Genomic DNA, 57,671 nt, shown 5'->3' on the forward strand with positions numbered 1-57,671 from the left:
CTGACCAAAACTTGTTTAATCCTTCTCTTCTTGGCCTCCATCCTGCTCATGTGCACGGGTACATGGGTAGTTGATTTGGTTATCATCTACCCTTCTCCTTTGCTCCAAGGAGACACGCGCTACTTGACCCTGCTGATTTTCGGTTATCTTTTGGGCTTTTTGGCGCTGATTTTCCTCTTCCATCTCTACCAATTGGTGGCGCGCATCGGGAAAAATCAAGTATTCGTCGCAGAAAATGTCCGCAGTTTACAAGTCTTGGGCTGGGAAATGGCGCTTGCTACCCTGATTTCATTCGGTCTGGGGGTCACTTGCTACGTGCCCATGCTCTTAATTACAGTTGCTGGTCTCGCCTTGACCTTGGTCATGCGCGTTGTTCGCAATGCCTTTGGTAAAGCCGTCGAACTGCAAGATGAAGTTGACTATACGATTTAAGGAGGGCTTATGATACAAATCAATTTAGATATTATTATGGCTCAAAAGCGGATTAGCGCCGGTCGTCTGGCAGAATTGATTGAGCTGACGCCTGCCAACCTGTCGATTTTGAAAAATAACAAGGCCAAGGCCATCCGTTTTTCGACCTTAAATGCCCTCTGCCGTGAATTGGGCTGCCAACCGGGGGATATTTTAGAATATGTCCCCGATGAGGAGGATGAACATGAAGGTTAAAAGCATTTCTGACCAGACCATTTCCCCAATCAATCCCGCTCTTTCCCCGACAAAGAACCGGATTGCCCAGCTGACTCCGGCTGAAAGACAGGTCTTTAACACTGGACGCTGGCTCAGCTACCTACTGGCCTATCTCTATATCTATATTTTCTTCGATTACCAGCCTCGACTTCTCCTTCTCTTTAGCTTGGGAATGATAGCGCTGGTGGAGCTCGGACAATTTTTATCCACGGAAAAAAGATTAAACAAGCCTAACTTAGAAAGTATCATCTTTGCCAGCTCCTGCCTGCTGCAAGCCTTAGCCCTATCGATTTGGGACTTTCGCGAATCGATTGAGATGTTACAACTGCTAGCTCTCCACACCAGTTTCGTCTGTTATGTTCTCGCACGAAATGGTTGGCTGGCACAAGGACGAATTGGTGTTCTCTTCTGGTATGATGTGCTACAAGGTTTTATCCTCTTGCCCTTCAAACACTTCTTACTTCGCCTGCATTTTGCGACTTTTAAAGAAGATAAACCAGAACAGACCGGACAATCACTTGCCCGCTTCCGCTTTATCCTTCTCTTAACTGTCAGCTCCATTCTCACCTTTTTCCTTGTTTACTTTGTTTGGCAGCAGCTGTCGCAGGTATCACAAACCTTCTCTCTAGCAACTGGCGACCTCGGGAAATGGATTGACAATTTCATTCAAGGTTTGCTTTCTGGCTGGGATTTCAATCTCCTTTTCGGACGCTTTATCTTCTCTCTACCTGTCGGTGCTTGGTTATTCGGCTTGGTAGCTGGCAGCTTGCTCTATTATCCGAAAAAATCACTGACCTATTCGCAATTTCAGGACCAACTGAAACCGCTACGTATCTTTCCTACCCTGTCTGTCTATCTCCTACTGGGCAGTTTATTGACCATCTACCTGCTCTTTTTCGTCACCAGTTTGACCGAAATTGGGGATTTGCTGGCACTCAATGGCATTTCTCCTCAGACTGCCTCGACAGTTGCTGTTACAGGTTTTTGGCAATTGGTCCGGGTCTGCTTGGTCAACTTTGCAGTCTTAGCAGGGGCCTATATCTTTGCGGACAAACCACTCTGGGAGCGAAAAAGCACCCGCTTGCTCCTGACCTTGGTCTTTATCAGCGCCAGTCTCTTTGCCCTATTAGCCGCTTGGAAATTGTTTGGCATCTATATCTACCTCTACGGACCAACACCCCTGCGACTCCTATCAGGTTGGTTCATTACCGTTCTGATTGTTTGGTGCGCTTTGGCTCTCATCCGTTTCCACAAACCTATCCAAGCCATCCGCTACGCCATCTTCTATGCCCTCATCAGTTTTACCCTCTTGACCTATCTCCATCCCATTATTTTGGGATAAAGAAAAATCTGCCAGTGAGCAGATTTTTTTCATTTACTTCAAAGTAGGCATAGAAGCCACAGAGTTTACAGCTCCACTCCGAATCCTTCCAAACTGGTCAACTCCTCCACTGTCAACCTTCTGTAATCTCCCAGAGCCAATTGCGAATCCAAGCGCAAGGGTCCCATGGACAAGCGTTGTAAATCCGTAACCGTCTTACCACGCGCCTGCACCATACGTTTGACCTGGTGAAATTTGCCCTCTCGAATCGTGATGCGGACGGTAGATTGATTTTTTTCCTCATCTAGGGCAAGAATCTCCAGCTTGGCTGGTTGACAGGCAAAATCTTTCAGCTCAATCCCATTTTCAAAAGCAAGCCTATCTGCCTCATCCATGATTCCGTCAATCTGAGCTTGATAGATCTTATCCACGTGTTTCTTGGGCGACAGCATGACATGAGCCAAAGGACCATTATTGGTCAAGAGCAGGAGTCCGTGGGTGTCAATGTCTAGTCGCCCAACTGGAAAAACTTCCTTGTGACGATCCGTGTCATCCAGCAAATCCAAAACCGTCCGATGCCTGTCGTCCTCTGTCGCCGAAATGACGCCCTTGGGCTTGTTGAGTAGATAGTAGACATATTTTTCATGCGTCAATCCTTGACCTGCAACTGCTATCTGGTCAGCCTGCTCATCGATCTGAGCCTTGGGCGACGTCTCCACTTGTCCGTTGACCGTGACTTGCTTGCTTTTCAAGATTTTTTTGACCTCGGTCCGACTGCCGACACCGCAGTCCACCAAAAATTTATCTAATCGCATGACATTTCCTATTTCTATTTACGAATTTGTTTATAAATCAAGCCTGCACTTATCCAAGCACAGCCGATGGCGTAAATACCAAAGGCACCTGTTGGGGTTGGGTTGAGTTTTTCCAGATAAGTCGGCAAGATAGCAGATGTCGCACCGCCGATATTGCAGCCCATAAGGACGATTGTCATGACCGCATTGAGCAAGGCCTTGGGTGCACGGTCTGTTACCTGACTAAAGACAATGGTTAGAATGATGCTGTAGAAAAATCCTGACACCATACCACCAAGTCCCAGCACCCAGAGATTATCCGCAAAGGCAATGCCGACAACCGCGAGTCCAAAGACCACGTAGGAAACAGCTAAAAGCCAACCCTTCAAACGACCAACCAAGCTACTAAAGACCGTCCCTGCCACAATCCCCATGACCTGCATAAGACTGAGAATCAGACTGGCTTGCTGAGCAGTACCGATGCCCTTGGCTAAAACAATCTGAGGAATACGAATGGTCAGAAAGGTATTGACATTGATAACAAAGAAGGCTAAGAATGCCAGATAAATTCCCATCATCCACATGGTCTTGTCCAGTTTGACCTTGGGCGCGTTCTCCTCAACCTTTACCTCCATGCGAGCCAGCAATTCCTCCTTGGGAACAAAGAGGAGGAAGAGAGCCAATATAACCAAGGCAAAAAGGTAGACCAAGAAAGCAGGTTGCCAACCAAACTGGGTCAACCAACCGACAAGGAGGGTCAGCCCTGCGCTTCCCAAAACCTCTGCTGAACCACGCAAGCCCATCATTTTGACCCGTTCCTGACCGGTGAAAAAATTACCGATGATATTAATCGCACGCGCATTGATCAAGCCAATCCCCAAACCAAGCAAGATGCGAGCCAGCAAAATCAGAGGATAGGCAGTTAGAAACACCGGTAAAGCACCTCCAATTGCCATTAACAAGAGCCCTGCAATGATAATGTTGCGTTCCGATAAGAAACGGACAACCAAGCCATTCATCAAGAGGGCTACCATAATAGCAAATGACGTCACCGTAATTAAGTTTTCTACCTGACCAGCCGTTATTCCTTCCTGAGCAAAATGCTCAATCATCTGTGGAATAGCTGGCGAGACAGCAAATGTCGAAACCAGCATGGTGGACAGGGCCAGCAAACTGGCTTTTTCTAAAATTCTTTTCATTTTTCTCCCTTTCAACGTTCGTCTTTTACTAGTATAGCAAATTCGAGACAGAATAGATAGGTGACTGAGACTTTTATTCTCCTAGATTTCATGCTATACTTAATTTATCGATATCCAAAGGAGAGAATCATGTCTGTTATTGAACGATTGACAAAAGCTGCCCATTTGATTGACATGGATGACATCATCCGTGAAGGGCACCCAACCCTACGCCAGGTCGCTGAAGAAGTTGCATTTCCTCTATCTGATCAGGAAATTATTTTAGGCGAAAAAATGTTGCAATTTCTCAAACATTCGCAGGATCCAGTCATGGCGGAGAAAATGAAACTCCGTGGCGGAGTTGGTCTAGCAGCGCCTCAGATTGATGTTTCCAAACGCATCATTGCTGTCTTGGTCCCAAACCCAGAAGACGAAGAAGGCAATCCACCTGCCCAAGCCTACTCTCTACAAGAGGTCATGTACAACCCTAAAATCGTGGCTCATTCTGTCCAAGAAGCCGCCCTTGAAGGAGGAGAAGGTTGCCTATCTGTTGACCGCGAAGTCCAAGGCTACGTAGTCCGCCACGCGCGCGTGACTGTTGATTACATGGACAAAAACGGAGAAAAGCACCGCATCAAGCTCAAGGGCTATAATGCCATTGTGGTCCAACACGAAATCGACCACCTCAACGGTGTCATGTTCTACGACCGCATCGACCCAGAACACCCACTGGCTGTTAAAGAAGGCATGTTGGTAATTGAATAAACATAAGAAACTGACTGAAAAATTTTCAGCCAGTTTTTTCTTTTTTTATGAAAATAGCAGAGCTAACTGCCTAAAGATTTCCTGCCCATCCAAAATCAGGTCTTGAAAGAGGAGATAGTCCAGCAGAGCCAGCAAACCAGTTAGTAGGATGAAGACAACCAAGCGGTTTGAAAACCGAACTTGCAAAAGATGATTGAGACTGACTAGAACAATTTCCAATACTAGCAAGCCAAGCACCATCCATAAGAGATAAGGAGCATTGGGCAGGAACCAAGCCCAGAGTTCTTGTCCCCTCAGGAGTTCAAGAAAAATACCCCTCTCCGAATGTGAAAGCAAGATAAGGCCATCTTCCAGATAACCGATTCCTCCGACCAGACTATTGACTAGGAAAAGGCTAACGAGAAAGAACACTGTGAATCCTAGTGCCTGCCCCAGTCCCAGCAACCACTTGGTGAATAGAACCTGACGCAAATCCACAGGCTGGGTCTGATAAAGACGCCAGTTTTTTCCAGCAACTTCCACCGCCTTGCCCCGACTGCCAATCCAAACCGCCAGCAATAGCAGCACCAAATAAGCCGGACCATCAAAAAAAGAGCGCAGGCTGCCGATACCTGACAGATCTCTGGAGCGGTCCCAAGAGGGATCATCTACTGGAACCAAGGCATCATTGGTATCAAAACGATTTTCCAAGCTGGGCAAAATGACATCCTTGCCCCGCTTAGTTGCTGGCACCCCAGCCTCCATCAGCTGCTTCCAGTAATACTGACTGACCTGATTGCGGGTCTGGTAACGGCGAAGATTATCTACCGTCTGGGTGGCCCCAATATCACCATTGGCAAATGCCTTCTCCTCCCTAGCCCATAGATAGACCTGCTCTGTCTCCAGCATAGCAAGGTGACTGGCTGGCAAAGCATTAGGATTGTCCTGATAAACCTGCCACTGCTTGACATATAGGTCTTTATAGACACGATATTCTTGCAAGAGACCAAGCCTCAGCTCCAACTCCTCCTGATAGCTCACGTCCTCTTTGACCAACTGCCTCAGACGGTTGATTTCCGACTGCAAAACCTCCACATATGCCCCATTCTGCTCATAGGACTGGGCAACCAACTCCATCGAAACCCTCTCCTCCTGGGCAACCTCTTGCTTTTGTATGCCTGTTACTAGGGAAAATAGCAGAGCTAGGAACAAGTTTACTAAGACGAGCCCTTTCCAAGAATTGAGCCGGCTAAGGATGAGAACATCAAAAGACCAAGCCTTGTCTAAAGGACCTGTGTCTAACTCCTTCTGATGACCAACTAGCAAGACCAGCCTTTTCTTTTCTGTCAGTAGATAATAAGCAAAGAAAAGCCCAATGGTCAGCAGGAGGAAAACATCCACCGCTACAAAGACCTGTGAAAATGCAGCTGTGTCTAAAAAACTCGGAAAAGCTAGCAAGGGAAATACTTGACCTGACCAACCGGCTACTGCACCCGCCTGATAGGAAAGCCCCAGAGCCAATAGTAACCCCGTCACTACAAAAATCAGCCGACTGGCTAACAAGTGGTCCAAAAATCCAAAAAGTAGGCGAACAGCTAGAAGCAAGACCAGCCAAAAACCAAGCAAGATAGGCCCGTAAAGCCAAGAGCCTATCAACTGACTCTGACCCAACATCTCAAGAGGAGCTTGAAAACTAGATACAGACAACTGACCAGTCAGCCCATCATAGACCAGGATAAAGAGCAAGCCCAGCCCAACTGCAAAGAGTAGCGATAGCATGGAGGCAGCCAAACGCCTCATCCCCTGCAAACTCAGACTATCCCATTGCCGCAATTGCCAAACTTGATGCGCAAGTGTCTTTTCTGACAGTTGATTGGCAAGTAGAAAACCAAGCACCAAAAATACAGGAAGAAAACCAAACAAACTTTCTAAGTAGGCTTGAACAATACGCCCTGTTGACCAAGCCTTGTTTTCAGGACCATCAGGCAATTGGTAAGCAAGCAACCAGTCATTCCATCTGGCTAAACGCGCGACTTCCGTTTGTGTCAAGGAATTCCGAGTTTGAAAAAGCTGTCGATTGCGACTGATAAAATAGTCCAAATCCTGATACATGAGTTTGCGGTAGTTGGGGATAGCTTCAAACTTCCCCTCATCTAAGGCCTGACCGACACTTTCTATATCGGATTTCAAGCCCACCATCCGCTGTGCTTCTTCTGACCCCTCCTCAATTTTTAGCTCTACCAAGACACTGGCCAATTCACTCAATTCTTTTTTATAGGTTTCCACATAGGTCGCTTGGTGGACTTGGCGCTGAGAAATAGGAAGGTAAGCCAGACCTAGAAAACCCAGCAAGAGCAGGCAGTAAAGAGGCGACCAGAGGATTTTCTTGATTTCAAAGTTCAGCCTCATGTTCCCTCACCACCTTCCTCCACGTAGAGATCACGATAGAGGGATTCCATATAGTCGCTGGCTTTTGTAAGACCCGCCACCTGCTGGATTGGAATACGATCCAAACAGTCTAGCAAATCTCGCTCAGGCAAGAAGATTTCCACCAGGCCCTGCTCTGCCTTTTTCCACAAGAGTTGAGGATAAGCCCGTAAAAATTCCTGAACCTGCTTGGAGTTTTCCACAGCAAGATGGTAATCATAATCAGCCGTTAACTCCACTTCTGTGGCAATCAACTTGCTGTCCTTGAGGAAATAAACCTGATCAGTCAGCTTCTCAATCTCCGACAAGTGGTGGGAAGAAAGCAAAATGGCAACCCCTTCTGCTTGTAGGTTTAGAAGAAACTCCCGCTGTTGGATGATATTGGTCGGATCCAAGCCGATATGTGGTTCATCCAGCAACAAGAGCTTGGGCTTGGGAAGGACAGCCATGGCAAAGAGCAACTTCTGCTTCATACCCATGGAATAGCCAGCCAACCGCTTTTTGACATAGTAGCCCATCCCCAATTCTTCCACTAATGCATCCACTTCCTTTTTCCCCAGCTTGTGGGTGGCAGCCACATAGGTCAGATGGTCATAACCCGTCAACTGTGGATAAAGGGCTTGGGCATCCAACATGACAGACATATCTTGAAAAATCGCTCGGTCACTATTAGGACGACCATTGATGGTTACCGACCCACGGTCAGCGGTTTCTGTATTGCTGATGATATTCAGGAGGGTGGATTTCCCCACACCATTGGGACCGACTAGGGCAACCAAGTCCCCCGCTTGCAGCTCAAAGGACACATAGGACAAGACCTGGTGGGCACCATAGCGTTTACAGATATCACGAACTTTTAACATAGAAACTCCTTTCTTAGGGAAATGGCAGAGCGGTACAGCAGACTTTCATCAGCTTAGTTAGCTCGGCTACTTCTTGACAGCCTTATACAGCAAATATAGCCCAACAAGAAAGCTCAGACTAGCTGCAGGTTTTAAAAATAGCACATGAATAAATGAATGTAGCCAGAACCAAATCTCTCTATCTACAATCTGAATCGAGTCCATATGAAATAATAGGACACTAGACGAAAGAACAATAACACCACTTAAAAATAAGGTATTTTTATCCAGCTGTTTCATCAGATTTCTCTTTTTATCAGCCTATTTTCTATATACAAAACATAATATTTCCACATTATTATGATATACTATTTTTACAAATATAATTTATTTTGTTACATATTTTCACAGTTTTTTGAAAGGAGTGGGTTATGCGGTGGGATTACGGAAGTGTGTATAAGAGCATTCGGAAAAGTAAACGTTTGAGTCAGGAGCAGATTTGTGGGGATTATCTCAATCGAACGACCTTGTCACGTTTCGAGAAAAATCAAACCATTCCTAGCTACGAGCTCATGCGGTTCTTGCTCAAGCAAGTTGATATGACCTTCGAGGAGTTTGAATACCTCTGTAACTACTACCAGCCTAGCCAACGCCAACAACTGCTCTATGATATAGATAATCTCAGAAATCCAACCACTAAGACCATGGAGGATTTAATAAACCGTTGCCAGGACCACTTGAACAAAGAACCAGATGATGGTCCTATCCGTCGAAAATGCCAACTTTTAGAAACTGTAGTAGCCATTCGAAAAAGCACTTCTTTCAATCAGCTTTCCGAAGAAGCTGAAACCCTTTCTAAGCTCCTCTGGTCAGAATTGGAACGATATGACAACTGGTACCATAACGATATTATCTTGGTCGGCACTCTTCTGTCTAAGATTTCTTCACCTGATAGCCTTGAAGAAACTGCCAATCTTCTTCTTAAACGATTGGAAAAATACAAGGATTACAAGAAAATTCAACCCACTATACTGTCACATTATCGATCACTTTCTTATTTTTTCTTGGAACAAAGACAGTACAGCAAGTCTACTTTTTTTGCCACCAAACTCATGGACCTAGCCAAGCAAGAAAAACGCTATGACCAACTAGCCCGTGCCTATGTCTATCTAGGTATAGCCCAAAACAAGCAGGGATTGATGGAAAAAGGGTTACAAATCTTGGAACTGACGGACGAGCAAACTCTACTCGACAACCTCAAAAATCTTATCAAACAACACCAAACTGACTGAATCTACGGTCAGTTTTATATATGAGTACAGAAAAACGACCATTTCGGATCGTTCTACTTCATATTTCAGCTATTAATAAATGTCTCTACGATGACCAAATTCAAGTGCTAGAATAACCATCCTATCATCTTGAATATCACAAATCAGCCGATAGTCTCCAATACGATAACGCCACTCATTGGCATGATCTCCTGTTAATCCCTTGCCATGCAACCTCGGATTAACTGTACCATCTAAGTATTTATCAACCCATGCAAAGAGCAACCTTTGGATTGGCTGATCCAATTTTCTGATTTGTTTCTGTGCCTTCTTGGAATACTCTACTTGAAACATATTACAGACCAAGTTCCTTCTTGAAATCAGCATGACTGATGGTTTCAGGATCATTCTGGTACTCCTCGTAGGCTTGACGGTAAATATTCAAATCATACTCATCCTCAATATCACGCTCAAGCGCCTTCTTAAATAAACTTGAAAGACTTTGACCAGTCAATTGAGCATAGCTCTTGAAAAATACTTCTTCCTCTTTGTTTAATCGGATAGTTACTGTACTCATCATCTTACCTCACATCTATGTGTTACATTGTAACACATTTTACAGAAATTGTAAAGCAATACTAGATAGACTAGAGCAAAAAACGACCCTTTCGGATCGTTCCTATTTATAGTTTATAGTCTTCAGTTTGCTTTTAGTACTCGCTCCAACTATCTGGGAGATAGTTGGAGGTTGGAGATAAAGCGAACAAAGTTCGTATCAACAGCTGCAGGTTGCTTATACAGTCTAATGACTGTATAAAGTTGGAAATAAGGAAACGGAGTTTCCTCGTTCGTCGACGTAATAAAAGATAAACTAAATGACGATATCTTAGTAATATTCCCCTTGTCTATAATCCCAAGAGTTGAAATGGTCAGACAAGTGCATCATGATTTTATCGATGTCCAGACCCTTACGGATGACAACTGGGCATGGGCTGATAGAACGGCTGTCTGCACCTTGTTCTGGAATGAGTTTACCATCTTTGTCTACCATAGACACCATAACCCCTTGTTCATAGCGGGTTTCAACGGTCTTGTCTGGCTGGATAGATGCCACATAGTCATCCGCCTCGATAATCAAGTCTACTTTAGACGCGATACGCTCACCGATACCTTCTACCTTACCACGATTTCCCTTACCTGACGGGTTAGCAGATGAAGCGTAGACCATACGGCCTTCTTTTTCCCACATTTCCTTGGCAATCTGCTCGCCAGCCACACCAAACTTGATGACAAAGCATGAAGTCCCACGAACGTCGGTCATCAACTCTTCACGACCATCGCCATAAGCCTGCAACTTAGCGTAAGCCTCTGGTTTCCACGGCAGGATACAACCCAACAAAATGTCCTCATCCCAATGTTTTTGGTAGAAGGCATCAATCTCAGGAGTCAACTGAGCCAACTCACGAAGCTCCTCCATGCTACCACAAAGGACAACGCCAGGCTTATTACGCTTGCGCCCTTTAGCGTCAAACTTCCGTTCCAAACCAGCCTTGTCGGCAGTCATGATAATATAACCAACCTTAGTCGGGCAGACAATCACGCCTCCCTCACCCTTAATAATGTCAAAACCTTCTTGTGAAAGTGCGCCATCCCAGTGAATTTGTTTCGTCATAATAGTTTCCTCTTTTCTTTTGTTCCATAGCAGAGCGATCTGCTAGTTTTCTAGTATTTCGTAGGAGTCTTTCAGTTTGCTTTTAGTACTCGCTCCAACTATCTGGGAGATAGTTGGAGGTTGGAGATAAAGCGAACAAAGTTCGCATCAACAGTTGCAGACAGCTTCAACAGTCAGAGTAGTGACTGTTAAAGTTTAGAAATCATACTTACGATAGTAAGTAACGCTTGTAAATTACGGCAAAGCGAGTTCAAATAATGATGAAATTATTTGAAGTTGGAAATAGGGAAACGGAGTTTCCTCGTTCGTCGCAGTAATAAAAGATAAAATGAAAGACTCTATTCTTGCCAATAACTTGGCCGATTCCTCTCATACTCCTCAATCAACTCCTGATACTGAAGGGTAATTCCAATATCATCTAGACCGTTGAGTAATTTATGTTTCCAATCTGCATCGATCTCAAAATCAAATTCTCCGACTGGAGAGAGGATTTTTTGCTGGTAGAGATCGACAGTCACCTCATCAGTCGATGCCAGCGCAGCCAATTTCTCCCGAACCTCCCAGGGCTGAACGATTGGCAAGATGCCATTGTTGAGATCATTGTTATAATGAATATCCCCGAAGGAGCCTGCAATGATAACCTTGAAACCATAGTCAGCCAGAGCCCAAGCGGCATGTTCTCTAGACGAACCTGCCCCAAAGTTATCCCCTGTAATCAAGATCGTTGCCTGACGATATGGTGCAGTATTGAAGATAAAATCCGGGTCCTCAGTGTACTTGTTATCCAGATAACGCCACTCATACATGAGGTACTTGCCAAAACCCTTCTTGTCAATCAGTTTAAGAAACTGCTTGGGCAAAATCTGATCGGTATCAATGTTGTCATTCATGAGCGGAACGGTCGTCCCAGAGTAGATTGTAAACTTTTCCATCAGACCACCTCCAATTCACGAACATCTACAAAGCGTCCTGCAATAGCTGCCGCTGCTGCCATGGCTGGACTACAAAGATGGGTTCGCGATCCAACACCCTGTCGATCCTCAAAGTTTCGGTTACTAGTCGATGCGCAGTGGACACCTGTCGGCACCTTGTCTGGGTTCATCCCCAGACACATGGAGCAACCAGGATCCCGCCATTCAAAGCCAGCTTCCAAGAAAATCTTGTCTAAGCCTAGTGCTTCTGCAGCTGACTTAACCGGCCTCGAACCAGGAACCACAATTGCAGTCACATGATTTGCCACACGTTTGCCTTCAACAATCTTTGCGGCCACCTGCAAGTCAGAAAGACGGGCATTGGTACAGGACCCCAGGAAAACATAGCCAATTTCAATATCCTTTGGACTTTGTCCAGGCTGTAAGTTCATGTACTTATACGCTCGTTCATCATTCATATCGCGAACTTCAGGAAAGGTCTCATCAAAGGATACCCCCATGGAAGGGTTGGTTCCCCATGTTACCATCGGTGCTAGATTCGAAACATCCATTTCGATAACCTTGTCATAAACTGCATCCGGGTCGGATACCAATGTCTTCCAATCAGCCACCGCTGCCTCAAAGTCTTTGGGGCGTTTTTCCTTGTCCGCTAGATAATCAAAAGTGGTTTGATCAGGGTTCATAATCCCCATCTTGGATCCGAACTCGATGGACATGTTACAAATCGTCATCCGTTCTTCCATGGTCAGAGCATCAATAGCCTCACCCACATACTCGACTATATAACCAACCCCTAGTGCCACACCATACTTAGCAATCAATGCTAAGACATAATCCTTGGAGTATATCCCCTTTTTCGGCTTACCAGTAAACCGTACTAAGAGCTTTTTGGGTTTGACTTGCCACAGGGTTTGAGTTGCAAAGACATGCTCTACTTCTGTTGTCCCAATCCCAAAGGCAATGGCGCCGAAAGCCCCGTGGGTTGCCGTATGGCTATCTCCACAGACGATGAGTTTCCCTGGCTGAGTCAAGCCAGTCTCTGGCCCCACCATATGGACAATGCCTTGATTGGCAGACCCATGTGGCGCATGTGGAATACCGAATTCCACCACATTGCGAGCTAAGGCATCCATCTGAGCCTTGGAAATGACATCACGAATATCATAGATATTAACCGTTGGAACATTGTGGTCAAATGTACCAAAGGTCAACTCTGGCCGACGGACCTGACGTCCAGCCTCTCGCAAACCATCAAAAGCCTGGGGACTGGTCACCTCATGGATATAGTGTTGGTCCACATAAAGGAGCTGGGGCTGACCTTCCTGCCCTGTAATCACATGGCGGTCCCAGAGCTTATCAAAAATAGATTTACCACTCATATCTACCCACCTCCAATCTGGGCAATAATGGCCTCCGTCATTTCTTTGGTAGAGGCAGTGCCACCTAGATCTTTAGTGAAGATACCCTGTGCAAAGACCGCTTCAACGGCTTGGCGAATGGTTTGACCAGCTTGAGCCAAATCAAAACTTTCTTCTAGCATCATGGCGACAGATAGAATCATACTGACAGGATTGGCAATGCCCTGGCCAGCAATATCTGGTGCCGAACCATGGATAGGTTCATAAAGACTAGGACCTGCCACCGCATGACTGGCTGACGGCAAGACGCCCAAGGTTCCTGTCAAAACACTCGCCTCATCTGACAAAATATCGCCGAAGAGATTTTCCGTTACCAGAACATCAAAGCGACTAGGATTGGTAATCAAGAGCATGGCTGCGCTGTCGACCAACTGGTGTTCCAAGACCACATCTGGATAGTCCTTAGCCACCTCATCCGCTACCTTACGCCATAATTTTGACGTCGCCAGTACATTTTGTTTATCAATGCTGGTGACTTTTTTTCGTCTTTTTTGGGCTAGGTCAAAGGCAGAGCGGACAACTCGTTCGATTTCCTCAACTTGATAGGTATTGCTATCGCTGGCTTGGTCAGTTCCAAGGATATGCTCTCCAAAATAAATCCCGCCTGTCAACTCCCGTACCATGACCAAATCTACACCGTCCAAGCGTTCCGCTTTCAGTGGAGAATGGTTTTTGAGACTGTCAAAAATCTTAACAGGACGGATATTGGCAAAGAGCTGCAATTCCTTGCGGAGCTGGAGCAGGCCTTGCTCTGGACGAACCGCTGCACCGTCATACTGGGGGGCTCCAATGGCCGCTAGTAAAATCGCATCGGCCGTCCGACAGGCTGCCAAGGTTTGGTCTGGCAAGGGATGACCGGCCTGGTCAATGGCCGCTCCACCAAAGGCATGCTCCTCAACCAAATAGTCAAAGCCGACCTTCTTGGCAACTGTCGCTAAGACCTCTAGACCTGCACCCATGATTTCTGGTCCAATACCATCACCAGACAAGGCTACAATTTTTTTCGTCATACTTCCTCCTAGATGTGTGGTAAGTCTTTCTCTGATAGTTTCCTATCTATCTGTCCGCTATTTTCTTTCTGTACCATGACATTGGCATGAATATAGGCAATGGCCGAAGCCTTCAGTACGTCAAAGTCAATACCAGAGGCATTGAAGATAGTTTCCGTTGCCTTGTTTTCTACAGCAACCAGTACACGAGCTTGGGCATCGATACCGTCAGTAATAGCGTCGATATGATACCGTTCCAAGCTGATTTCCTGCTGGAAGAATTGGTCAATGGCATTAAAGACAGCCTCAACCGAGCCCTTGCCTGACTCTGCAACAACCACTTCTTCCTCATCTTGATTGATGAAAATGACCTGAGCCTGAATACTTCCGTCAGACTGACTATCCAAACGCAAATCTTTAAATTGGAAGCCATCACGATTGCTGATTTCTGTCCCAGCTACCAAGGCACGAATATCTGCATCCGTGATTTTTTCCTTCTTGTCTGCCAGGTTTTTGAAACGAGCAAACAAGCTAGTAACGTCTCCTTCTTCAAAATACAAGTCTAATTCCTTCAGTTTTTCCACAAAGGCATGGCGTCCAGATAGTTTACCCAGTGGCAGAGAATTTTTCTTGACCCCTACCAACTCAGGTGTAATGATTTCATAGGTCAATGGATTTTTCAAGACACCATCTTGGTGGATACCTGACTCGTGTGAGAAGGCATTGCCACCGACCACTGCCTTATTGCGTGGAATGGCAATTCCAGAAAAGCGAGAGACCAATTCCGAAGTATTAAGGGTTTCCTTGAGGACAATGGGACTGGTTACGCCATAAAAATCTTTCCGAATTTCAAGGGCTACAGCCACCTCTTCCAGTGCCGCATTTCCAGCCCGCTCCCCAATACCATTGATAGTACCCTCGACACGACCAGCTCCATTTTTAATAGCTGAAAGGGTGTTGGCAACAGCCATACCTAGGTCATTATGGCAATGGGGACTGAAAATAATCTCACGGTCCGATTTGACATTAGTTGTCAGATAACGGAAAATTTCACCGTAGTGTTGTGGAGTGGTAAAACCAACTGTGTCTGGAATATTGATGTAAGTCGCACCCGCATCTACCGCTGTTTGCACCACTTGAAGCAAGTAATCCAACTCCGTCCGCGTCGCATCTTCTGGCGAGAACTCGACTACCTCAAAACGCTCACGGGCATAGCTGACATGTTCAGTGATTTGCACCAAAATTTCTTCTTTGGTCTTTTGCAGTTTAAATTCACGATGGATGGGACTGGTAGCAATAAAAACATGGATCTGCGGATACTTGGCATCTTTCAGAGCCTCATAACAAGCATCAATGTCTGATTTGACTGACCGAGCCAATCCTGTCACAGCCGTCTTGGTCATCGCCGCCGCAATCTGACGGACCGCTTCAAAAGAATCAGGACTGGCCGCTGGGAAACCCGCTTCGATAGCAGAAATCCCCCATTTTTCCAACTGCTTGGCAATGGTCACTTTTTCCTTGATAGAAAAATTCACACCCGGCGTCTGTTCACCATCCCGTAAAGTCGTATCTAAAAATTCAATCACACGCATAAGAATACCTTTCTAAATAACCCTAACCTTACTATTAGGTTCTTTTTCTTAGTTTTGTAAGTAAACCAAGTAAAAAAGAAAACACCTCGAGGACTCCTACCCGCGAGATGTTGTCAACAGCGCCCGCTTGGTAAGCCAAACAGGACTAATGCATTCTTTCAGCACTAGCCCGACCGTCGCAACAACAAAGCAAAGAATTTTGTAGTGACAGGTTTCATTTGACTTTTCCTCTCTGTATTTTACTTGTTGTCTATGATAACGCACTTTTTTTCACTTGTCAACAGAAAAATGGAAATTTTCTGAAAAATCCGAACAATGCGTCAATTTGCACAAATTCAGGCAATGAAAACCGTGCTCCAATTGAAGCACGGTTCAGGTGTTTAGTTCCGTCTAGAACTAGAAAAAATTGCCACCAATAAAACGGCTCCTAAAACAGATGGTACAACTGCCATTTCGCCGAATTGTGGACCCCAATCACCAAAGAGCAACTGTCCAATCCATGAACCTGAAAGACCAAGGATAATATTTCCCAGACAGCCACGACGGTCATCTGATGAGGTCAAAGCCCCAGCAATTAAGCCAATAATAGCACCTGCGATAATACTTGATAACATTCTGTATTCCTCCTTATTTACAAAATGGGAGTGGGAAAGAACTCGACTAGGTCAAAAAGAGTTCGTCTTCCCACCCCCGCACAGTTGATTAGGTCAGATTTGGAGTGCAAAACACGAACAAATCTGCCAATCAACCACTGCGCTGAGATGTTGATACGAACTCTGAGAAGTGATCCTGGGCTTTTTGCCCAGTTTCATTCAAATATCATTAGATAGCCCACTCGCCGTCACGGAAGATTGGTACACGGGTTCCATCTTCACGGATACCGTCAATGTTCATCTTGTTGGAACCAATCATGAAGTCCACATGGACATCTGAACGGTTGAGACCAGCTTCTTTCAGCTCTTCTTGGCTCATTTCTGTACCACCTTCGATAGAGAAGGCATAGGCTTGACCAATCGCCAAGTGGTTTGAGGCATTTTCATCAAAGAGAGTGTTGAAGAAAGTCACACCTGATTGAGAGATTGGGCTCTTGTCTGGCACAAGGGCAACTTCACCGAGACCGCGTGCACCGGCATTGTCAAAGACCAATTTCTTCATGACTTCATCGCCTTTTTCAGCCGTTACATCCACGATTTCACCATCTTTGAAGGTTACTTTGATGCCTTCGATGATGTTACCGTTGTAGCTGAGTGGTTTTGTAGAAGTTACATAGCCGTCTGCCACACGGTAGTCAGGTGCTGTGAAGACCTCTTCTGTTGGCATGTTGGCAATAAAGTGCTCACCTTGGGCATTGATCGATCCAGCTGCTTCCCACAAGTGATTTTTCGGCATACCGAGTACCAGGTCAGTTCCTGGTGCTGTATAGTGTAATTTGACAAACTGCTCGTCGTTAAGAACCTTAGCCTTAGCCACCAAGCGTGCCTCGTGCTCTTCCCAAGCTTTGATTGGATCTTCTTCGTAGATACGGCAGGTCTTAAAGATTTGGTCCCAAAGGAGGTCCACTGCCTCCTCGTCAGAGGCTGCATTTGGGAAGACTTTTTTAGCCCATTCCAAACCAGAGGCTGCACCAAGTGTCCAGCTGATTTTGTTGGCTTGCGTTGCTTGACGCATTGGGTTCAAGGCCTGGCTAAGAGCACGGGCGTTGCGAGACAATTTCTCTGGATCCACACCGTCGTAAGCACCTGGATCATCTGACAAGACCACCAAACGGCTTGCCTTGCGCTCCAAGAGGTAGTTCATTTCTGTAATGCGTTGTGGGTGAACCTGTTCCAAGAGTTCTACATCGACATTAACCAAACGCTCACGCGCAATCACATCGTCCAACCAGTTGACCAAGACTTCAGCCGCACCGTGCGCATAAGCCTCTTTAACAATTAAACGAGCCAATTCAGCCTGTTCCACACCGATTGTCAATTGCACCGTGTGACCTGGCTGCACATTGATACCAGTTGAAACCAAGAGTTTCGCATATTTAGCGAGATTTTCTTTAAAATTTGGTAGTACCATTTTATTCTCCTTTGAAATGTAATACTAGATTATTGTACCATATTTTCTCATTTTTCTGACAAAAAAAACAAAGCCCTCCAATCCAAAGATTAGAGGGACTTGGCAACAAATAAATTTGGGAGGCGATAATCAGGAATACACTATCTTAGCCATTCCGTAGGTAGCTCAAACAGTCTGGGGGACTGTTTGAGGAGTAAACCCAGAAACAAGAAAGTTTACTACCGTCCGACATCATCTCAGGAAAGTCTGAAAAGAGATTTTGTCTACAAACTCTTTTCATTTTCTTCCTGACTATTTTTAAAACAAATCATCAAAGAGGCTGAGTTGGTTATCCTCTGGCATTTTACCGAGGATACCCATCTCGTCCATTTTTTCAACCAGCGTTGTGGACAAGCCACCCCGTTTGCGGAGCTCTGTTTTGGAAAGGAATTCCCCTTCTTCACGGGCTGCAACCAATTGCTTGGCTACGTTTTCACCCAGACCGTCCATGGCTACAAAAGGCGGTATCAAGGTATCCTCTTCAATCAAAAACTCGGTCGCATGGGACTTGTAGAGGTCCAGCTTGCCAAACTTGAAGCCACGCTCCAGCATTTCATTGACCAATTCTAGGGTAGTATAGAGATCTTGCTCGACGTTGGAGGCCTCGTTATTCTTCTTCTTGAGGGTGATTTCTTCCATCTTGGCCTTGACCCGGTCCAAACCACCTGACATCGTCGCCAAATCAAAGGCCTTGGCACGGATAGAGAAATAGGCCGTGTAGTAATAAAGCGGATGATGAACCTTGAAGTAGGCTACCCGCAGGGCCATCATAACGTAGGCCGCCGCATGGGCTTTGGGGAACATGTACTTGATTTTTCCACAGGATTCGATGTACCAGTCCGGCACCTTATTGTCCTTCATGGCTTGGATGTAGCCGTTGCGCTCTTCCTCGGAAATTTTCAGCCAGAGGCCCTTCCGCACCCGCTCCATGATGTTAAAGGCCATTTTCGGTGGCAAACCAGCATGCATGAGATAGACCATAATGTCATCCCGACAGCCGATGACGGTGGATAGGTCGGCAATTCCCGCCTTGATCAAATCCTGGGCATTGCCCAACCATACGTCCGTACCGTGAGATAGTCCAGACAGCTGGAGTAATTCAGAGAAGGTGGTCGGCTTGGTTTCCTCCACCATGCCTCGAACGAAGTTGGTCCCAAACTCGGGAATCCCCAACATACCGGTCGGTGTGCCAATCTGCTCTGGGGTAACTCCCAGAATTTCCGTGCCAGAAAAGAGGGCCATGACACCTGGGTCATCCGCCGGAATAGTCTGTGGATCGATGCCAGACAAGTCCTGCAATTTACGAACCATGGTCGGGTCATCGTGCCCTAGGACATCGAGCTTGAGAACGTTCTCGTCAATATCGTGGAAGTTGAAGTGAGTAGTCTGCCAGTTGGCGGTCACATCATCGGCCGGGTACTGAACAGGCGTAAAGTCATAGACATCCATGTAATCAGGGAACACGATAATCCCCCCTGGATGCTGGCCTGTCGTCCGTTTGACACCAGCCACTCCTGCCGCTAAGCGCTCCACCTCTACATCACGGTAGAATTTACCATAATCCCGCTCATAGCCACGGACAAAACCGTAGGCTGTCTTGGCCGCAACCGTACCTACCGTTCCTGCCCGAAAGGCATTTTCCGCGCCGAAAATATCTCGCACATCCAAGTGGGCAGAGGGCTGGTCATCACCAGAGAAGTTCAAGTCAATATCGGGTACCTTGTCCCCATCAAAACCAAGGAAGGTCTCGAAGGGAATATCCTGTCCGTCCTTGTTGTACTTGTTGCCACACTGGGGACAAGGCTTATCCGGCATATCGAAGCCCGAACCATAGGAACCGTCTGTGATAAATTCACTATGCTGGCAGTTGGGGCAGACATAGTGAGGAGGCATAGGGTTTACTTCCGTAATCCCAATCATGGTAGCAACGAAACTGGAGCCGACAGACCCCCGTGAACCAACCAGATAGCCTCGTTCATTTGACCGTTGCACCAACATCTGCGATGCCAGGTAAATCACGGCGAAGCCATTACCCAGAATGGACGTCAACTCCTTCTCAATCCGCAGATCGATAATATCTGGCAGAGGATTGCCATAAATCTCGAAAGCCTTCTGGTAGGTCAACTCCGCCACTGTCTCTTCTGCCTTTTCAATATAGGGCGTGTAGAGGTCAGTCTTGACCACTTCCACATCCTCGAAACGGTCCAGCATGGCATTTGGATTAGTGATGACAATCTCACGCGCCTGCGCCTCGCCTAGGAAGGCAAATTCATCCAGCATTTCACTGGTAGTACGGAAATGCGCCTTGGGCAGGGGAGCAGGCTGGGCAGTCTCACCATTGCCGATAGTCCAGTTAATCGGCGAACTTTGGCCCAAGGCCCGCACAATAATTTCACGATAAATTTCTTCCTCGGGGTCAATATAGTGGACATTACCCGTCGCAAGAACAGGCAGATTAGCCCTGCGACCGACCTCAATCAACTGCTTGATGGTCTCCTCAATCTCGCCCATGTTCTTGAATTGCTCCTTGGCAATCATGGGCGCGTAGAGAGCTGGAGGCATGACCTCGATAAAGTCATAGTAGGTAGCCTTCTTAACCGCATCGTCAATGCCCTTGGACAAGAGTTCGTCGAAGATTTCACCCTCTTGGCAGGCCGTTCCCAAAATCAAGCCTTCTCGATGAGCATCCAGCACCGTCCGCGGAATCCGAGGAACACCCTCAAAATACTGGGTATTGGACAGGGAAACCAGCTTGAAGATATTTTTCAGCCCGACCTGATTGATCACATAGACCGTCGCATGCTTGACGCGGGCTTTTTTGTAGGAATCCTCAGCAATCAGGTCACGATTGAGCTGATTGAGATTGGTAATAGCGTGCTTTTCGAGTGCATCTTTCAAGAAAATAAAGAGTAGACGACCAGTCGCCTCGGCATCGTAGTTGGCCATGTGGTGGTGCTCCAAGGCAACCCCAAACCGCTTGGTCAGCGGCCCCAAACCGTGCCGTTTGAAATCTGGATAGAGATTGCGGGCAAATTCCAGCGTATCAATGACCGGCTGCGTAATGGTCGGCAGACCCGCCCGTTCATAGTTGACATCCATAAAGCCGACGTCAAAGCTGGCATTGTGGGCAACCAGAACGCTGTCCTGACAGAATTCCTGAAACTCCCGCAGGACCTGCTCCAAGGGCTTGGACCCCTGCACATGCTGGTCCGTAATTCCCGTCAACTCGGTCGTGAACTGGCTGAGTGGGTGCCCCGGATCAATAAATTCATCAAATTCTGCAATGATATTGCCCTTGTACATCTTAGATGCCGCAATCTGAATCAGAGCATTGTTGACCGCAGAAAGTCCGGTCGTCTCCACGTCAAAGACTACATAAGTCGCATCTAACAAAACCAAATCCGTCTCATTGTAGACAATAGGCACCGAGTCCTCAACGATATTGGCCTCCATCCCGAAAATCGGCTTGATACCCGCTTTTCTGGCAGCGTGGTAACCATGAGGGAAGGACTGGACATTGCCGTGGTCGGTAATAGCAACCGCCTTGTGCCCCCAGGCTGCAGCCCGTGCCACCAAGTCCTCAACGGCAGGAAGGGCATCCATGGTTGACATGTTGGTATGGGCATGAAATTCGACCCGTTTCTCACCTTCTGGCATCAGGTCCTTGCGGATTTCCTTCTTGACTTCTTGGATTTCCTGGACATTCATGGTCAGATCACGGGTGAAATTGTTGGTCTCCACATTTCCCCGCACCCGGAGCCATTGCCCCTTCTTTATCATGCTAAATTTCTGGGCCTCTTCCTCATTTTTAGCCCATTTTTGCAGGGTAAACGAAGAGGTATAGTCGGTCATCTTGAAGTTGATAATGACCCGTCCCGTCTTGGTTGTCTTGTGCTCCGCTTCAAAGACTAGCCCCTCAAAGACCACGCGGTTTTCCTCACTGTCAACCTCAATCATAGGCGTAATCTCCGCCTTATCGATGGCTACCTTGGCAGGCCGGTTGGTCTTCTTATATTCTGGGACAAATGGCTGAGCTGCCTCTGGTGGTGGCGCCATCTGTGCTAGTTGTTCCAGAGCAGCCAGATTTTCCTCATTGGCCTGCTGGTAAATTTGCTCATTCTGATTCTGGAAGTCCGCAGCCTGTTGCTCGGTCATGGTTTGACAAACTTCGATGTCCACCTTGAGATTTGCAAAGCCAAAACGGGCGTATTGCTCGACTAGATTTGGCAGATGATTCTTGCGAAAATGAACCGTGTCAATGGTTTCAGGTCCCTTGATCCAGAGAACACCATCCCGATAGACGACTTCCAGCGGCTGAAAGAGGGCCTTGAAACCAGCACTCTGGCAGAGCTCCTCCGTAAAGGCCTCCGGATAGTAGGCCACCAGCAAGTCACCGTCGTAGGCTTCCAAATCCGTCACAATGGCAAAACGGACCCTATTGCCCATCTTTTCAAACTCAGTAGCTAGCCTTGCCTTGAAAAGCTGATAATCCAGAAGGGGCAAGGGAGCAGGTAAGCGGAAGGTAAATTCCCAGAGCTTGCTGACCTTGTGAAGGACAACCTTCTCAATCTTTCCAGATGAAAAAGCCTCTGATTGCCGAGCATCAAGAGGCATATTGATCTGTTGGAGCAAGAGTTGAAATTTATCTGACATGTTGATTTCCTTTGAATGTTGTTAGGAGTATTTTACCACAATCCAGCCCAATTTTCGAGGGGAAGACTATGGCAAGTCCTGACCACATTCACCTTTCTACCAGGCAGCCGCATCCGTATCCGCTAGCAGATAATCCAGCCACTTACGGTCTTTCAAGCGACAGAGGGTCACCGAAATCCCAGCCATGTCTAAGCTGGTCATCAATCTTCCCTGCTTGATAAAAGGAAGCTGCAGGCCCTGCAAATCTAGAAATTGGCAGATAGCATTCGTGAAGATTCCCAATTCCAACTCTGAAACGGTACCCAAATTGTTGACCAAAAGGATATAATCTTCACCCTCTCGCCAGTGGAATTTTATCTTTAATTTGTTGACGATTTCATTGGCCAACTGCTCAGCCGATTCAAAAGTGACCGTCCGGTAACCTTCCTCCCCGTGAATCCCCATGCCATAGGAAATCTTGCCCTTTTCCAGCTGAAAGAGGGGTTGGTCATGCCCAGGAAAATGAGCAGACCTGGTCGCAAAGCCAATGGTAGCAATCTCCGTCGCCAATTCTAGGCCAAGGGCCTCCAGTTCAGCCAAACTGGCCCCAGCCTGAGCCGCAGCACCTAAGATTTTATGCAAGAAAATAGTGCCAGCCAGCCCCCGATGCCGCATCTGAAATTGCTTTTTGGGCTCGACAGAAATATCATCGTGGGAAACAATATAGCGGACATCGATTCCTTCCTGACGCGCCTGTTTAATGGCCTGGCCGAAGTCTGCTAAATCAGCCTCGAAATTCTTGACAATGACAAAGACACCCTGCCCTCTATTGATATGGCGGATAGCTCTTAAAATCTGCTCTGGAGTCGGCGGAATAAAGATTTTCCCATAGACAGCGGCAGTCAGCATACCCTGGCCGACAAAACCAATATGGGCCGGTTCATGCCCGGAACCACCACCCGACAAAATCGGCACCCGGTCCTCGGCCTGATGTTTATCCACAATAATGGGATAATTCTCCAGTTGCTCCAAATGAGGATGAGCCAGCAAGAGCCCATCTATATAGGATTGTAGCAAATCTTCCTCCTGATAAAATAGTGGCAATTGACTCATTGTCCTCTCCCTCCTTCAAGTGATTGCAACAAGACGGAAACTAGGTTCCGATAGGAAGTATGTAGCTGGCGATGGGGGTCAACCACCCCCGCCTCAATAAAGCCCACCAAACCCTTAGTATGGTAGTCTAATAGGAAGAGCCTTAACGCCCCTACTACCTCTACCTCTTGCTTAACAGACCACTCATCTATAATTTTTTCCAGCAAAAGCCTAACATAGTCAGATAAATAGCTCCTGAAGTCATTCTGCTCATTGACTGAAAAAATCCGTGCATAAAAAGACTGGTTGCTGTCGAAATAGTAAAGTAACTCATCCAACAACTTCCATCCACTAATATAATTCAAATTATCCGTAATCTGCTCTTCCAGCTCCGTCTTAAAAATCCAATCTAAGAGCTCATACTTGTCTAGGAAATGATTGTAGAAGGTCTGGCGACGGATAGCAGCCTCCTGCATAACCTCTACCACAGACACCTTCTCAAATCCCTTTTCAATCAACTGCTTTTTAAATGCCTTTGCGATGCGCTTTTTGGTCAGCAATGAAGTGCCCATGCTGCCTCCCTTCTGGTCTCTCCTATCTTATTATACATTATCAGATACACTTATGTAAAAAAAGGGACAAAATTGACCAATTGTCCCTTTAATTTGTCTACACAATACAATATAATAATCTTAGTATTATATCACGGAGGTTTTCTCATGAAAAAAATTATCAATCAACCTGAAAATGTTGTTGACGAAATGCTCAATGGCCTGGTCTTTATGCACAATGACCTGGTAGAACGTCTAGAGGGCTTTGAAGTCATAGTCCGCAAGGCAGAAAAGACTGGCAAGGTCGGTATCATCTCTGGAGGAGGCTCTGGCCACGAACCATCTCATGCAGGCTTTGTCGGTAAAGGTATGCTGTCTGCTGCTGTCTGTGGCGCAGTATTTACCTCCCCAACACCGGACCAAATCCTAGAGGCAATCAAGGCAGCTGATGAAGGTGCCGGGGTCTTCATGGTCATCAAGAACTACTCTGGTGACATCATGAACTTTGAAATGGCCCAAGAATTGGCAGAAATGGAAGGCATCGAGGTTGCAAGTGTAGTTGTCGACGATGATATTGCCGTGGAAAATAGCCTCTATACCCAAGGTCGACGCGGGGTTGCTGGAACCATCCTAGTTCATAAAATTCTCGGACATGCTGCTGAACAAGGCCAGTCTCTCACTGCCATCAAAGAGTTGGCCGACAAATTAGTTCCACAGATTAAGACAATTGGTCTGGCCCTATCTGGTGCAACCGTTCCTGAAGTAGGAAAACCTGGCTTCGTTTTAGAAGAAGATGAGTTTGAATATGGGGTCGGCATCCACGGCGAACCTGGCTATAAGAAGGAAAAATTGCAACCGTCCGCAACATTGGCAGCCGAATTGGTTGAAAAATTAGCTCAAGGCTTTGAGCTCAAAGAAGGCGAACATTACGGTCTTCTCATCAATGGTCTAGGCGCAACCCCACTCATGGAGCAGTATGTCTTTGCCAACGACGTAGCTAAACTATTGCTGGAAAAAGGCATTGAGGTAGACTACAAGAAAATCGGCGATTACATGACATCAATTGATATGGCTGGCCTATCATTGACCCTTATAAAATTAGAAGAACCAAGCTGGCTAGAGGCTCTAAACGCCCCTGTACAAGTAGCCGGCTGGTAGGAGAAAAACTATGGATGTAAGAACAGCATTGGCTTGGATGACACGATTCAACGAAAAAATTCAAGCAAACAAGGATTACCTAAGCGAGCTGGACACCCCTATTGGTGATGGTGACCATGGAGGCAATATGGCCCGTGGGATGGCTGCTGTTATGACTGAACTGGATGGCAAGGAATTTGCCAGTGCGGACCAGATTTTCAAAATTGTAGCCATGCAACTGCTCAGTAAGGTAGGTGGTGCCTCTGGTCCCCTCTACGGTTCGGCCTTTATGGGTTTGTCCAAGGCTAGCCAAGCTGGTGCTGAACTGGCTTCTATGTTACAAGAAGGCCTGGATATGATTCAAAAACGCGGCAAGGCGGATCTGGGCGAAAAAACCATGGTCGACGTCTGGACCCCTGTCATCTCTGCCATTAGGGAAGACAAACTCACTCCTAATCTGATTCAGGAAATTGTCCAAGCTACTGCTGATACACTTGCGACTAAGGGACGTGCTTCCTATGTTGGCGAACGTTCTGTCGGCCACATCGATCCTGGTTCTTACTCATCTGGCCTACTCTTTGAATCCCTCCTGGAGGTGACAGGTTCATGACAAAAACTGGCATCTTACTAGTCTCCCATTCCAAAAATCTTGCCCAGGGGATTATCGATTTAGTCTCGGAAGTAACTCAGGACGTTTCTTTGACCTACTGCGGTGGCTTGGAGGATGGTTCAATCGGCACTAGCTTTGAGACCGTCCAGGAAAAGTTAGAAGAAAATGATGCAGACACCATCTTAGCCTTTTTCGACCTAGGAAGCGCTCGGATGAATATCGAAATGGTTGCTGATTTTTCAGAAAAAGAAGTCCTGATTCAGACTGTTCCCGTCGTTGAAGGCTGCTATACAGCTGCCGCTCTCCTACAGGCAGGAGCCGATTTAGAAACCATTCTGCACCAATTACAGGAGCTTGAAATCAAAAAATAGATTCATTATTAAAAGAGCCTGGGCAAGACATCCATGATGGCTTCGCCCTCACCCACAGAATAATGAAAACGAACATAAAGCCCTCACTAGGTGTATAATCTTAGTGAGGGCTTTGTGGTTGACGACTTAATGATTCTAATAATCGAGGGCAAAACTGATCCACTCTACTGACGAGCACCCCAAAATATGCGATAGGCATGAGTATAAAAATACGACTAAAAATCAGTAGATAAGCTCTCTAATTTTTAGAAGGAGGGAATTGTCATGGATGTTCTCTATCAATCTTGTGCAGGTATTGATATCCATCAAGCCAATATCGTTGTCTGTATCCTACACGGACCACTCACCTCAACTCGTCCAAAGCGTGAGATGGCTACGTTTGATACAACGACTAAAGGCCTACGTGCTTGCCACGATTTTCTCAGTCAATTTCATGTGGAAGCTGTTGGTATGGAAAGTACAGGTGTTTATTGGCGACCTGTCTGGCATGCTCTATGTGATGACTTCAAGTTGATACTCGCTCAACCAGCCCACATGAAGGCTATTCCAGGTCAGAAAACCGACAAGAAGGATGCTCACTGGATTGCCAAATTAACACGAATTGGTCTGCTTCCTCGGAGTTTCGTTCCCGATGAAACCATTCAAGAATTGAGGGAGTTGACCAGACAACGAAAACATTATGTTGAAAGTCGCAATCGAGAAACAAACCGTATCCATAAAATTCTTCAATCAGGTGGTATCAAGCTAACAACCTATATCGAAGATATAATGGGACTATCTGGTCGCAATCTCCTTCAGCTACTGGTTGATGGGACGCCTATCACACCTCGCATTGTCCATCAATCAGTTTACACCAGCTTGAAGAAGAAAGTACCGCAGCTTATGGAAGCCTTGGATGGCTATTTTTCTGACCATCACCGCTTTATGTTAAAGCAGTCATTGGAGATTTATGATTTTTATCAGAAGCAGATTGGGTTGTTGGAAGAGCGAATGAATGTCTATCTATCACAATATGAAAACCATGTAGAAATATTGGATTCCATCCCAGGCATTGAGGTCATTACAGCATCCGTTATTATTTCTGAGGTTGGTGTTGACATGAGTCAGTTTCCTACTGCTGGACATTTAGCTTCTTGGGCTGGACTTTGTCCAGGTAATAATGAGAGTGCTGGTAAAAAACGAAGTACCAAGATTCGACACGGAAATTCTTATTTGAAGAAATGTTTATGCCAAGCCGCTTTCGCCGCTAGGAACCAAAAAGGTAGTACTCTAGCTGAACGATTTTATCAGATTCAAAGTCGGCGTGGTTCACAAAAAGCAACAATTGCCCTTGCACATCAATTATTAAAAATAGCTTATATCCTCTTACAAGAGCAGATAACGTATCCTGAATTTTTAGCACAGAAAAAGACTACTAGGGACGAGCTAGTAGCCTAACATAAAAAAATTTCACTTTGATTATATCATAGGGAAGGAGTTTTTGCATTCTTTTGAGTTTTCGTATAAAAGCCTAGGCTCGCTTTCTTTAGTTTGTGTCAACATCTCAGCGCAGGGGTTGATTGGCTTTCACAATTTGGGGAACTGTGAAAGGTGGGAAATTGGGATTGTGAAACAATCCTCAGCACTTCGTGTTTTACGCTCCGAACCAGACCTTTACGTATGATGCGAACTGAGTTCGCTCAATTTCCGACCTTCAACTGTCTCCCAAACAGTTGAAGCTGTGCGGGGAAAACGAACTCTCTTTTCATCTATCGAGTTCTTTCTCGCTCCCGAACTAAAAATCACATAATAAAATAGTTAGAGGCTGGACTTTATGCCCAACCTCTCCTTTATTTGTTACTTATTCAAAATTTTCAAAGTTTCCAAGAGCTGGTCGACATGGACTTCGACAGTGTCGCCAGTGCCCTTGATTTTGACTTCGACCACGCCGTCGGCAGCTTTCTTACCGACCGTCACACGGATTGGCAAGCCAATCAAGTCACTATCAGAGAATTTAACGCCGACACGCTCGTTACGGTCATCTGTCAAGACTTCATAACCAGCAGCTACCAAGCTTGTTTCGATTGACTGGGTCAAGGCCATCGCTTCTTCATCTTTGACATTGACTGGAATCAAATGTACATCAAACGGTGCCAATTCTTTAGGGAAGTTGATGCCCCAAGCGTAACGGTATTCACCTTTTGGCGTCTTATTGACAAAGAGGCGAGCGTGTTGCTCCAGAACTGCTGACAAGAGACGGCTAACACCAATCCCGTAGCAACCCATGATAATCGGCATGGCACGACCATTTTCATCCAAAATCGTCGCATTCATGCTGTCTGAGTAGCGCGTACCCAGCTTGAAGATGTGACCAATCTCGATACCGCGGGCAAAGTTGAGCACACCGTGTCCGTCTGGAGAAGGCTCGCCTTCCTTGACTTCGCGAATATCCACATACTCAGTCACTTGGAAATCACGCCCTGCATTGGCACCTGTGTAGTGGAAACCATCTTCGTTGGCACCAACAACAGCATTTTTCAAATCTTGCACCTTGCGGTCTGCAATAATCTTGATGTTTTCTGGCAAGCCGACTGGTCCAAGGGAACCGAATCCAGCACCGAAGACTTTTTCTGCATCAGCTGGGCTTGCTACATCAAAGAAATCTGCTGCCAAGTGGTTTTTCAACTTGACATCGTTAACTTGATCATTGCCAACAAGGAGGGCAACAACTGGCTCTCCGTCAGCCATAAAGAGCATGGTTTTAATGGTCTGCTCTTCCGCAACATTCAAGAAAGATGCCACCTCATCGATGGTTTTAGCATCAGGTGTAGCAACTTTAACCAAGTCCTCTTCGACGACAACTGCTGTACTTGGTTTGTACTCGCTGGTTGCCATTTCTAGGTTGGCAGCGTAGCCAGACGCGCTAGAGTAGGCAATGGTATCTTCACCAGAAACATTCCAAGCCAAAAGTTCCGCCTTGATGGCTGCCAATACGTCCTCTGGAATTTCGTCAAAAGAAGCTACCGACTTGTCCAAGACAACCCAGCGGTCAAGGTCGGTACGGTCTGGTGTAATGGCCATAAATTCTTGACTGTCCTTACCACCCATGGCACCACCATCACCGATGATAGCCTTGAATTCCAGACCAGCACGAGTAAAAATCGCCTCGTAGGCACGCTTGTAATCGTCGTAGGTTTCATCCAAACTCTCGTAGCTAGCGTGGAAACTGTAGCCATCCTTCATGATGAATTCGCGACCGCGCAAGAGACCGTTACGTGGACGTTTTTCGTCGCGGTATTTAGGCTGGATTTGGTAGATATTGAGTGGCAATTGCTTATAGGATTGCACCGCATCACGCGCCAATAATGTCACTGTTTCTTCATGGGTTGGACCCAAGATAAAGTCGGAACCCTCGCGGTTTTTGAGCTTGTAGAGGTCGTCACCGTAGGTATCGTAACGACCAGACTCGCGCCAAATGTCGGCTGACAAGAGGGCTGGTGCCAAAAATTCAATAGCATCAATCTTATCAAATTCCTCCCGCATGATATTTTTGGCTTTTTCAATCACACGGTTGGCCAACGGCAAATAGCTGTAAATCCCAGCGGAAATCTGACGCACATAACCAGCACGCACCATAAGCGCATGACTGATGACCTGCGCATCAGAAGGCATCTCCCGAAGAGTCGGGATAATCATTTTAGATTGTTTCATGTTGATGATACAGAGAGCGACCAAAAAGCGACCGAATTTTAGGAAACGACCTGAAATCCTGATTTCAGAAGTCGTTTATCTAAATTCCGAGCTTTTCGCTCGAGTTTAAATCTAAAAACTCTCTGTTCCTTTCTTTTTCTTAGTTTTCAGAACTTCCTGCGTTTAGCACGCATTCAGTTCCTTGCAAATTTTATTTTAGAAAAATACCCGCATAATGTCATTCCAGGTCACGACCAGCATGAGGACGACCATGATTGCAACGCCTGCCAGCGTGATGTAGGATTCCGTTTCTGGCTTGAGCGGTTTGCGACGAATTCCTTCCAGGATATTCATAACAATTTTACCACCATCAAGGGCCGGAATCGGAATGAGATTGAAAATTCCTACGTTTATCGACAACGTAGCCATCAGTCCAATAATGGACATCCAACCATCTTGAGCCGCTTGATTGCTGACAGAGTAGATAGCCACAGGACCACCTAGTTGCTTGACATCAAAGCTGGCAATCAGATTTTTCAAGGCTGTGACAATCATGAGAGCTGTCACTCCGGCCTGCTGGACACCACCAATAATCTTGTCCAAGACACCCGTCTTCAAAATAGGGGAAACACCTAGTCTGTAGGTGCCATCTTCCTGCTTGGCAGTCACAGACACATTCTTCTCAGTCCCGTCCTGCTCCACAAGCAAGTCAAACTTAGGAGCACTGCTAGCATCCTGCACTGCCTGCCCAATCACCTTAGAAATATCGGCGTAAGAATCTGTTGCCTGACCATTGACCGAGAGAATCTTATCTCCAGTCTCTAATCCAGCAGCTGCAAGGGCACTACCCTCTACAACCGTCACCTGATTGCTAGACGTATCGGCCACACCGCCCTGCATGAACATAAGCAGGGTGAAGGCCAAAACACCGAGGATAAAGTTGTTCATGGGACCCGCAAAGTTAGTCATGAGCCGACCCCAGATCGTCGCATTTTGATACTGGACATCCAGCGGTGCAATGCGGACTTCCGTCCCATCTTCCTCGACAATGGTCGCGTCGTGGTCCACCTTATAGGTCTTGGTCTCATCCAGGACCAGACCAGTGATTTCCAGCCTATCTTCAAAGTCAAAGCCGGTCACATTCATGGGCAGACTGTTGACATCAAAGCCCTTACCCGATAGGTTGATTCGAGTCACAATGCCGTCTGAATTGAGGGTCAAACTGGCCGGTGTCCCGGTCTTAATCTCCGTCTTGTCCTCGCCCCAGCCAGCCATACGAACATAGCCGCCAAGCGGAAGAATACGAATCGTATAGGCCGTCCCGTCCTTGCCCGTATGAGCGAAAATTTTCGGACCCATACCAATGGCAAATTCCCGAACTAGGATGCCTGCTTTTTTGGCGAAATAGAAGTGACCAAATTCATGGATAACCACAATCACGCCAAATATAAAAATAAATGCTAAAATTCCCTTCATGGAACCTCCTTAAAATAAGCCGAAGAAGTGCATGATTGGAAAGACAAAAATGACACTGTCAAAACGATCCAAGATACCGCCATGCCCTGGAATCAGATTACCAGAATCCTTGACACCAAAACGGCGCTTGATAGCACTCTCAACCAGATCTCCAAACTGGGCCACGACAGAAAATACAGCCGCCAAGACCAGCATCAAGGGAATTGAATAGACGTCACGAATTTCCTTGGAGAAGATGAGATAGATGGCTGCCACTACAACTGCCGAAGCAATCCCACCGAGAAAACCTTCAATGGATTTATTAGGTGATACCAGAGGAGCCAGCTTGCGCTTGCCAAACTGACGACCAAGCATATAGGCACCAATATCCGTCGCCCAGACAAGCAGCAGGGCAAAGAATAGCTTGTTGAGACTATCCATACGCGCCAGGGCCAGATTGTGGAAACCAACCCCGATATAAAAACTGCTGGCAATAGGATAGACCACTTCTGAGTAAGTATAGGTGCCTGTATGGAAAACGATCGAACCCATCAGAATAAAGACAATGACCGTAAAGGCCACATAGTTCCCATCCGTCGGCAAAAATGGCAGATAGTTCTCAAGCGGAAGGGTCAAGACAAAACTTCCCAGCATGGCCAGGATACCCTCAATGGAATTAGGCGCCAGCTTGTACATCCGCATCAATTCCGCAGTAGCCAGCATGGCCAAGAGCCCCAGCACCAACTGGAAGGTCACCCCACCAATATATATAACAGGGATAAAGAGGGCCAGTGCAACGACCGCCGATATCACCCGTGTTCTTAGTTCCTTTGTCATCATTTCTCCTTACACACCACCAAATCTTCTATGGCGACGATTGTATTCTTTTATGGCTAATAGCAGAGCTTCTCCATCAAAGTCCGGCCAGGCCACGTCAGTGAAGTAGAGCTCACTGTAGGCTATCTGCCAGGGCAAAAAATTACTGAGACGGAGTTCACCACTGGTCCGAATGACCAAATCAGGGTCTCGCAGGGAAACCGGCAAACTACCTGTATACAGATAATCAGCAATCAGCTTGTCATCAATATCCCCTGGATTGAACTTAGCATCCAAAATATCCTGCGAAATCGCCTTAATCGCACGAGACAGCTCATCACGACCGCCATAATTCAAGGCAAAATTGAGGATGAGACCGGTATTTCTCCTGGTCTTTTCTTCTGCCATCCGCAGTGCCTTCAAGGTCGCCTCTGGCAGGCGAGAATGGTCACCAATCATCTGGATTTTCACATTGTTGGCATGAAGCTCCGGCACGTATTTATCGTAAAATTCAACCGGCAAATTCATGATAAATTTGACTTCCTTCTCAGGACGGGACCAATTTTCCGTTGAGAAGGCATAGACTGTCAGGACCTTGACCCCTAGTTTAGACGCTGTTTTTGTTACCTTTTGCAGGGCATCCATACCGGCCTTATGACCCATAATCCGAGGCTGCATCCGTTTTTTGGCCCAGCGCCCATTCCCATCCATAATGATGGCAATATGTTTGGGCACCTCCACAGGCGTCTCAAACTTCTCTTTTTTCTTAAAATTCCACTTAAACATGACTTTTCCTCAAGCTATAATCAGTCTATTATACCACAGTCTCTAGTTTTTAAGCAAAAAGCACATCATGAGGATAAGATAAAAACCAAGGATTCCCCTGGTTTTTCGTCTTTATTCCTCAATAACTGATTCTTGAACTGGCTCAACCGTTTCTAGAGCTGGTTCTTCTGCTACTACTGTTGTCGTGGTAGCCGGCGTCACACGATTGCGAATGGCTCCGCGTTCAAAAGTCAAATAGACACCGTCCACATCCAGAACGACCTTCTTGTCGTCGATTTCATCAACGATACCAAACAAGCCACCGATGGTCACGATTTCGTCACCTTTTTTGATTTGACTAAGGGCGTCTTGACGCTGTTTCTGTTGCTTACGCTGTGAATAAAACATGAAACCAACCATAGCCACCATGATTAGGGGTAAAAATAAACCTTCCATTTGTAAACCTCTTTATTTTATAGAATCTAGTAAAATCTATTATAGCAGAATATCAAAAAAGAACAAGTTCAGATAGAACTTGCCCTTCAATCTTTAATTTGAATATAGATCCAACACGGTTTCGGCAATCCAAAAAAGAGCTAGACCTGAACAGAGCAGCAATACCACTCCTACTATTATCAAGAAGGTTCTCCACCCTTTTGACAGTGGAGCAGAAATTCCATAACCGAGGCTAAAGCCAAATATAGGAAAAACCAAGGGTCCAATAAAGGGAAATAGGAGCAGACTTAGTAAGGAGCCTATCAAATAGTAACGATGCTGCTGTTTATCCTCCATACGTGGCAAACTCCAAGCAACCACGAAAACCAGGTAGCCCACCAATATGCTGAATAAGAACAGGACTCCAGTAACACCCAATATGAGGAACATACTATTTTTCTCCTCCTAACTCTACTGATTTCCCGCTCAATATCCTATTTAGAACTCCAGACACTTTCAAGGATGTTGGTTTGTTCGCGACCTGGTCCTACCGAGAACGTCGAGATACGGACACCGACCAATTCGCTGATACGGCGAACATAGTTGCGGGCCGCCTCTGGCAACTCATCCAAGCTACGCACGCCTGTAATATCTTCAGACCATCCTGGCATTTCTTCGTAGATTGGTTTGCAACGTTTGAGTTGCTCAAGGCTAGCTGGATAGTGGTCAATACGCTCACCATCCAAGTCGTAAGCCACACAGATTTTCACTGTTTCAAGGCCTGATAGAACATCAATAGAATTGAGTGACAAGTTTGTAATACCTGATACACGACGGCTATGGCGCATGACAACAGAGTCAAACCAGCCTACACGACGCGGACGGCCAGTTGTTGTCCCGTATTCTTTACCGATTTCACGGATACGGTCACCCGTTGCATCAAAGAGTTCTGTCGGGAATGGTCCATCACCAACACGGCTGGTATAGGCCTTACATACACCGACAACCTTATCAATCTTACTTGGACCGACGCCACTACCGATCGTCACACCACCGGCAACAGGGTTTGAAGAGGTAACGAATGGATAAGTACCTTGGTCAATATCCAACATAACCCCTTGCGCACCTTCAAACAAGACGCGTTTGCCTTGATCCAAAGCATCGTTGAGGATGACAGACGTATCGGTCACATATTGCTTGATTTCTTGACCGTAGGCGTAGTATTCTTCAAAAATCTCGTCAAATTCGATTGGCGTTGATTCATACATTTTCTCGAAAAGACGATTTTTCTCAACCAAGTTGGTACGGAGACGTTCTGCAAAAATATCCTTGTCCAGGAGGTCGGCGATACGGATACCCACACGCGCAGCCTTGTCCATGTAAGCAGGACCAATACCCTTGTTGGTTGTCCCGATTTTATTATCCCCCTTGGCTTCTTCCTGCAATTGGTCCAATTTGATATGGTATGGCAAAATGACATGAGCGCGGTCTGAAATGCGCAGATTGTCTGTCGTCACACCTGAATCATGGAGATAGTTGATTTCCTTAACCAAGGATTTTGGATTGACCACGACACCGTTACCGATGACAGAGATTTTTTCTGGAAAGAAAATTCCTGACGGGATCAGGTGCAATTTGTACTTGGTGCCGTCGATGACGATGGTGTGACCGGCATTGTCACCACCTTGATAACGTGCGATGACTTCCGCATTGGCAGAGAGAAAATCCGTGATTTTGCCTTTTCCTTCATCGCCCCACTGGGTTCCAACAACAACTACTGATGTCATAATTTAAGATACCTAGAACACCACAAATCGACTAGAAAGTCTGCCTTTAAACCTTTGACAGCTCCAACTTTTCCTTGGTGTCCAATTCCTTTCAAACACTTCTGGCAGGAATTTCACCTGCAAGTTTCGTTTACAATCTATTCTATCAAAAAACGAACGTTTCATCAAGAAATAGCCCGTATTTCAAAAATTACGAACTTTTATTTTTTGACTGTTTCTAAAATAAGCAAAATACGATTGTTGGTGCTGTTTTTACAAAAATATTATGTCCTTTGATGGAAAATTCCGAAGTCTGAACCTTGCCTTTGGTCGGTTTCTCTGGATTTTCAAGCCAAAACGTAGCGAAAATTTGTATTTCTTCAACAAACTAGATAAAATTGGAATAAGAAAATGACAGGAATAGACACTATGCTGAAACACTTGCCCTCTACCGCACCCATCCTCCAAGCCACCTTTGGAATTGAACGAGAATCCTTACGCATCAACTCCGACAACCGTGTGGCTCAAACGCCCCACCCTGAGAGCTTGGGCTCGCGCAGCTTTCATCCCTATATCCAAACGGACTACAGCGAGCCACAGTTGGAGCTGATTACACCAGTGGCTCATTCGACCAAGGAGGCCCGCCGTTTCCTTGGAGCTATTACCGATGTGGCGGTACGGTCCATGAACAAAAGCGAATATCTTTGGCCCCTGTCCATGCCGCCTGTTATCTCAGAAGATGAGATTCAGATTGCCCAGCTGGAGAGCAACTACGAATACCAGTACCGTGTCGGCTTGGCGGAACGCTATGGTAAGTTGCTCCAGTCCATGTCAGGCATCCACTACAACTTCGAGCTAGGCAAGGATCTGACCCAGCAACTCTTTGAAGCTAGTGGCTATCAGGACCTGCTGGCCTTCAAGAATGCCCTCTATCTCAAACTGGCTCAGAATTTCCTACGCTACCGTTGGCTCTTGACCTACCTCTACGGAGCTAGCAGTCTAGCTGAAAAGGGATTTTTGACAGATAAGATTGGCTGCGTGCGGTCCATTCGCAATTCCAACTACGGCTATGTCAATGCACCCGATGTCCGCATCTCCTTCTCTTCGCTAGAGCAATACGTGACCGACATCGAACAAGCTGTGGCTAGCGGTCAACTGTCCGCTGAAAAGGAATTTTACTCCGCTGTCCGCCTCCGTGGTGCTAAGACCAGTCGGGACTTTTTGACCAAGGGTATCACCTATCTGGAGTTCCGCAACTTCGACCTCAACCCCTTCGAGCCACTGGCTATTAGCCAAGAAACGCTGGACACCACCCACCTCTTTGCCTTGGCACTGCTCTGGCTTGATGATATGGAGCAGGTCGACGAAGAGCTGGCTCAAGCGGCAGACCTCAACAACCGCATCGCCCTCAGCCACCCCCACACTCCCCTACCAGCAGAGGCAGACGCCAGCCCTATCCTGACCGCCATGACAGCGATTGTCGCCCACTTTGGACTGGACGACTACTACAGCCAGCTCATCGCTCAAGTGAAGGCTGCCCTTCAAGACCCACGTTTGACCCTCTCTGGAAAAATAGCAGAGCAGGTTGAAGATGGATCTTTGGAAAGATTTGGCCAGCAGCAAGGCCGTGCCTTCCATGACTATGCTTGGACAGCCCCTTACGCCCTTAAAGGTTATGAAAATATGGAGCTCTCCACCCAGATGATTCTCTTTGACGCCATTCAGCTGGGCTTGAATGTGGAGATTTTAGACGAGGAAGACCAGTTTCTCAAACTCTGGCATGGTGACCATGTCGAGTACATCAAAAATGGCAATATGACCTCCAAGGACAACTACGTCATTCCTCTCGCCATGGCCAACAAGGTCGTAACCAAAAAGATTTTGGACCAGGCTGGTTTTCCAGTACCTGCGGGAGCGGAATTTGCTAACAAGAAAGATGCCCTGCGGTATTACGGACAGGTAGACAGCTCTGCTATTGTTGTCAAACCAAAATCCACTAACTTCGGCCTTGGCATCTCTATCTTCCAAGAGCCAGCCAGTCTTGCAGACTATGAAAAAGCCCTGGATATCGCCTTTTCGGAAGACAGCCATGTGCTCGTGGAGGAATTCGTGGCAGGGACCGAGTACCGCTTCTTCGTCCTAGACGGCAAATGCGAGGCTGTCCTGCTCCGCGTCGCAGCCAATGTCGTGGGGGACGGACAGTCAACAATCCGTGAATTAGTGGAGCAAAAAAACCAAGATCCCCTACGGGGCCGTGACCATCGTTCACCGCTTGAAATCATCAATCTAGGCAATATCGAACTGCTCATGTTGGAGCAACAGGGCTATACACCTGATACTGTCTTGCCTGAGGGCGTTCAAGCCTTTCTACGTGGCAATTCCAATATCTCCACCGGTGGTGACTCTATTGATATGACCGACCAGATGGACGAAACTTACAAACAACTGGCTGCAGATATGGCCACCGCTATGGGGGCCTGGGCCTGCGGTGTGGACTTGATTATCCCCGACCGCACCAAGCCAGCCAACAAGGAAGAACCAAACTGCACCTGTATCGAGCTTAACTTTAACCCTGCCATGTACCTGCATACCTATACCTACGCAGGACCAGGACAGAGTATTACGCCGAAGATCTTGCGGAAGTTGTTTCCTGAACTATAAACTGGCTAGTCATAGTCAGTTTTTTCTTTAGGCCTCTCCCTTTCCCCATTTTCCCCACTTGTGCTATAATAATCCTTATGGATAAAATTATTAAGACACTATCAAAGAGCGGGCATTTCCGTGCCTATGTATTGGACAGTACTGAAACAGTTCGGACCGCTCAGGAAAAACATGGCACTTGGCCATCCTCAACAGTTGCACTTGGAAGAACCTTAATTGCAAGCCAAATATTAGCTGCTAATGAAAAGGGAGACACAAAAATCACCTTGAAAATTTTGGCAAACGGATCATCTAAGGCCATCATCGCCGTTGCCAATACCAAAGGTCAGGTCAAGGGCTACATCCAAAACCCGAATCTCGACTATAAGCGTGGCTCAACTGGAGAAGTTATTGTTGGACCACTTGTAGGAACAGGCCAATTCCTAGTTATCACAGACTACGGAACAGGTCGCCCTTACAACTCCATGACCCCCTTGATCTCTGGTGAAATCGGTGAAGACTTTGCCTACTTCCTGACGGATAGCCAGCAAACACCGTCTGCAGTGGGACTCAATGTCCTCCTGAATGAAGATGAAACTGTCAAGGTAGCTGGTGGCTTCTTGCTGCAAGTTTTACCAGGTGCGACCGAGGCTGAAATTGCCCGTTTCGAAAAACGCATCCAAGAAATGCCTGCCATTTCGAGCTTACTGGCTTCTGAAAACCATATAGAAGCTCTGCTATCCGCCATTTATGGCGACGACGACTTCAAACGCCTATCAGAAGAAGAAATCGGTTTTGTCTGCGACTGCTCTAAGGACCGCTTCCTCGATGCTCTGGCCAGTCTGCCAAAAGCGGACCTGCAAGAGATGAAAGACGAGGACAAGGGCGTGGACATCACCTGTCAATTCTGCCAGACCCATTACCACTTTGACGAAAACGATTTGGAGGAACTCATCAATGGCTAATCTCAACACTCCTTTCATGATTGGTGATGTGGAAATCCCCAATCGCTGCGTGCTGGCCCCAATGGCTGGCGTGACCAACTCGGCCTTCCGCACCATTGCCAAAGAAATGGGTGCAGGTCTGGTGGTTATGGAAATGATTTCTGAAAAAGGCCTTCTCTACAACAACGAGAAGACCCTCCACATGCTCCATATAGACGATAACGAATACCCTATGTCTATCCAGCTCTTCGGTGGCGAGGCTGAGGGCCTCAAACGTGCAGCTGACTTCATTCAGAAAAACACCAAGGCCAATATCGTAGATATTAACATGGGCTGCCCTGTCAACAAGGTCATCAAGAACGAGGCAGGTGCCAAGTGGCTCAAAGACCCTGACAAGATTTACCACATCATCAAGGAAGTAACCTCGGTCCTCGATATTCCCCTGACCGTTAAGATGCGGACGGGTTGGAACAATACCGACCTAGCGGTCGAAAATGCCCTGGCCGCAGAAAGTGGCGGTGTAGCTGCCCTGGCCATGCACGGACGGACCCGCGAGCAGATGTACACAGGAACCGTTGACCTAGAGACCTTGACCAAAGTAGCTGGCAGCCTGACCAAGATTCCATTTATCGCAAACGGCGACATCCGAAATGTGGAAGACGCCCGTCAGCGTATCGAGGAAGTTGGGGCTGACGCTGTCATGGTCGGCCGGACCGCAATGGGAAATCCCTACATCTTCAACCAGATTAACCACTATCTGGAAACGGGTGAAATCCTACCCGACCTATCCTTTGAGGACAAGCTCAATGTCGCCTTTGACCACCTAACCCGATTGACCAATCTCAAGGGCGAAAGCATTGCCGTCCGCGAATTCCGTGGCCTAGCTCCCCACTATCTCCGTGGCTCAGCAGGTGCTGCCAAGATCCGTGGCGCCGTATCCCGTGCCGAAACCATCGAAGAAGTCCAAGAACTCTTCGACCAAGCACGCGCTGCCTATCAGGCAAAACAAGTTAAATAAACAAAAGGAGATCAGTTCCAGCTGGTCTCCTTTGTCATCTCCGCAAAAGACATGTTACTAAATAAAATATAAGGAAATGGTTGGGCATGCCTCAGCCATTTTTTATGGATAGTTCTTGCTAAATACATATAATTATAATATGCTAATATTATGAAATGATTTACAAAATCCTCCAGGAGGTGGCTATGAAATCAAAAGCTATTCTTATCAGTCTCTGTCTGTCTTCTTTAGCTCTCATTCTTGCCTCTACCAGCTTTTTCTGCTTATCCCTCGGCAGGAGCAGACCTCCCCTGAAGTAAAGGTGACAAGTAGCTCTGTTGTCAAAACAAGTGGAGAACAGACTAAAAACCCTAGCTCTTCAAACTCCAGTAGCTCTGCCATTACCCAAGAAAATGAACCAAATGAGACCACACCGAGTTTCGAACCAGAGCAGGTGAAGCCGGCATCCAAGCAAATCAAAAAACAGCTGAGTGTCCAACCGCAAATCCAAACTGTCTGGAACTACTGCGCTCCGACGACTGTCAGTATGATGCTATCTAGTCAGGGCGTCCATGTTGGGCAGAAGCAGTTGGCGTTTGAAATGAGAACCTACGAGCCTTTTGGCACCCATAATAGTGACGCCATTCGCATCCTCAACAAACATCTTTTCGGCTATGAATATCCTACAGATGGTCAGGCTGGCTATCGGCTGGCGACGGTGACGGACCCTAATACAGCTGGACAAGAGATAGCCTTGTTTAAGCAGAGGGTCAGGGAAAATATTGATGCTGGCTACCCTATGTACTATACTTTTGACTCCGCTGTGATGTATCCTAGTAAAAAGGGGAGCACAACGTCATTGGTATTGGCTATCTGACCACAGAAGACGGGAAGGATATTGAGCAGCTCTACTACCTCGCCCCCTCTCCCAATGTCCAGGACCCTAGATACGGTGGGCTGAAAGTCACTACGCCCGAAGAACTATTCCAAGCCCTGATGACCTGTGAAGAGCCAAATTATGGGTGGTAGCAATAGTAAAACCTCCGAATGCTAACTCGGAGGTTGTTTTTGTATTTACGTTTTTAATTTCCTATCCCTTTTTCATAGCCTTGGACCATTGGTACCAGCCGACGACACTATTGAGAGCGTAGACCCAGTACATGGCCTGCATGTGGATGGAATTTCCCCACCAGAGGTAGATAGAAAAGAGGTTGGTCGCAATCCAGAAGAGCCACTGTTCCCTGTAAAGATAAGTCATGAGAAATTGCCCTGTCCAGTTGGTTCCGTCTGTCACAGAATCTCGGAAGGGTCTGGCAGATCCGATAGATTGGTAGAGAAGACCAAAAATCCCCCAGACAAGAGCCGTGAAGCTCAGCCATTTGACCCAGCCAAAGAAAGACAGACTGCGGGTTTCAAATTCGCTGATTTCAGGCGTCTCATCCTCGGTTTCATTGACACGGGCAGCCAACCAAGTATAAAGGCCAATAGGCTGCATGACCAAGAAGAAAACAGCTGTCATCACTTCCCCATAAAAGGCACTATTATAGGAAAGCACAAAGTAAATCAGACTGTTGATAAAACCAAAAACATAGTTACTAGCCCGGCCATCTGCTACCATAATGACGCAAACAATCCCTGTCCAGGAGGCAAAGAGCCCCATCCAGTCGTGTTTGTCGCTACCGCTGGTAAACTCTAAAATCAGCGGCACACTGGATAGGCCGATGAGATAGAGCCACTGAAAAGCTGTCCGTCCCAAAAACATATCCGCAAAGGCTGCCTTCAAGAGCCCGAAAAATCCTAATTCCTTGGCTGCCTGGCCTAATTTCACAAAGGTGGCAGGGACATTTCGGATGCCCTCCACCCAGCCAGTCAGTATCTGTTTTATTTTTTCCATATCTCCTATTTTCTCCTAAAATTCCTGATAGATGGCATCAATCAGATCAATGGATTTTTGATAGTTTTCCAGATAGGACCCACCGATAAAGGCCAAATGCGCATCTGGGTGATTTTTTGCCACTAATTTTTTCAATAACTCCGTAAAAGCATGGCGTACTTCCTGGTCGGCCATAGACATGTCCCGAAAACCGTCGTCCACATAGTTACCTGTCGGCAGGACAAAGATAATCAAGTCCCACTTTTCATTCTTGACCGTGTCAGCACAGAGGGAATGGAAGGAGCTGGAGCTTTCGCCGATATAGTAGTTATAGTAGGCCTCGGTCACAGTCGCATTGGTATCCGCAATGACCAGCCCACGATTGGTGTCTGAGTCAATCAAATCAGAGGTCTGGCGATACTGGCCCGTCAGCAGGTAATTGTAATCCTTGCCTGTCAACTCATCGTCACGAACATTGTAGCGCTTTTGGTAATAGCGGGCGTACTCTAGGGAGACAGGACAGGAATAATAGCGTCCCAAATCCTTGACCAGGGTAGTCTTGCCGTTTGAGGCCGAACCAACCACCAAGACATTTTTTGAAAAATGCCGTCTGAAGGGCTTGGCAATCAGGTTCCAGTGCTTGGCTGGATTTTCCCGAATCAGGGTAGCCGAAATACCGAAATTACGCTCGGTGAAAGATGCTCTGAAGCCACGCCCTCCCAGCTCCGCAGAGTATTCTTTTTCAGAAACATAGAAGACCAATTCCTCGTCTTCGCCGGCCTGCACCAGCTGTTGCAAGGCCTCTAGCCAGGGCGTCCAACCTTCTGGATAAGGAGGCATGCCTGTTTCGTCTAGCTTATAAACCGAAATCAAGGACTCGTCATTAAAAGTTTCACGAATATAGCGAAAACGCTTTTGCAGACCCAGGCCAATCTTGTCCCCACGGTCATTTTCATAACCAGATACGATGACCACCGCTCGGTCACAGGCTCGCTTGGCCCGCTGGATCAGGTCAATGTGACCCTTGTGCATAGGCGCAAAGGTCCCAAAAATAACAGCAACAGTTTTTTTCATAAGATACCTATTTATATTTTATATTTTAGGAAAATGGCGAATTCGTTCTCCCTTTTCTTCTTACACTATGTCAAATTTCAATTGGCCAGCTTTGACACCCACTTTAAGGGTTTGACCGCCAACCAGGTCACCACGCAAGAGCATTTCTGCCAATGAATCTTCCAGCTTGGTCTGCAAGAGACGGCGGAGCGGACGGGCACCCATTTCTGGATCGTAGCCTTCTGTCGCTAGGAGTTTGAGAGCAGACGGTTGCAACTTGAGGGTCAGACCACGCTCGGCCGTGATGGCCATCAGCGGCTGCACCATGACCTTGACAATATCCTGCAAATCCGCTTCAGATAGACTGTGGAATACAACCTTTTCATCAATACGGTTGATAAACTCTGGGCGGTAGGCCTTTTTCAATTCCTCGAAAATCCGTTTTTCCACATGATCCTGGCTCTTGGACAAATCAAGGGCACCAAAACCAACCGTCTTATCGTCCCTCAAGGCAGTTGCCCCAAGGTTGGAGGTCATGATAATAATCGTATTAGAGAAATCTACCTTACGCCCCTTGTTGTCTGTCAAGACACCGTCGTCCAAGACCTGGAGAAGGATATTGAAAATATCTGGGTGGGCCTTTTCAACCTCGTCAAAGAGAAGGACAGAGTAAGGCTTGTTGCGGACTTTTTCCGTCAACTCGCCACCCTCTTCATAGCCAACATAGCCTGGAGGCGCACCGTTGAGGCGGCTGGCCGCAAATTTCTCCATGTACTCGGACATATCAAAGCGGATTAGTGCCGACTCATCATCAAAGAGGACTTCTGCCAGGGCCTTAGCCAGCTCGGTCTTGCCGACACCTGTTGGCCCCAGGAACATAAAGGAACCGATTGGACGGCGACCGGTCCGAATGCCAGACTGATTGCGTCGAATGGCTCTGCTGACGGCTGAGATGGCCTGGTCCTGACCGATGACCCGCTTGTGGAGTTCTGCTTCCAGGTTCAGGTATTTCTTGGCATCTGTCTGGCTGAGTTTCTGCACTGGAATACCCGACAGGCGACTGAGGGTCTCCAAAATATCTGCCTCCGTCACTTCTAAGTCGTAACCTTGGCCGGCTTTAACAGCCTCTTTCTCAGCCAGGAGGAGCTTGCTGACCGTTTTGTATTTGCCAGCCATGAGGGCCTGGTCAAGGACTGTCAAGCCTGTCGCAACTGGCTGACCCTTGACACGGTTCTGCACCCTTGCCGCTGATTCGTCTAGTAAGTCAATTGCTGAATCCGGCAGGCGTTTGCTGGTCAAATACCGCTTGGCATAGGTCACGGCTGTCTCTACAGCACTATCTGTGATTTGGACCCTGTGGTATTTTTCAAAAGTCCCTTTGAGACCTGCCAAAATGGCAATGCTGTCCGCCACTGTTGGCTCTTCGATGATAACCTTGGCAAAACGGCGAACCAGAGCAGCATCCTTTTCGATATGTTTCTGATATTCCGACTGGGTCGTCGCACCAAGCGTCCGCAGAGTGCCACGCGCCAGAGCAGGCTTGAGGATATTGGCCGCATCCATGGTCGAATCAATCCCAGAACCAGAGCCCATAATAGTATGAAGCTCATCGATGAAAAGAATCACCTGACCATCTTCTTCGATGTCGTTGATGATATTGTTCATCCGCTCCTCAAAATCCCCACGGAAACGGGTCCCAGAAACCACACTCATCAAATCCAGCTCCAAGACCCGCATCTTAGCCAGGCTAGGCGGAACATCTCCCGACGCTATACGCTGAGCAAGTCCCAGGGCCAGGGCTGTTTTCCCGACACCCGCATCACCGACCAAGACAGGATTATTCTTGGTCTTGCGCGATAAAATCTGCACCATACGCGAAATCTCAGTATCACGACCGATAACAGGCTCCATCTTGCCTTCACGAGCCAAGGCAGTCAAGTCACGGGTGTAATCTTCCAAACCACCTGTCTGGGGCTGAGGCATACCGCCACCCATCATCTGCCCCATGGTCTGTTGAGGAGCCTTGCGCCCCTTCAAGGCCAGACGAATGGCCTTAAGATCTTCCTTGTTGAAGCCTGCACGGGTCTCAAGATTTTTCCGCAAATCTAGCAGGCGAATCTTATCATCCGAGTCTTCATGGTGAAAACCAACCTTGTCCAAAATCTGACTGGCCACTGTTTTCTTGTCCAAAAGCATGGCTAGGAAAAGATGCTCTGTTCCTACTTCCTTAGCCTTGACGGCCTGCGCAATGGTTTTGGCATTGGCTGCCTTCTCATCCAAACGCTTGGACGACGGCAAAACCTTGAAGGACTCTATGTCCTCCTGATAGACTTTTTCGGTCACGACAAAGGTAGCATGCTCATAGTCTGCCACACTAGGTGGATAATCTGCCAGGACCGCTCCAGCCACTGTATCTTGGTTGATAACAAAGGCCAAGAGTACATGCCAGGTCTCCAACAAATCACTACTATAACGTTGGGCAATCAGCTGGGCATCCTCAAAGACCCGTTTCAATCCCTTTGAAATATTCATTCCCCTAATCCTCTTTCCTATCTAAGCGCCGTAAAATCTGACGCATCATGCGGGCCCGGATACCTGCCGCTTCCTTGCCGAGCACCTCATCTGTACCCGTCGCAAGAAACAAATTGCCCTCTCGTTCTGTCATCAATTTCTCATCAAACAAGAGCTGTAAAATATCATTATAAACGGTCGCAGACAACTGGTCGCCCATATTATTTAACAAATCACGAACCAATTCATGCTTGTCCGAAAAGGTAATGCGGCCAATTCGAATATAGCCTCCGCCACCGCGTTTACTTTCCACAATATAACCCCGACTGGCTGTAAACCGTGTCTTAATGACATAGTTTATCTGACTGGGCACGACCTCAAACCGACTGGCCAATTCACTCCGACGTAGTTCCGCCACATTGACCTGCTCCAAGATCGCCTTGATATGCTCTTCGATATAGTCTGATGTATTTTTCATCGCCATAGTGTCGCCTCTTTCTTTGACTATCTTTGACCATTATACCTTAAAAAATAAAATAATAAAAGTAAAAGACTGGGCCAGAGAGTTCCAGAGTCCCCCAAAGTGATCGTCACCATCCCAAATTCACTTTGGTCTCTGCTGTTTTTGAAATAAGCAGAGCTCCTCAACTGTTTTCTAGTTCGAAGTCAGTTTGTCAAGTCCAACTCTGTCACATCCATCAGCTCCGCTCAGACCAAGTCTAGCTTAGCTTCTTATGTGTCAATGAAGAATAATACCCTCCCATTATACCAAAAAATCCAGACAAGATAATCTTGTCTGGGTTTACAAGTTAATAACTTAAGCATCAAAAAATTATGTAACTTGGGATTTTGGAATACACTGCTTAGCCATAAACCAAAAGTAAATTAAGACGATCTAAACAAAACCTACTTTCCCAAACTTTCCTTATATCGCTTGGACTTTTTACCATACCAGTCTTCAATGCTATATCCTGAGAGAATACGATAGTCTTCCATATATTTATTAATATAAAATCCTTGAATACAACTAAACACTATTGCTACGATAAAGTAGAAACCAAAAATAGGCATAACCACCGCAAATACCATCACTAAATTTCTAAGCAAGTCATTCTGATAAATACCCTCCCCTTGATTGGGTAAAAAGAGACGAAACAGAACGAAGGGAAAGACGATTAAGCCACCATATTTCCTCCCTAAGACAACAAACTTCTCCATTACATCATTTAAGGGATTGGAAACCGATTGGTTTCCATATAAACCATTCAAAACTTCTTTCTTAAACCATAGGTATCTTTCTACGATTACAAAAATTATGATGGACAGGTTTAGAATGACTGCAATTAGCGAACCAAAAAACATAGCTGAACCAATAGTAAATAGAACAATTGCTTGAAAATTAAGTAAACTCACCATCAAGAACATATTCCAATTGAAATAGTAATACGACAAAATTCGATTGTGGCGTATCTTTCTAACGTCCATTAGGTAATGAACGATTACTAATAAGCCAAGCCATACGGGGATTGAAAATAGAATTTCCGCATCTACATATAGTATCTTCCCAACTTATTTATCAGAGTAGGGGCCAATAAAGGAAAAATAAAAACATAAAAAACTCGACCGTTAAAAATCCCAAAATTTTCTTTTTGTAGCCATTTTTTTCAATATCTTCTAGGAAAGTCTGTATATATTTATCCGTTACCAACCCCATGCTCTCTTCTAAAGAGGCATTCCATATTGTTTTTTTCATGTTTTCTCCTTAACCAAACCAAGATAATTCAGGGACTTGGAAGTTAGAAATGATTGATTGGGCCTTGCTTCCTAACTCACTAACATTGTGTGTGTACTTGGCTAAATTATTCACAACCGAATTCCCAACACTACTAACTACTTTATCAACCTCTTTTTTTATAGCTCTCCCGGTTTCTCTTGTATTATCAATCTGTTCATAACTCCAATCTTTGAGATTATCTTTAAAATCTGGAAAGAGGAACTGTCCTCCTTGACTAACAAGTCCAAAGACAAAACCACCCAAAGCAGAGCTTTACAGCAAGTAAAAACGAATTGAAGATTCGTCCATGAAGAATGGTCTTTACCTCTCTATTATACCAAAAAGGCCCAGCTAAAACTAGCTGGGCAATTCAATCATCTACAATTTATCAAATATTTTCTTTCAACCATTTTTTGTATTGTCTGGACTTCTTACCGTACCAAGCTTCGATAGAGTAGCCAAATTCTTCTCGATAGTGTTCTTGATTTTTCTCAATTAACTTTATTAATTTTATACTAGTTATCATCGAACTTAAAATTTTTGTAAAACCATAAGTAAAGAAGAGTAGAAGCAAAGGTATTCCTGACAGTAATAATCTAGCAAAAATTCGATCAAACCCATTAAAAATAAAATTTAATATTGCATGAATTCCCCATAAGACTAATACTGTCTGCGATAATAAATTACGCCTCTCAACTGAATAGCTTGAAAACTCATAAGTTCCCCTATTTAAGGAATAATAAAATAAATAAATTACTGAAATAATAAAGATTAACCAGAGAGAAATGCGAATTCCTAAAAGAGGAACAAAAAATTGAAAACCGTAAACTATTGAATAATATATCGGAACCATCATAACAATCGAAGCAAGCAAGTTCCATTTATAAGCCACTACCTTATTTCGTTTTGAAAAAAAATATGAAATTGTATAAAATATCCAAACAGAAATCGCATATAGTAACCAAAAATAACCGGGCAGAGCGAGCCCATATTCAAATTCGGTAACAGGATTGGACATAGGGTTCCCACTTTTGCTGACTGTTTGTCCAAATAAAACTGGAAATACCCCTCCAAATACGAAAAAGGAGATTAAAATTGGAAACCCTACCAGTGGTGTTAAAATATTCCATTTTTTTCCTATCTCTGTTGCCTGATATACTGCTTTTTTCATATCGTCCTTATTGAAATCGTCTACCCAAACCAATTTACCGCCTCCAAATTATTATTAAAGAATTCAGATACATTCTGACCAACCGATTTCAGATCATTCCAAGCCGACTCTATTGCTTTTCCTGTATTTTCTACTAATTGCTCACCTAGATCGACTAATTTATAAGCTCCATCCTTAATAGTATCATAAATTGCTTCCTTCTCTTTTGGAAAGAAGACATCTCCAATCAAATTAGCCGTTCCAATTCCTAGACCCACAAGACTGCCACCAACAGCTACCATCGGGTTAGTAGAAACTGCGCCTAATTTCGCACCAAGCCACATGCCGTCCAGCGGCCCAATGCTTGAGACTGTGTCAATACTGGCTCCGATAGCTGTCTTGGCAACTTTTCCTACAACAGTTTTCGAGTCTGTCTTTTTGCTATTCCATTCTGAATAGACATTCATACCACCGCTGATTGCCAATGAAGCCCATGCTATCGTTTCTCCACCTAGCCTTACAGCGTCACTTTTTATAAAGTCTTTTATAAGTCTTCCGCCAGTCTCTACATATTTTCCGCCAACTACATTTCCCACCATTTTTAAATTGGTCATGAATTTTGTTGGTTTTTCAAGCATATCTGTCGCAACCTTGGCCCACTTTTGACTCTTTAAAATGTAAGGCAAATCCATCATGACTTCTAATGTCTTTTCAACTAATCTCGAATGTCTCATTGCAACACCAATCTCGTCGGAATATAGCAATGTTTGAAACGAAATGCCTTTTCCACTACCTGTATACAACTTATCCAATAAATCTGTTATCTCCTCAGTCGTGGATATTGAATGAAAGCCACTTGAAAGCCAGTCCTTAAAACCAGTGTCGCTCATATTTAACATATTAGCCAAAAGTGTAACTTCACCCGAGGTTAATTGAGAAACTAGGCTTGTAAATCCGTATTTGAATTGCTCTACCTCTACATGATAATGTATCGATGAAATCGCTTGATTCACCTGAGGCGAACTGGCTCCATTACCCAGATTTTTAAATTGGACACTGTACTCTTTATCGAGTTGAACAACTCGGTCCAAGGGATTGCTGCCGCCTTCAGACGACATTCGATTTAATCGTTCGATATGCTCATCCAGAGTTTGAAGCTCTTGCTTGGCTTTGATGTAGGCGGATATACCCTCGACAGCACTCTGATCACGACTGTCTAAACTCCCGATATTCCGTGCTACCGACCGAATAAAATGGTCCTCTACATCATCTCGCAATTCTTCAACCTTATCTCTGAATGAGCGCGATTTATTGTAGTATTCTTCTACAGGAATTTTAAACGTTCCTAAACTCATCTATCATCTCCTTCTAAGGACTTGCGCTCACTTTGGCAGCTTGCTTATCAGCTTCTTTCAATTCTTCCTCTACCGCTTTGGCGTTTCCAATAACAATCGACCAATTCGAATTTTCTTGCGATAGCTTATTTATCAAATCTGAAATGGCAAACTCAAGGCTACTTGCAGCCTCACCCTTTAGCTCGCTTTCCACCATATCTCTAACCTTTTCAAGCACGTCAATCAAGCTCTCAAAGTTTGATTGAACCCTATCCAATTCAGACCGTAAGGCTTCGTGCTGTCCAGGATCATAGCTAATTCTACCTTTTCCCATATCTCTCCTCCTACTCAAAGGAAACGGAGGCTTCTGCAGAGCTGATTTCCTCTGTAAAAGCACTGAGTTGACTATTCAGAGTCATACATTCCGCCACTAACAAGAGTTGACGTTCCATATCGTTCTCAACTTTACCGAGAAGAGAGGTATAAGCAGAACCCTCCAGACTACTTTTTATAGCCCCAATCTGTACCTTGGAATTGACAACCCCATCCCGATAGGTGCTGATTTTCGCCTGAAGCCCCCGTAAGGCTTCTGCCACTGCATCGCTATTCATTTTTATTTCTGCCATACTCCCCTCCTAGACCCTCGCCAAGAGTGCTTGCTTCACACTCTTATCAATCGGTAGATTTTTAATTGTTTTCCATCTTTCTGTTCGATCCTTAATAGGGTCTTCGTCGTAGGTAATATATAAATACAAGGAATTCAGCTGAAATTCTGCATCAAACTGCGCTTGAATTCTAGCGATAATGACGTCGATTTTCGATAGAAATTCAACTCTACGCTTGGAAATTTTTCGAGAATCTTTTTTTACAGTGTCAATATAGTTTTCAAACTTTGTTTGTGCATTTCCATTCCAACCTGGAATAGTCGCAGAAAGACCTGAGACACCATCAAGCGTACTTCCCGCGGAAACGGCACTTTTAAACTGACGCAAAGCTCTTATTCTCTCTTTGTAGTCCATAAAAGCACCTACTTGATTTCTTTTTTACTAACCGTTAAGGTTGATTCCCACTCCGCATAGACTTCCAAGAATCGCTCTTCATCTTCATCTGCTAAACCTTTGAAAACTACTCTGTCAATGTTTTCTTCGTTGAAAAACAAGGTATTATTGGGGTTGATGCCTGTCGGGAAGATACAACCCATGTAGTCAGTAAACACCTCTTCATTGGTTTCTGAATCATTAAAAATAATCCCCCGACCAACAACCATAATTTTTTCTGTTCCGCCCTCTAAATAGACAACCGAACCAAGTGGAAGCAATTCTCTTGACATAATTTTCTCCTATTCTTTATTACTTAATATTTTTACCTTAGTATATTTTTCTTTATTGTAGAGATACATTTCATCAGTATTCAAACGCTCTTCCCTCGAAACTTCCTTATGAGGGACTACTGATTGATCATATAATCTCATAGCGATGAGCGCAAAAGAAATATCCTCTTTTATTGTTTTTACAATTGCATCAGTTTTAAAAAGTTGCGCTTTTGTAGCTGCTATCACAAAATGTAATCCGTGTTTCGGGCCCTCTAGGTAAAGTTGCTTAAACTCTTCAGCTTTTGACGTAAATTTTTCTAAGAAAACTCCTAAATCAGGAATTATAATAAATGTTTCAGTATCTTTAGGTTTAGATTTTCTATTGCTTAGTTCAGTAAACATTTGTTCAAATAGTTGATGGCTTAAGCCACTATTGATATAAACATCTGATAAATCTCTCAAATAGTCAAATTCATCACTAGCATCCACAACAAGTACATGGCCCTTTGGATAAAGACGGTTGGAAACGACTGAAAAATGATAGATAACAGATTCAAGCGCAGAAATCTGCTCCGACAATACAAGAATATTATTTACTTTTTCAACTTCAACGCTCACAGCCTCCACCGTTTCCAGGTCCAGTCCTAGTGGAATCTGGCCAGAGGCGATGGCTTTCTGGACGCTGGCACGACTGAGGAAGTCCTCGCGAGTCAGCTCTTCTGGCACCATTGGGATAGCTTCTGGAACCTGACCCGTCCAAGCAGCCTTCTGACGACTCACTTCCTCACGCATCCGGTCTACCAGCTCTATGTCGTGTTCCACACGAAGCGGAAGTGCCAGCTGGAGGCTATAGACCTCCTCTCCCTTATAGAGAGCACGACCCTTGATATCCTCTATCTCCGCAAGACCTGTAGCCCCGACAACACTGCGGACTTCTGTCTTATCGTGTTGCTTCAAGGTCAACTGGTGCTTGAAGTTAGAGTAGAAGGTCGCACGAAGGTTAGCCTGACGACTAGCCGTCACCACAAGGTGAAGACCAATGGCCTGACCCTCACGAGAAATACGGGTCAAGAGTTTGAGTAACTCTGCCTCAAAACTCTCATCCTTCATAGACTCGAAGCCATCCAAGGCGATGACAATACGTGGCTCCACTTGTCCTGTCAACTGACGATACATAGACAAGGTACCCACACGATGTTCCGTAAGCAACTTCTTACGACGATTGATTTCCTTCTCCAAAAGACGGACAAACTTACCGATCTTCTCTCCCTGATCCAAGAGGAAGACATCCGCCACATGTGGTAAATCCCCCATTGGAACCAGACCGCTCGTCCCAAAGTCCATCAGATAAATATGGAGTTCCGATGGGCTATAGTGACGAGCTAAATCCAAGACCGTAGTCTGTAAGAAGGTAGTCTTACCGGTCGCTGGAGCACCATACATAAGCAAATGACCATCCTGAGATAGGTTGATAGACAGCGGTTCTTGAGCCTGCTGGCTTGGTTTATCCAAGAGACCTAGAAGAACTTCTAACTCCTCATTGACTCCCGACCAAGTTAACTCAGCCTCATCTCGTAAATCTTCCACAAACAAACGTGAAGGTAGCGGAGGCAACCATGGTTGCGGCAGGGCCTGGATGGACAGGCGCTCTGTCAAGGCTTTCAGCTTACTTACGATAGCTTGAAGCTCACTCGGAACTTCCTTGATAGACTCAGCCTGATCCAGACCCGACAGGTCTTCGTTAAGAATCTCATATTGACCGATATCATTGATGGCATAGATGGTATGATCCTCAATCCCCTGCTCCTCCTTGTCCGGCTGGTAATCAGCCCCAGACCAGGCAGACTGGAAGAGTTCATAGACTTCATTGTTTCCGACTTGGAGGTAGCCACGACCCACCTGGGTAATCTCAGCCGCATCTGGCGTCTTAAGCATCTCCATGGAGTCACTCCGATCCGCCACCTTGAGCGCCAGCTTGAAGCGAGAGTTGGACCAGATCTGGTCATCCACCACACCAGACGGCTTCTGGGTGGCTAAGATCAGGTGAATACCCAAACTCCGACCGATACGAGCGGTTGAGACCAGCTCCTTCATGAAGTCTGGTTGGTTGGTCTTGAGCTCCGCAAACTCGTCGGAGATCAAGAAGAGATGAGGCATGGGCTCACTAACCTCACCCAGCTTGTACTTCTTCTGGTATTGATTGATATGGTTGACATCATTCTCCGCAAAGAGACGTTGACGGCGCTTGAGCTCCGCATTGATGGACACCAAGGCCCGCATGGACTGGGCACCATCCAAGTTAGTGATGGTCCCAAGCAAGTGAGGCAGGTCCTTGAAGAGGTTGGCCATGCCCCCACCCTTGTAGTCGATGAGGAGAAAGGCCACATCATGCGGATGGAAATTGACCGCAAGGCTTAAGATATAAGACTGGATGACCTCTGACTTACCTGAACCCGTAGTACCTGCCACCAAACCGTGCGGACCGTGGGCCTTTTCATGTAAGTTCAGATAGACAATATCCTCCTTGCCACGAAGACCCAGAGGCACCGCCAAACTCTTATAAGGCGCATGCTTTTCCCAACGACTGACAACGCCCAAGTCCTCAAAGGTCTCAGCCCCGTACATCTCCATAAATGTCACCGTTTCTGGGATAGAAGACTTGAGGTTCTGCAAGTGGTTGAGCGGAGCTAAGCGGCGCACCAAGGTCTCCTTATCATAGCCAACTGGGAAGTGGTCCAAGGCGAAGTCAATCTCACGCAAGTGCCCCTCTTCCATGACCAGCTGACCAGTGTTTCGATCCTTGATATTAATGATGGTCTTGATATTCTCAGACAGAGAAGACAGCACATCCTGCACAAAGACCAGGCTACAGCCCAGCTCCGTCGGATCCTCTGTGAAGAACTCCATGATGACATGGTCCAAAATCAACTTCTCATCCGTGATCAAGACCACATAGTGAGGGCTGAAGAGAGTTGACTCCCGATTGGACTTATCTTCCTTCTGAGCCTTCCGTAATTTCAAAATCTGATTGAGCGAGTTGAGCACCTGATCATGAGTCCGCTGGTTATAGACAAAGCCACGGACATTCATATCCTGCAGGGTCGCATGAGGCAAGAACCGCATCCAATCCCACTGCTCCTTCTCCTCCTCTGGCATGATGGTAATAAACTGCACATCATGATAGGAATGAAAGAGCGCAATCTGGTTGACCAGCAACTGGAGCTGCTCAATCACCAAGGCACGGGGACCAATATAGCCGACAGGTCCATGGGAGAGATTGGCCACAATGGGCATTTCTGATATGGTCTTGTGTTTCTCATAGAGTTGAAAACCCTCCAACTCCAAGGGATCCCGCTTACCTGACCGCTCCGTCTGGGCATAGTTCAGATCATAGGAGACTGGAACCTCACCTAGACCCAAGCGGTAGTAGAGAAAGTCAAAGTGCAGAGGCGTCTTCTCATAGATCCGGTGGTGGTAGCTATCCGCCAAGTCCACCAAGGTCTCGATAGCAGGATAGTGATAGAGCTGACCATCCTTTTGTTCCTTAGCCAGACCTGCCAACTCCTTAGCCTTATCTGCTAGATAGTCGTGATAGAGCGCTTCCCGATCCACTAACTCTTTTTGATAGTCCTTCCGCCCCTTGAAATAGCTTGAAATCGACATCCCCATCGTCACAAAGGACATGGCAATAGTCGCAAGCACATAGAGACCGCGAGGTTGGAAAATCATGATGACGATGGTAATTCCCACCATCATCAAAGGAGGCAGAATCAGCTTCAATAAACCATCCGTTGGCTTAGAAGGTTCTGACGAGGGCGCATTGATGGCTACCCTATCCTCTGAACTCCGATAGATAATCCGTGGAGAACGGTGGTAGTCTGGATAGTCCGCATAAAAGGCGTAGCGCGAAGAAGACTTGCGCGCCAACTCATCACTTGCCTCTACAGGACCCGCGACCAGGACCTCATCTGCATAAAATTTGAAAAAAGTATCCTCAAAAGCAAGCTCATCTCCAAGAGCCAGCTCCATTTCCCCCTTCTCCATCAGAAGGTTATTGATATAGATGGAGCCCGCCAAACGATAAAGCATCCATGACTGACCACTGCGTTTGAGCAAGACATGGCAACTTGACCCTGCAAGGACAAAACTATTTCCCGCATGCTGGCCGATCGTTAATTCCTGCTTATCAAGAGGGTCTAGGATCACTTGCTCCGACGGAAGAAGATAGACCACGCCCCCCGCCAAAGACATACCAGATACAAGGTTTCCTTCCACTCCATCATAGTCATAGCAAACTTGTACTCCATCTAACCAAATCGTCAAAGGAGTATCCAGCGAGGAGACAAAAACCTGTGCCTTTTCTGTGCCTTGAAAAAGAATCTTTTTCCCAGCAGACACATCCGCCACATAGCGAAAACCATCTTTATAAAAAACTACTGTCTCTGCCATAGCTTATTCCCCGCTCGAGCTCGATGAACTTGTTGATGATGACTCTGTAGAAGAGGTTGAACTAGAAGTCGAACTTGTACCTGTTTCCACCTGTGACCCATCTTCATTCAAAATCGTAGTTCGGGTATCCCAATACTTTTGATACTCCGCTTTCAACTCATCCAAGGTTGTTTCCCGCTCTTCTCCCGACAAAGTCGTATTTTCACGAACCTGTTCCATTTGCTGGTAAAGAGCATACAAAATCAGATCCGAATCATCCAAACGCTTGGCCAAATCCAAAGCTTCTTGGCTGTTACCACGACCAATTTCAATCCAGTAGTCCAAGTATTGCTCATCTGATTTGAGCGTCACATTATTTAAGATAACAGAACGCTGTTCATTACTCAAATCAAACCCCTGGATGTAGGCATAGGCAAGAGTATATTTTTGAGTGTAGGGAAGACTAGAAACCTCTACCCGCTCCAACTCACTAATCACCCCAGGATAGTCCACCTTGATAAAGGCCGTATCCGCATCCAGCATTTTTTCCTTAAAGGGATTGTGGATGAAAACCAGATAGATCAAGGGCAGGAGCAACAAGCTTGCGATGGCAGATAGCCAGATGGTCGCATACCGATAGAGGCGATGCTTGGCCCGAGATACCCGTGTCAAAGTCGCCTTCTCCTCCTCCAACTTATCCTGAAAATAGCCCTGCAAAAGTCCTTCCAAACTATCCATATCCTCTGCCTTGCGAATGGTATCTAAGAACTCTGGTACAGGAACCACATCCAGCGCACCATTGTAAAGGTCCATAAAATCATGCTCTGTAAATAAGGCTAGGATATAAGATTTGAATTGCTTCAATAAATCCGCAACATCCAAGGTCTGAGGCACCATCTTCTCCGGGATAGCCCGATAGGCTATTTTGGCCCGACCATCCTTAGTAATAAAGACAGATGACGGATGCACGAAAAAGGTGATTGGCAATTTCAAAGCCTGCTTCAATTCCAAAACATTGAGAGAAAGTCGTAGTTTTTCAGAAAACTCTTTCTCCTTCATATCCTCAAAGGTTTGCCCAAATGCATCCAGATGATAGGTGAAATGAACTGTATCTTCATCCACCGTCATTTCCTGTTGTAAAAATTGAGGGTGGTGCAGATCCAACAAGAGCAGGTCAGATAGCTCTTGAGTTGCCACATCAGACCGTTTTACATCAAGGTGCCACTCTTTATCACCCTTTAAAAAGACAAATTCCTGTCCACCAAAGACAAATGTTTCTTCTTTCACCCTAAACCTCCAAAACCTCTACAACATCTCCCGTTGTCACAGGATAATCGGCTAATACTTTCCCTTCGTCCAAAATGAACCCCTTATTAACAACATGGAGTTGGTATTTTTTTCTAGCATTCTCTTTTTCGAAGATACCATCCAACTCCTTGATTAATCTCCTAACCTCAATATGAGTCGGAATCCGTAAGTCCCTGATTCGTCCTCCATCATATAAGGTAACATTGATATGCGTCCCCATCTCATCTCCTCCAATAGACCACTAGAAGATTATTCCTGGCCTACTTCATCCTTACCCATCAAATAGGTTGCTAAACTTGCAAGCAATAGAATGCCAACTACAATAGAAGCAAAAAACAGGCTAGAGAGAAGCCCTGCTGGAGCCCCCTCTGTCCCACTATCTACCTTGGTCGTCATCACCTTATGGGTCCGAGTATCAAACAAGTTCCCCACTTGCAAAATATCCGTGCTTGGTTTCTCACCAGTTTGGAATAGGCTATTTAGCTGATGCTCTAATAATACTTGATCAGCTTCTTTTTTGGCAGTCAATTCTGCTTGATCTGGTGCCAGAAACAAAGATTGGACCAGTAAATCCTGACTACCTATTTTCTTTTCTTTTTCTACTTCAATGCGTGAACTATCAATTTGAAGACTATTGTCCCCAAGTTCGGACGCTTCTAGCCCAACCGGAAGAAAGAGAACCAGGCAACTAAGAACAAGTGCTATCTTTTTCATTTAATCCTCTTTTTTATTTAAGAATTTTTCCACATCAACAAAAGCATTCAAAGCCGCAAAACCAAGCCCCAATACGAGCGCCGTAGCAATCACTGCCAGACTGGCAGCTTCGCCATCAAAGTATCCAGATAAACTATTTTCTAAAACAGAAAGAGGGTTGATGGTTTTTAACATGGCAGGTAAGCCTGTCAAACTAGCAGTTGTTCCAATGGCATTGGATAGGTAAATAAAGCTGATAACCATGAAGAAGCTAATCCCCATGCCAAGTCCCTTAGCATTTTTTATCAATAGATACTGACCTTGTGCTAGTAATAGGCTAAACAAGGTAATCATCAACACCCAAGTCGGGATCAACTCGCTATCA

53 protein-coding genes (2 of these 53 cut by a window edge) are annotated in these 57,671 nt (G+C 46.0%); 13 read left to right on the forward strand and 40 right to left on the reverse strand.

Annotated elements, in window-relative coordinates; all coding sequences use genetic code 11:
* The 3 genes in view from ACHBHN_RS01110 to ACHBHN_RS01120 are tightly spaced (at most 9 nt apart) and all read left to right on the forward strand, a layout consistent with a single transcriptional unit that may run on beyond the window.
* Nucleotides 1-432, forward strand: partial view of a DUF2975 domain-containing protein gene (locus ACHBHN_RS01110; RefSeq protein WP_105160296.1) — the 3' portion only. It extends 42 nt beyond the left edge of the window; 432 of the gene's 474 nt are visible here — the last part of the coding sequence; the start codon falls outside the window, past its left edge; it ends in the stop codon at nt 430-432.
* 9 nt (nt 433-441) lie between these two features.
* Nucleotides 442-666 carry a helix-turn-helix transcriptional regulator gene (locus ACHBHN_RS01115; RefSeq protein WP_105111283.1) on the forward strand — a complete coding sequence of 75 codons (225 nt, stop codon included), beginning with the start codon at nt 442-444 and terminating at the stop codon, nt 664-666.
* Nucleotides 656-2,029, forward strand: coding sequence for a DUF4153 domain-containing protein (locus ACHBHN_RS01120; protein WP_172094780.1), 1,374 nt, complete (start codon nt 656-658; stop codon nt 2,027-2,029). The genes ACHBHN_RS01115 and ACHBHN_RS01120 overlap by 11 nt, the downstream gene beginning before the upstream one ends.
* A gap of 65 nt (nt 2,030-2,094) precedes the next feature.
* Here ACHBHN_RS01120 and ACHBHN_RS01125 read toward each other — a convergent pair whose 3' ends face one another.
* On the reverse strand, nt 2,095-2,823 hold the full coding sequence (locus ACHBHN_RS01125) for a pseudouridine synthase (RefSeq protein WP_105160294.1): 729 nt from the start codon (nt 2,821-2,823) through the stop codon (nt 2,095-2,097).
* 14 nt (nt 2,824-2,837) lie between these two features.
* On the reverse strand, nt 2,838-4,001 hold the full coding sequence (locus ACHBHN_RS01130) for an MFS transporter (protein WP_394733465.1): 1,164 nt from the start codon (nt 3,999-4,001) through the stop codon (nt 2,838-2,840).
* A gap of 129 nt (nt 4,002-4,130) precedes the next feature.
* Here ACHBHN_RS01130 and def point away from each other — a divergent pair, with 129 nt between their 5' ends.
* Nucleotides 4,131-4,745, forward strand: a complete 615-nt coding sequence (def, locus tag ACHBHN_RS01135) for a peptide deformylase (protein ID WP_394731964.1) — start codon at nt 4,131-4,133, stop codon at nt 4,743-4,745.
* A 45-nt stretch (nt 4,746-4,790) separates the two neighbouring features.
* On the opposite strand, the gene ACHBHN_RS01140 is transcribed toward def, so the two are convergent.
* Together ACHBHN_RS01140 and ACHBHN_RS01145 are read right to left on the reverse strand one after the other, a co-directional pair.
* Nucleotides 4,791-7,133 (reverse strand): hypothetical protein, encoded by a 2,343-nt coding sequence (locus ACHBHN_RS01140; RefSeq protein WP_394733466.1) that lies wholly within the window; start codon nt 7,131-7,133, stop codon nt 4,791-4,793.
* Nucleotides 7,130-8,014, reverse strand: coding sequence for an ABC transporter ATP-binding protein (locus tag ACHBHN_RS01145; protein WP_394733467.1), 885 nt, complete (start codon nt 8,012-8,014; stop codon nt 7,130-7,132). The genes ACHBHN_RS01140 and ACHBHN_RS01145 overlap by 4 nt, the downstream gene beginning before the upstream one ends.
* A 410-nt stretch (nt 8,015-8,424) precedes the next feature.
* On the opposite strand from ACHBHN_RS01145, the gene ACHBHN_RS01150 reads away from it, so the two are divergent.
* A complete protein-coding gene (locus tag ACHBHN_RS01150) occupies nt 8,425-9,285 on the forward strand; it encodes a helix-turn-helix domain-containing protein (RefSeq protein WP_394733468.1) in 861 nt (286 codons plus the stop codon).
* A gap of 72 nt (nt 9,286-9,357) precedes the next feature.
* Here ACHBHN_RS01150 and ACHBHN_RS01155 read toward each other — a convergent pair whose 3' ends face one another.
* The 12 genes from ACHBHN_RS01155 to dhaS form a co-directional block, all read right to left on the reverse strand.
* The gene (locus tag ACHBHN_RS01155; RefSeq protein WP_105122628.1) at nt 9,358-9,618 is read right to left on the reverse strand and encodes a type II toxin-antitoxin system RelE/ParE family toxin; all 261 of its coding nucleotides are present in this window, start codon (nt 9,616-9,618) and stop codon (nt 9,358-9,360) included.
* A 1-nt stretch (nt 9,619) separates the two neighbouring features.
* Nucleotides 9,620-9,841 carry a type II toxin-antitoxin system RelB family antitoxin gene (gene relB, locus ACHBHN_RS01160; RefSeq protein ID WP_105122627.1) on the reverse strand — a complete coding sequence of 74 codons (222 nt, stop codon included), beginning with the start codon at nt 9,839-9,841 and terminating at the stop codon, nt 9,620-9,622.
* 309 nt (nt 9,842-10,150) lie between these two features.
* A complete protein-coding gene (locus ACHBHN_RS01165; RefSeq protein ID WP_394733469.1) occupies nt 10,151-10,936 on the reverse strand; it encodes an L-threonylcarbamoyladenylate synthase in 786 nt (261 codons plus the stop codon).
* Between the two features lie 338 nt (nt 10,937-11,274).
* Complete coding sequence (gene leuD, locus ACHBHN_RS01170; protein ID WP_394733470.1) at nt 11,275-11,868, reverse strand: 3-isopropylmalate dehydratase small subunit; 594 nt, start codon at nt 11,866-11,868, stop codon at nt 11,275-11,277.
* Complete coding sequence (leuC, locus tag ACHBHN_RS01175) at nt 11,868-13,247, reverse strand: 3-isopropylmalate dehydratase large subunit (protein WP_394733471.1); 1,380 nt, start codon at nt 13,245-13,247, stop codon at nt 11,868-11,870. The genes leuD and leuC overlap by 1 nt, the downstream gene beginning before the upstream one ends.
* A gap of 2 nt (nt 13,248-13,249) precedes the next feature.
* The gene (leuB, locus tag ACHBHN_RS01180; protein ID WP_394732905.1) at nt 13,250-14,296 is read right to left on the reverse strand and encodes a 3-isopropylmalate dehydrogenase; all 1,047 of its coding nucleotides are present in this window, start codon (nt 14,294-14,296) and stop codon (nt 13,250-13,252) included.
* A gap of 8 nt (nt 14,297-14,304) precedes the next feature.
* The gene (locus tag ACHBHN_RS01185) at nt 14,305-15,867 is read right to left on the reverse strand and encodes a 2-isopropylmalate synthase (protein WP_257117133.1); all 1,563 of its coding nucleotides are present in this window, start codon (nt 15,865-15,867) and stop codon (nt 14,305-14,307) included.
* Between the two features lie 380 nt (nt 15,868-16,247).
* Nucleotides 16,248-16,481, reverse strand: a complete 234-nt coding sequence (locus ACHBHN_RS01190; RefSeq protein ID WP_394732908.1) for a GlsB/YeaQ/YmgE family stress response membrane protein — start codon at nt 16,479-16,481, stop codon at nt 16,248-16,250.
* 208 nt (nt 16,482-16,689) lie between these two features.
* Nucleotides 16,690-17,931, reverse strand: a complete 1,242-nt coding sequence (locus ACHBHN_RS01195) for an aminopeptidase (protein WP_105122621.1) — start codon at nt 17,929-17,931, stop codon at nt 16,690-16,692.
* Between the two features lie 297 nt (nt 17,932-18,228).
* Nucleotides 18,229-22,623, reverse strand: a complete 4,395-nt coding sequence (locus ACHBHN_RS01200; RefSeq protein ID WP_394733472.1) for a PolC-type DNA polymerase III — start codon at nt 22,621-22,623, stop codon at nt 18,229-18,231.
* A gap of 96 nt (nt 22,624-22,719) precedes the next feature.
* Complete coding sequence (gene dhaQ, locus ACHBHN_RS01205) at nt 22,720-23,715, reverse strand: DhaKLM operon coactivator DhaQ (protein WP_105111698.1); 996 nt, start codon at nt 23,713-23,715, stop codon at nt 22,720-22,722.
* Nucleotides 23,712-24,266: a dihydroxyacetone kinase transcriptional activator DhaS gene (dhaS, locus tag ACHBHN_RS01210; RefSeq protein WP_105111699.1), complete on the reverse strand. Its 555-nt coding sequence runs from the start codon at nt 24,264-24,266 to the stop codon at nt 23,712-23,714. Before dhaS ends, dhaQ begins: the two co-directional genes overlap by 4 nt.
* Before the next feature lie 147 nt (nt 24,267-24,413).
* Here dhaS and dhaK point away from each other — a divergent pair, with 147 nt between their 5' ends.
* The 4 genes from dhaK (at nt 24,414) to ACHBHN_RS01230 (ending at nt 27,800) form a co-directional block, all read left to right on the forward strand.
* The gene (gene dhaK / locus ACHBHN_RS01215) at nt 24,414-25,403 is read left to right on the forward strand and encodes a dihydroxyacetone kinase subunit DhaK (protein WP_394732911.1); all 990 of its coding nucleotides are present in this window, start codon (nt 24,414-24,416) and stop codon (nt 25,401-25,403) included.
* A 10-nt stretch (nt 25,404-25,413) separates the two neighbouring features.
* Complete coding sequence (dhaL, locus tag ACHBHN_RS01220) at nt 25,414-25,992, forward strand: dihydroxyacetone kinase subunit DhaL (RefSeq protein WP_172059185.1); 579 nt, start codon at nt 25,414-25,416, stop codon at nt 25,990-25,992.
* Nucleotides 25,989-26,363, forward strand: coding sequence for a dihydroxyacetone kinase phosphoryl donor subunit DhaM (gene dhaM, locus ACHBHN_RS01225; protein WP_125265913.1), 375 nt, complete (start codon nt 25,989-25,991; stop codon nt 26,361-26,363). The genes dhaL and dhaM overlap by 4 nt, the downstream gene beginning before the upstream one ends.
* A 264-nt stretch (nt 26,364-26,627) precedes the next feature.
* Nucleotides 26,628-27,800, forward strand: a complete 1,173-nt coding sequence (locus tag ACHBHN_RS01230) for an IS110 family transposase (protein ID WP_394733474.1) — start codon at nt 26,628-26,630, stop codon at nt 27,798-27,800.
* Nucleotides 27,801-28,199: 399 nt separating this feature from the next.
* On the opposite strand, the gene ACHBHN_RS01235 is transcribed toward ACHBHN_RS01230, so the two are convergent.
* The 6 genes from ACHBHN_RS01235 to ACHBHN_RS01260 all read right to left on the reverse strand — a co-directional run bounded on the left by ACHBHN_RS01235 (nt 28,200) and on the right by ACHBHN_RS01260 (nt 35,290).
* A complete protein-coding gene (locus ACHBHN_RS01235; protein ID WP_105122287.1) occupies nt 28,200-30,053 on the reverse strand; it encodes a proline--tRNA ligase in 1,854 nt (617 codons plus the stop codon).
* Nucleotides 30,054-30,248: 195 nt separating this feature from the next.
* On the reverse strand, nt 30,249-31,508 hold the full coding sequence (gene rseP / locus ACHBHN_RS01240; protein ID WP_394732692.1) for an RIP metalloprotease RseP: 1,260 nt from the start codon (nt 31,506-31,508) through the stop codon (nt 30,249-30,251).
* A gap of 9 nt (nt 31,509-31,517) precedes the next feature.
* Nucleotides 31,518-32,324 (reverse strand): phosphatidate cytidylyltransferase, encoded by an 807-nt coding sequence (locus ACHBHN_RS01245; protein WP_105122233.1) that lies wholly within the window; start codon nt 32,322-32,324, stop codon nt 31,518-31,520.
* A 9-nt stretch (nt 32,325-32,333) separates the two neighbouring features.
* Nucleotides 32,334-33,089 (reverse strand): isoprenyl transferase, encoded by a 756-nt coding sequence (locus ACHBHN_RS01250; RefSeq protein ID WP_105111706.1) that lies wholly within the window; start codon nt 33,087-33,089, stop codon nt 32,334-32,336.
* Between the two features lie 111 nt (nt 33,090-33,200).
* Nucleotides 33,201-33,524 (reverse strand): preprotein translocase subunit YajC, encoded by a 324-nt coding sequence (yajC, locus tag ACHBHN_RS01255; RefSeq protein ID WP_105111707.1) that lies wholly within the window; start codon nt 33,522-33,524, stop codon nt 33,201-33,203.
* A gap of 473 nt (nt 33,525-33,997) precedes the next feature.
* Nucleotides 33,998-35,290: an adenylosuccinate synthase gene (locus ACHBHN_RS01260; protein WP_105122235.1), complete on the reverse strand. Its 1,293-nt coding sequence runs from the start codon at nt 35,288-35,290 to the stop codon at nt 33,998-34,000.
* Nucleotides 35,291-35,680: 390 nt separating this feature from the next.
* Here ACHBHN_RS01260 and gshAB point away from each other — a divergent pair, with 390 nt between their 5' ends.
* From gshAB to ACHBHN_RS01280, 4 genes are all read left to right on the forward strand, one after another.
* Nucleotides 35,681-37,930, forward strand: a complete 2,250-nt coding sequence (gene gshAB, locus ACHBHN_RS01265; protein WP_394733476.1) for a bifunctional glutamate--cysteine ligase GshA/glutathione synthetase GshB — start codon at nt 35,681-35,683, stop codon at nt 37,928-37,930.
* 77 nt (nt 37,931-38,007) lie between these two features.
* Nucleotides 38,008-38,874 (forward strand): Hsp33 family molecular chaperone HslO, encoded by an 867-nt coding sequence (gene hslO / locus ACHBHN_RS01270; protein WP_394732685.1) that lies wholly within the window; start codon nt 38,008-38,010, stop codon nt 38,872-38,874.
* The gene (gene dusB, locus ACHBHN_RS01275) at nt 38,867-39,871 is read left to right on the forward strand and encodes a tRNA dihydrouridine synthase DusB (RefSeq protein ID WP_105138349.1); all 1,005 of its coding nucleotides are present in this window, start codon (nt 38,867-38,869) and stop codon (nt 39,869-39,871) included. Before hslO ends, dusB begins: the two co-directional genes overlap by 8 nt.
* 301 nt (nt 39,872-40,172) lie before the next feature.
* Complete coding sequence (locus ACHBHN_RS01280) at nt 40,173-40,727, forward strand: C39 family peptidase (RefSeq protein WP_394733478.1); 555 nt, start codon at nt 40,173-40,175, stop codon at nt 40,725-40,727.
* Nucleotides 40,728-40,940: 213 nt separating this feature from the next.
* Here the strand turns inward: ACHBHN_RS01280 and pnuC are convergent, their stop codons facing one another.
* From pnuC to esaA, 18 genes are all read right to left on the reverse strand, one after another.
* Nucleotides 40,941-41,744: a nicotinamide riboside transporter PnuC gene (pnuC, locus tag ACHBHN_RS01285; protein ID WP_394733480.1), complete on the reverse strand. Its 804-nt coding sequence runs from the start codon at nt 41,742-41,744 to the stop codon at nt 40,941-40,943.
* A gap of 15 nt (nt 41,745-41,759) precedes the next feature.
* Nucleotides 41,760-42,797, reverse strand: a complete 1,038-nt coding sequence (locus ACHBHN_RS01290) for an AAA family ATPase (protein WP_105111714.1) — start codon at nt 42,795-42,797, stop codon at nt 41,760-41,762.
* Nucleotides 42,798-42,857: 60 nt separating this feature from the next.
* Nucleotides 42,858-45,308: an ATP-dependent Clp protease ATP-binding subunit gene (locus tag ACHBHN_RS01295; RefSeq protein WP_394733481.1), complete on the reverse strand. Its 2,451-nt coding sequence runs from the start codon at nt 45,306-45,308 to the stop codon at nt 42,858-42,860.
* A 4-nt stretch (nt 45,309-45,312) separates the two neighbouring features.
* Complete coding sequence (locus ACHBHN_RS01300) at nt 45,313-45,771, reverse strand: CtsR family transcriptional regulator (RefSeq protein ID WP_105111716.1); 459 nt, start codon at nt 45,769-45,771, stop codon at nt 45,313-45,315.
* Between the two features lie 422 nt (nt 45,772-46,193).
* Nucleotides 46,194-46,706: a hypothetical protein gene (locus ACHBHN_RS01305; RefSeq protein ID WP_394733482.1), complete on the reverse strand. Its 513-nt coding sequence runs from the start codon at nt 46,704-46,706 to the stop codon at nt 46,194-46,196.
* Between the two features lie 157 nt (nt 46,707-46,863).
* Nucleotides 46,864-47,040 carry a hypothetical protein gene (locus ACHBHN_RS01310; RefSeq protein WP_394733484.1) on the reverse strand — a complete coding sequence of 59 codons (177 nt, stop codon included), beginning with the start codon at nt 47,038-47,040 and terminating at the stop codon, nt 46,864-46,866.
* Between the two features lie 9 nt (nt 47,041-47,049).
* A complete protein-coding gene (locus tag ACHBHN_RS01315; protein WP_318829989.1) occupies nt 47,050-47,325 on the reverse strand; it encodes a hypothetical protein in 276 nt (91 codons plus the stop codon).
* Between the two features lie 124 nt (nt 47,326-47,449).
* Entirely contained in the window at nt 47,450-48,232 is a 783-nt protein-coding gene (locus tag ACHBHN_RS01320) for a hypothetical protein (protein ID WP_394733486.1), read from the reverse strand.
* 20 nt (nt 48,233-48,252) lie between these two features.
* Nucleotides 48,253-49,566, reverse strand: a complete 1,314-nt coding sequence (locus ACHBHN_RS01325) for a hypothetical protein (RefSeq protein ID WP_394733487.1) — start codon at nt 49,564-49,566, stop codon at nt 48,253-48,255.
* 13 nt (nt 49,567-49,579) lie between these two features.
* Nucleotides 49,580-49,879, reverse strand: coding sequence for a peptidase (locus ACHBHN_RS01330; protein WP_318829992.1), 300 nt, complete (start codon nt 49,877-49,879; stop codon nt 49,580-49,582).
* 10 nt (nt 49,880-49,889) lie between these two features.
* Complete coding sequence (locus ACHBHN_RS01335; RefSeq protein WP_318829993.1) at nt 49,890-50,171, reverse strand: hypothetical protein; 282 nt, start codon at nt 50,169-50,171, stop codon at nt 49,890-49,892.
* Nucleotides 50,172-50,180: 9 nt separating this feature from the next.
* Nucleotides 50,181-50,564 (reverse strand): hypothetical protein, encoded by a 384-nt coding sequence (locus ACHBHN_RS01340; protein ID WP_318829994.1) that lies wholly within the window; start codon nt 50,562-50,564, stop codon nt 50,181-50,183.
* Nucleotides 50,565-50,572: 8 nt separating this feature from the next.
* Nucleotides 50,573-50,875: a DUF4176 domain-containing protein gene (locus ACHBHN_RS01345; protein WP_318829995.1), complete on the reverse strand. Its 303-nt coding sequence runs from the start codon at nt 50,873-50,875 to the stop codon at nt 50,573-50,575.
* A gap of 9 nt (nt 50,876-50,884) precedes the next feature.
* Nucleotides 50,885-55,306 (reverse strand): type VII secretion protein EssC, encoded by a 4,422-nt coding sequence (gene essC / locus ACHBHN_RS01350; RefSeq protein WP_394733489.1) that lies wholly within the window; start codon nt 55,304-55,306, stop codon nt 50,885-50,887.
* 3 nt (nt 55,307-55,309) lie between these two features.
* Nucleotides 55,310-56,572, reverse strand: a complete 1,263-nt coding sequence (gene essB / locus ACHBHN_RS01355; protein ID WP_394733490.1) for a type VII secretion protein EssB — start codon at nt 56,570-56,572, stop codon at nt 55,310-55,312.
* Nucleotide 56,573: 1 nt separating this feature from the next.
* Entirely contained in the window at nt 56,574-56,813 is a 240-nt protein-coding gene (locus ACHBHN_RS01360) for an EsaB/YukD family protein (RefSeq protein ID WP_394733492.1), read from the reverse strand.
* Between the two features lie 29 nt (nt 56,814-56,842).
* Nucleotides 56,843-57,307, reverse strand: coding sequence for a type VII secretion protein EssA (gene essA / locus ACHBHN_RS01365; protein ID WP_394733493.1), 465 nt, complete (start codon nt 57,305-57,307; stop codon nt 56,843-56,845).
* Nucleotides 57,308-57,671: the final stretch of a type VII secretion protein EsaA gene (gene esaA / locus ACHBHN_RS01370; protein WP_394733495.1), read on the reverse strand. It continues 2,783 nt past the right edge of the window; only the last 364 of its 3,147 coding nucleotides appear in the window; its start codon lies off the right edge, out of view; its stop codon occupies nt 57,308-57,310.

Source organism: Streptococcus sp. A22, assembly GCF_043674215.1.
Classification (GTDB): domain Bacteria; phylum Bacillota; class Bacilli; order Lactobacillales; family Streptococcaceae; genus Streptococcus; species Streptococcus suis_V.

Coding starts and splice junctions, on each gene's coding strand:
- ACHBHN_RS01235 (WP_105122287.1), bottom strand. CDS start 30,053: ATGAAACAATCTAAAATGATTATCCCGACTCTTCGGGAGATGCCTTCT.
- ACHBHN_RS01200 (WP_394733472.1), bottom strand. CDS start 22,623: ATGTCAGATAAATTTCAACTCTTGCTCCAACAGATCAATATGCCTCTT.
- leuC (WP_394733471.1), bottom strand. CDS start 13,247: ATGAGTGGTAAATCTATTTTTGATAAGCTCTGGGACCGCCATGTGATT.
- ACHBHN_RS01335 (WP_318829993.1), bottom strand. CDS start 50,171: ATGGCAGAAATAAAAATGAATAGCGATGCAGTGGCAGAAGCCTTACGG.
- ACHBHN_RS01115 (WP_105111283.1), top strand. CDS start 442: ATGATACAAATCAATTTAGATATTATTATGGCTCAAAAGCGGATTAGC.
- relB (WP_105122627.1), bottom strand. CDS start 9,841: ATGAGTACAGTAACTATCCGATTAAACAAAGAGGAAGAAGTATTTTTC.
- ACHBHN_RS01245 (WP_105122233.1), bottom strand. CDS start 32,324: ATGACAAAGGAACTAAGAACACGGGTGATATCGGCGGTCGTTGCACTG.
- ACHBHN_RS01120 (WP_172094780.1), top strand. CDS start 656: ATGAAGGTTAAAAGCATTTCTGACCAGACCATTTCCCCAATCAATCCC.
- pnuC (WP_394733480.1), bottom strand. CDS start 41,744: ATGGAAAAAATAAAACAGATACTGACTGGCTGGGTGGAGGGCATCCGA.
- ACHBHN_RS01260 (WP_105122235.1), bottom strand. CDS start 35,290: ATGACATCAGTAGTTGTTGTTGGAACCCAGTGGGGCGATGAAGGAAAA.
- hslO (WP_394732685.1), top strand. CDS start 38,008: ATGGATAAAATTATTAAGACACTATCAAAGAGCGGGCATTTCCGTGCC.
- leuB (WP_394732905.1), bottom strand. CDS start 14,296: ATGACGAAAAAAATTGTAGCCTTGTCTGGTGATGGTATTGGACCAGAA.
- ACHBHN_RS01195 (WP_105122621.1), bottom strand. CDS start 17,931: ATGGTACTACCAAATTTTAAAGAAAATCTCGCTAAATATGCGAAACTC.
- ACHBHN_RS01340 (WP_318829994.1), bottom strand. CDS start 50,564: ATGGACTACAAAGAGAGAATAAGAGCTTTGCGTCAGTTTAAAAGTGCC.
- ACHBHN_RS01150 (WP_394733468.1), top strand. CDS start 8,425: ATGCGGTGGGATTACGGAAGTGTGTATAAGAGCATTCGGAAAAGTAAA.
- ACHBHN_RS01190 (WP_394732908.1), bottom strand. CDS start 16,481: ATGTTATCAAGTATTATCGCAGGTGCTATTATTGGCTTAATTGCTGGG.
- ACHBHN_RS01230 (WP_394733474.1), top strand. CDS start 26,628: ATGGATGTTCTCTATCAATCTTGTGCAGGTATTGATATCCATCAAGCC.
- ACHBHN_RS01320 (WP_394733486.1), bottom strand. CDS start 48,232: ATGAAAAAAGCAGTATATCAGGCAACAGAGATAGGAAAAAAATGGAAT.
- rseP (WP_394732692.1), bottom strand. CDS start 31,508: ATGAAGGGAATTTTAGCATTTATTTTTATATTTGGCGTGATTGTGGTT.
- dhaS (WP_105111699.1), bottom strand. CDS start 24,266: ATGGGCACTTCATTGCTGACCAAAAAGCGCATCGCAAAGGCATTTAAA.
- ACHBHN_RS01290 (WP_105111714.1), bottom strand. CDS start 42,797: ATGAAAAAAACTGTTGCTGTTATTTTTGGGACCTTTGCGCCTATGCAC.
- essA (WP_394733493.1), bottom strand. CDS start 57,307: ATGAAAAAGATAGCACTTGTTCTTAGTTGCCTGGTTCTCTTTCTTCCG.
- ACHBHN_RS01325 (WP_394733487.1), bottom strand. CDS start 49,566: ATGAGTTTAGGAACGTTTAAAATTCCTGTAGAAGAATACTACAATAAA.
- essC (WP_394733489.1), bottom strand. CDS start 55,306: ATGGCAGAGACAGTAGTTTTTTATAAAGATGGTTTTCGCTATGTGGCG.
- dhaK (WP_394732911.1), top strand. CDS start 24,414: ATGAAAAAAATTATCAATCAACCTGAAAATGTTGTTGACGAAATGCTC.
- dhaL (WP_172059185.1), top strand. CDS start 25,414: ATGGATGTAAGAACAGCATTGGCTTGGATGACACGATTCAACGAAAAA.
- ACHBHN_RS01165 (WP_394733469.1), bottom strand. CDS start 10,936: ATGACGAAACAAATTCACTGGGATGGCGCACTTTCACAAGAAGGTTTT.
- ACHBHN_RS01250 (WP_105111706.1), bottom strand. CDS start 33,089: ATGTTTAAGTGGAATTTTAAGAAAAAAGAGAAGTTTGAGACGCCTGTG.
- dhaQ (WP_105111698.1), bottom strand. CDS start 23,715: ATGAGTCAATTGCCACTATTTTATCAGGAGGAAGATTTGCTACAATCC.
- def (WP_394731964.1), top strand. CDS start 4,131: ATGTCTGTTATTGAACGATTGACAAAAGCTGCCCATTTGATTGACATG.
- ACHBHN_RS01345 (WP_318829995.1), bottom strand. CDS start 50,875: ATGTCAAGAGAATTGCTTCCACTTGGTTCGGTTGTCTATTTAGAGGGC.
- leuD (WP_394733470.1), bottom strand. CDS start 11,868: ATGGAAAAGTTTACAATCTACTCTGGGACGACCGTTCCGCTCATGAAT.
- ACHBHN_RS01145 (WP_394733467.1), bottom strand. CDS start 8,014: ATGTTAAAAGTTCGTGATATCTGTAAACGCTATGGTGCCCACCAGGTC.
- ACHBHN_RS01310 (WP_394733484.1), bottom strand. CDS start 47,040: ATGAAAAAAACAATATGGAATGCCTCTTTAGAAGAGAGCATGGGGTTG.
- gshAB (WP_394733476.1), top strand. CDS start 35,681: ATGACAGGAATAGACACTATGCTGAAACACTTGCCCTCTACCGCACCC.
- ACHBHN_RS01330 (WP_318829992.1), bottom strand. CDS start 49,879: ATGGGAAAAGGTAGAATTAGCTATGATCCTGGACAGCACGAAGCCTTA.
- ACHBHN_RS01300 (WP_105111716.1), bottom strand. CDS start 45,771: ATGGCGATGAAAAATACATCAGACTATATCGAAGAGCATATCAAGGCG.
- ACHBHN_RS01155 (WP_105122628.1), bottom strand. CDS start 9,618: ATGTTTCAAGTAGAGTATTCCAAGAAGGCACAGAAACAAATCAGAAAA.
- ACHBHN_RS01125 (WP_105160294.1), bottom strand. CDS start 2,823: ATGCGATTAGATAAATTTTTGGTGGACTGCGGTGTCGGCAGTCGGACC.
- dusB (WP_105138349.1), top strand. CDS start 38,867: ATGGCTAATCTCAACACTCCTTTCATGATTGGTGATGTGGAAATCCCC.
- ACHBHN_RS01140 (WP_394733466.1), bottom strand. CDS start 7,133: ATGAGGCTGAACTTTGAAATCAAGAAAATCCTCTGGTCGCCTCTTTAC.
- ACHBHN_RS01295 (WP_394733481.1), bottom strand. CDS start 45,308: ATGAATATTTCAAAGGGATTGAAACGGGTCTTTGAGGATGCCCAGCTG.
- yajC (WP_105111707.1), bottom strand. CDS start 33,524: ATGGAAGGTTTATTTTTACCCCTAATCATGGTGGCTATGGTTGGTTTC.
- ACHBHN_RS01185 (WP_257117133.1), bottom strand. CDS start 15,867: ATGCGTGTGATTGAATTTTTAGATACGACTTTACGGGATGGTGAACAG.
- ACHBHN_RS01130 (WP_394733465.1), bottom strand. CDS start 4,001: ATGAAAAGAATTTTAGAAAAAGCCAGTTTGCTGGCCCTGTCCACCATG.
- ACHBHN_RS01360 (WP_394733492.1), bottom strand. CDS start 56,813: ATGGGGACGCATATCAATGTTACCTTATATGATGGAGGACGAATCAGG.
- dhaM (WP_125265913.1), top strand. CDS start 25,989: ATGACAAAAACTGGCATCTTACTAGTCTCCCATTCCAAAAATCTTGCC.